General features: G+C 63.5%; 47 protein-coding genes and 3 pseudogenes. 28 read left to right on the forward strand and 22 right to left on the reverse strand.

Annotated features, from left to right (window positions below):
- Positions 1-420: 420 nt before the first annotated feature.
- Positions 421-909 carry a manganese-binding transcriptional regulator MntR gene (gene mntR, locus CQ12_RS10050; protein ID WP_430642197.1) on the forward strand — a complete coding sequence of 163 codons (489 nt, stop codon included), beginning with the start codon at positions 421-423 and terminating at the stop codon, positions 907-909.
- 72 nt (positions 910-981) lie between these two features.
- Here mntR and CQ12_RS10055 read toward each other — a convergent pair whose 3' ends face one another.
- From CQ12_RS10055 to CQ12_RS44965, 4 genes are all read right to left on the reverse strand, one after another.
- Complete coding sequence (locus CQ12_RS10055; protein WP_057835149.1) at positions 982-2,394, reverse strand: hypothetical protein; 1,413 nt, start codon at positions 2,392-2,394, stop codon at positions 982-984.
- Between the two features lie 159 nt (positions 2,395-2,553).
- The gene (locus CQ12_RS10060) at positions 2,554-3,927 is read right to left on the reverse strand and encodes a sensor histidine kinase (protein WP_057835186.1); all 1,374 of its coding nucleotides are present in this window, start codon (positions 3,925-3,927) and stop codon (positions 2,554-2,556) included.
- Between the two features lie 98 nt (positions 3,928-4,025).
- On the reverse strand, positions 4,026-4,697 hold the full coding sequence (locus CQ12_RS10065) for a response regulator transcription factor (protein WP_057835187.1): 672 nt from the start codon (positions 4,695-4,697) through the stop codon (positions 4,026-4,028).
- Between the two features lie 235 nt (positions 4,698-4,932).
- Entirely contained in the window at positions 4,933-5,085 is a 153-nt protein-coding gene (locus CQ12_RS44965; protein WP_198164116.1) for a hypothetical protein, read from the reverse strand.
- Positions 5,086-5,339: 254 nt separating this feature from the next.
- Here CQ12_RS44965 and ku point away from each other — a divergent pair, with 254 nt between their 5' ends.
- Together ku and CQ12_RS10075 are read left to right on the forward strand one after the other, a co-directional pair.
- The gene (gene ku, locus CQ12_RS10070) at positions 5,340-6,311 is read left to right on the forward strand and encodes a non-homologous end joining protein Ku (RefSeq protein ID WP_057835150.1); all 972 of its coding nucleotides are present in this window, start codon (positions 5,340-5,342) and stop codon (positions 6,309-6,311) included.
- 37 nt (positions 6,312-6,348) lie between these two features.
- A complete protein-coding gene (locus tag CQ12_RS10075; RefSeq protein ID WP_057835151.1) occupies positions 6,349-6,585 on the forward strand; it encodes a hypothetical protein in 237 nt (78 codons plus the stop codon).
- A 38-nt stretch (positions 6,586-6,623) separates the two neighbouring features.
- On the opposite strand, the gene CQ12_RS41440 is transcribed toward CQ12_RS10075, so the two are convergent.
- Complete coding sequence (locus CQ12_RS41440) at positions 6,624-6,788, reverse strand: Flp family type IVb pilin (protein WP_063799713.1); 165 nt, start codon at positions 6,786-6,788, stop codon at positions 6,624-6,626.
- A 215-nt stretch (positions 6,789-7,003) separates the two neighbouring features.
- Here CQ12_RS41440 and CQ12_RS43595 point away from each other — a divergent pair, with 215 nt between their 5' ends.
- The gene (locus CQ12_RS43595; RefSeq protein ID WP_157088115.1) at positions 7,004-7,171 is read left to right on the forward strand and encodes a hypothetical protein; all 168 of its coding nucleotides are present in this window, start codon (positions 7,004-7,006) and stop codon (positions 7,169-7,171) included.
- A gap of 66 nt (positions 7,172-7,237) precedes the next feature.
- Here CQ12_RS43595 and CQ12_RS10080 read toward each other — a convergent pair whose 3' ends face one another.
- Positions 7,238-8,833, reverse strand: coding sequence for a porin (locus tag CQ12_RS10080; protein WP_057835152.1), 1,596 nt, complete (start codon positions 8,831-8,833; stop codon positions 7,238-7,240).
- 353 nt (positions 8,834-9,186) lie between these two features.
- Between CQ12_RS10080 and CQ12_RS10085 the strand changes: the two genes are divergently transcribed.
- The 5 genes from CQ12_RS10085 to CQ12_RS10105 all read left to right on the forward strand — a co-directional run bounded on the left by CQ12_RS10085 (position 9,187) and on the right by CQ12_RS10105 (position 18,040).
- Complete coding sequence (locus CQ12_RS10085) at positions 9,187-10,821, forward strand: thiamine pyrophosphate-requiring protein (RefSeq protein WP_057835153.1); 1,635 nt, start codon at positions 9,187-9,189, stop codon at positions 10,819-10,821.
- Between the two features lie 21 nt (positions 10,822-10,842).
- Entirely contained in the window at positions 10,843-11,556 is a 714-nt protein-coding gene (locus CQ12_RS10090; protein ID WP_057835154.1) for a type 1 glutamine amidotransferase, read from the forward strand.
- 138 nt (positions 11,557-11,694) lie between these two features.
- A complete protein-coding gene (locus CQ12_RS10095) occupies positions 11,695-16,404 on the forward strand; it encodes a GAF domain-containing protein (RefSeq protein ID WP_157088116.1) in 4,710 nt (1,569 codons plus the stop codon).
- Between the two features lie 2 nt (positions 16,405-16,406).
- The gene (locus tag CQ12_RS10100) at positions 16,407-16,796 is read left to right on the forward strand and encodes a response regulator (RefSeq protein WP_057835155.1); all 390 of its coding nucleotides are present in this window, start codon (positions 16,407-16,409) and stop codon (positions 16,794-16,796) included.
- A complete protein-coding gene (locus CQ12_RS10105) occupies positions 16,793-18,040 on the forward strand; it encodes an adenylate/guanylate cyclase domain-containing protein (RefSeq protein ID WP_057835156.1) in 1,248 nt (415 codons plus the stop codon). The genes CQ12_RS10100 and CQ12_RS10105 overlap by 4 nt, the downstream gene beginning before the upstream one ends.
- Positions 18,041-18,050: 10 nt before the next feature.
- On the opposite strand, the gene CQ12_RS10110 is transcribed toward CQ12_RS10105, so the two are convergent.
- Together CQ12_RS10110 and CQ12_RS10115 are read right to left on the reverse strand one after the other, a co-directional pair.
- On the reverse strand, positions 18,051-19,625 hold the full coding sequence (locus CQ12_RS10110) for an MDR family MFS transporter (RefSeq protein ID WP_057835189.1): 1,575 nt from the start codon (positions 19,623-19,625) through the stop codon (positions 18,051-18,053).
- Positions 19,626-19,787: 162 nt separating this feature from the next.
- The gene (locus CQ12_RS10115; RefSeq protein ID WP_057835157.1) at positions 19,788-20,303 is read right to left on the reverse strand and encodes a YcgN family cysteine cluster protein; all 516 of its coding nucleotides are present in this window, start codon (positions 20,301-20,303) and stop codon (positions 19,788-19,790) included.
- Positions 20,304-20,598: 295 nt separating this feature from the next.
- Between CQ12_RS10115 and CQ12_RS10120 the strand changes: the two genes are divergently transcribed.
- The 3 genes from CQ12_RS10120 to CQ12_RS10130 all read left to right on the forward strand — a co-directional run bounded on the left by CQ12_RS10120 (position 20,599) and on the right by CQ12_RS10130 (position 24,229).
- A complete protein-coding gene (locus CQ12_RS10120) occupies positions 20,599-22,884 on the forward strand; it encodes a transglycosylase domain-containing protein (protein ID WP_057835158.1) in 2,286 nt (761 codons plus the stop codon).
- A gap of 152 nt (positions 22,885-23,036) precedes the next feature.
- Positions 23,037-23,615 (forward strand): DUF1214 domain-containing protein, encoded by a 579-nt coding sequence (locus CQ12_RS10125; RefSeq protein WP_057835159.1) that lies wholly within the window; start codon positions 23,037-23,039, stop codon positions 23,613-23,615.
- Positions 23,612-24,229 carry a DUF1254 domain-containing protein gene (locus CQ12_RS10130; RefSeq protein WP_057835160.1) on the forward strand — a complete coding sequence of 206 codons (618 nt, stop codon included), beginning with the start codon at positions 23,612-23,614 and terminating at the stop codon, positions 24,227-24,229. The genes CQ12_RS10125 and CQ12_RS10130 overlap by 4 nt, the downstream gene beginning before the upstream one ends.
- A 9-nt stretch (positions 24,230-24,238) precedes the next feature.
- On the opposite strand, the gene thrS is transcribed toward CQ12_RS10130, so the two are convergent.
- Positions 24,239-25,450 (reverse strand): threonine--tRNA ligase, encoded by a 1,212-nt coding sequence (gene thrS / locus CQ12_RS10135; protein WP_057835161.1) that lies wholly within the window; start codon positions 25,448-25,450, stop codon positions 24,239-24,241.
- Positions 25,451-25,713: 263 nt separating this feature from the next.
- Positions 25,714-26,568 carry an MBL fold metallo-hydrolase gene (locus tag CQ12_RS10140; RefSeq protein WP_057835162.1) on the reverse strand — a complete coding sequence of 285 codons (855 nt, stop codon included), beginning with the start codon at positions 26,566-26,568 and terminating at the stop codon, positions 25,714-25,716.
- Positions 26,569-26,660: 92 nt separating this feature from the next.
- On the opposite strand from CQ12_RS10140, the gene CQ12_RS10145 reads away from it, so the two are divergent.
- Together CQ12_RS10145 and CQ12_RS10150 are read left to right on the forward strand one after the other, a co-directional pair.
- Positions 26,661-27,512 carry a LysR family transcriptional regulator gene (locus CQ12_RS10145; protein ID WP_057835163.1) on the forward strand — a complete coding sequence of 284 codons (852 nt, stop codon included), beginning with the start codon at positions 26,661-26,663 and terminating at the stop codon, positions 27,510-27,512.
- Between the two features lie 442 nt (positions 27,513-27,954).
- Positions 27,955-29,337 carry an amidohydrolase family protein gene (locus CQ12_RS10150; RefSeq protein ID WP_245309834.1) on the forward strand — a complete coding sequence of 461 codons (1,383 nt, stop codon included), beginning with the start codon at positions 27,955-27,957 and terminating at the stop codon, positions 29,335-29,337.
- A 44-nt stretch (positions 29,338-29,381) separates the two neighbouring features.
- On the opposite strand, the gene CQ12_RS10155 is transcribed toward CQ12_RS10150, so the two are convergent.
- Both CQ12_RS10155 and CQ12_RS46230 read right to left on the reverse strand, forming a co-directional pair.
- Positions 29,382-30,155, reverse strand: coding sequence for a hypothetical protein (locus tag CQ12_RS10155; RefSeq protein ID WP_057835164.1), 774 nt, complete (start codon positions 30,153-30,155; stop codon positions 29,382-29,384).
- Positions 30,156-30,171: 16 nt separating this feature from the next.
- Positions 30,172-30,372 (reverse strand): hypothetical protein, encoded by a 201-nt coding sequence (locus CQ12_RS46230; protein ID WP_082650253.1) that lies wholly within the window; start codon positions 30,370-30,372, stop codon positions 30,172-30,174.
- Between the two features lie 249 nt (positions 30,373-30,621).
- On the opposite strand from CQ12_RS46230, the gene CQ12_RS10160 reads away from it, so the two are divergent.
- Positions 30,622-31,599, forward strand: coding sequence for a DUF2336 domain-containing protein (locus CQ12_RS10160; RefSeq protein WP_057835165.1), 978 nt, complete (start codon positions 30,622-30,624; stop codon positions 31,597-31,599).
- 65 nt (positions 31,600-31,664) lie between these two features.
- Here the strand turns inward: CQ12_RS10160 and CQ12_RS10165 are convergent, their stop codons facing one another.
- Genes CQ12_RS10165 through CQ12_RS10175 form a run of 3 tightly spaced genes read right to left on the reverse strand, consistent with a single transcriptional unit; the run spans position 31,665 to position 34,596 of the window.
- On the reverse strand, positions 31,665-32,009 hold the full coding sequence (locus tag CQ12_RS10165) for a DUF1491 family protein (RefSeq protein WP_057835166.1): 345 nt from the start codon (positions 32,007-32,009) through the stop codon (positions 31,665-31,667).
- 33 nt (positions 32,010-32,042) lie between these two features.
- A complete protein-coding gene (locus CQ12_RS10170) occupies positions 32,043-32,801 on the reverse strand; it encodes a peptidoglycan-binding domain-containing protein (protein ID WP_245309838.1) in 759 nt (252 codons plus the stop codon).
- Positions 32,794-34,596 (reverse strand): ATP-binding protein, encoded by a 1,803-nt coding sequence (locus tag CQ12_RS10175; RefSeq protein WP_198164117.1) that lies wholly within the window; start codon positions 34,594-34,596, stop codon positions 32,794-32,796. Before CQ12_RS10175 ends, CQ12_RS10170 begins: the two co-directional genes overlap by 8 nt.
- Positions 34,597-35,018: 422 nt before the next feature.
- Between CQ12_RS10175 and CQ12_RS10185 the strand changes: the two genes are divergently transcribed.
- The gene (locus CQ12_RS10185) at positions 35,019-35,462 is read left to right on the forward strand and encodes a DUF5330 domain-containing protein (protein WP_057835170.1); all 444 of its coding nucleotides are present in this window, start codon (positions 35,019-35,021) and stop codon (positions 35,460-35,462) included.
- An 82-nt stretch (positions 35,463-35,544) separates the two neighbouring features.
- Positions 35,545-35,973 (forward strand): SufE family protein, encoded by a 429-nt coding sequence (locus CQ12_RS10190; RefSeq protein WP_057835171.1) that lies wholly within the window; start codon positions 35,545-35,547, stop codon positions 35,971-35,973.
- 49 nt (positions 35,974-36,022) lie between these two features.
- On the opposite strand, the gene CQ12_RS10195 is transcribed toward CQ12_RS10190, so the two are convergent.
- Positions 36,023-36,436: a Ros/MucR family transcriptional regulator gene (locus CQ12_RS10195; protein ID WP_057835172.1), complete on the reverse strand. Its 414-nt coding sequence runs from the start codon at positions 36,434-36,436 to the stop codon at positions 36,023-36,025.
- A gap of 309 nt (positions 36,437-36,745) precedes the next feature.
- On the reverse strand, positions 36,746-37,624 hold the full coding sequence (locus CQ12_RS10200; RefSeq protein ID WP_057835173.1) for a hypothetical protein: 879 nt from the start codon (positions 37,622-37,624) through the stop codon (positions 36,746-36,748).
- Between the two features lie 338 nt (positions 37,625-37,962).
- On the opposite strand from CQ12_RS10200, the gene CQ12_RS10205 reads away from it, so the two are divergent.
- The 3 genes from CQ12_RS10205 (at position 37,963) to CQ12_RS10215 (ending at position 41,576) form a co-directional block, all read left to right on the forward strand.
- The gene (locus CQ12_RS10205; protein WP_057835174.1) at positions 37,963-39,612 is read left to right on the forward strand and encodes an ArnT family glycosyltransferase; all 1,650 of its coding nucleotides are present in this window, start codon (positions 37,963-37,965) and stop codon (positions 39,610-39,612) included.
- Between the two features lie 108 nt (positions 39,613-39,720).
- Complete coding sequence (locus CQ12_RS10210; RefSeq protein ID WP_057835175.1) at positions 39,721-40,500, forward strand: class II aldolase/adducin family protein; 780 nt, start codon at positions 39,721-39,723, stop codon at positions 40,498-40,500.
- 92 nt (positions 40,501-40,592) lie between these two features.
- Positions 40,593-41,576: an NAD-dependent epimerase/dehydratase family protein gene (locus CQ12_RS10215; protein ID WP_057835176.1), complete on the forward strand. Its 984-nt coding sequence runs from the start codon at positions 40,593-40,595 to the stop codon at positions 41,574-41,576.
- Between the two features lie 129 nt (positions 41,577-41,705).
- On the opposite strand, the gene CQ12_RS10220 is transcribed toward CQ12_RS10215, so the two are convergent.
- Positions 41,706-42,911 carry a PAS domain-containing sensor histidine kinase gene (locus CQ12_RS10220; RefSeq protein ID WP_283807361.1) on the reverse strand — a complete coding sequence of 402 codons (1,206 nt, stop codon included), beginning with the start codon at positions 42,909-42,911 and terminating at the stop codon, positions 41,706-41,708.
- Positions 42,891-43,322 (reverse strand): annotated as a pseudogene (locus CQ12_RS46235) (PAS domain-containing protein); the annotation flags it as partial. The pseudogene CQ12_RS46235 and the gene CQ12_RS10220, both read right to left, overlap by 21 nt.
- Before the next feature lie 599 nt (positions 43,323-43,921).
- Between CQ12_RS46235 and CQ12_RS10225 the strand changes: the two are divergent.
- Positions 43,922-47,782 carry a CHAT domain-containing protein gene (locus tag CQ12_RS10225; RefSeq protein ID WP_157088117.1) on the forward strand — a complete coding sequence of 1,287 codons (3,861 nt, stop codon included), beginning with the start codon at positions 43,922-43,924 and terminating at the stop codon, positions 47,780-47,782.
- Between the two features lie 10 nt (positions 47,783-47,792).
- A pseudogene (locus tag CQ12_RS42085) lies at positions 47,793-48,001 on the forward strand (IS5/IS1182 family transposase); the annotation flags it as partial.
- A gap of 58 nt (positions 48,002-48,059) precedes the next feature.
- On the opposite strand, the gene CQ12_RS10230 reads toward CQ12_RS42085, so the two are convergent.
- Genes CQ12_RS10230 through CQ12_RS47205 form a run of 3 tightly spaced genes read right to left on the reverse strand, consistent with a single transcriptional unit; the run spans position 48,060 to position 51,280 of the window.
- Positions 48,060-49,460, reverse strand: a complete 1,401-nt coding sequence (locus CQ12_RS10230; protein ID WP_057835179.1) for a M20/M25/M40 family metallo-hydrolase — start codon at positions 49,458-49,460, stop codon at positions 48,060-48,062.
- Between the two features lie 57 nt (positions 49,461-49,517).
- Complete coding sequence (locus tag CQ12_RS10235) at positions 49,518-51,155, reverse strand: helicase HerA-like domain-containing protein (RefSeq protein ID WP_057835180.1); 1,638 nt, start codon at positions 51,153-51,155, stop codon at positions 49,518-49,520.
- Positions 51,149-51,280, reverse strand: a complete 132-nt coding sequence (locus CQ12_RS47205) for a hypothetical protein (RefSeq protein ID WP_283807359.1) — start codon at positions 51,278-51,280, stop codon at positions 51,149-51,151. Before CQ12_RS47205 ends, CQ12_RS10235 begins: the two co-directional genes overlap by 7 nt.
- Before the next feature lie 203 nt (positions 51,281-51,483).
- On the opposite strand from CQ12_RS47205, the gene CQ12_RS10240 reads away from it, so the two are divergent.
- The 6 genes and pseudogenes from CQ12_RS10240 to CQ12_RS10265 form a co-directional block, all read left to right on the forward strand.
- Entirely contained in the window at positions 51,484-51,849 is a 366-nt protein-coding gene (locus CQ12_RS10240; protein ID WP_057835181.1) for a hypothetical protein, read from the forward strand.
- Positions 51,850-51,903: 54 nt separating this feature from the next.
- A complete protein-coding gene (locus CQ12_RS10245; RefSeq protein WP_057835182.1) occupies positions 51,904-52,311 on the forward strand; it encodes a DUF4332 domain-containing protein in 408 nt (135 codons plus the stop codon).
- Positions 52,312-52,383: 72 nt separating this feature from the next.
- Positions 52,384-53,241, forward strand: coding sequence for a dihydropteroate synthase (gene folP, locus CQ12_RS10250; RefSeq protein WP_057835183.1), 858 nt, complete (start codon positions 52,384-52,386; stop codon positions 53,239-53,241).
- The gene (gene folB, locus CQ12_RS10255; protein ID WP_057835184.1) at positions 53,238-53,609 is read left to right on the forward strand and encodes a dihydroneopterin aldolase; all 372 of its coding nucleotides are present in this window, start codon (positions 53,238-53,240) and stop codon (positions 53,607-53,609) included. Before folP ends, folB begins: the two co-directional genes overlap by 4 nt.
- 1 nt (position 53,610) lies before the next feature.
- On the forward strand, positions 53,611-54,102 hold the full coding sequence (gene folK, locus CQ12_RS10260; RefSeq protein ID WP_057835185.1) for a 2-amino-4-hydroxy-6-hydroxymethyldihydropteridine diphosphokinase: 492 nt from the start codon (positions 53,611-53,613) through the stop codon (positions 54,100-54,102).
- Positions 54,103-54,184: 82 nt separating this feature from the next.
- A pseudogene (locus tag CQ12_RS10265) lies at positions 54,185-54,383 on the forward strand (methylmalonyl-CoA mutase); the annotation flags it as partial.

A 54,383-nucleotide genomic window follows, 5' to 3' on the forward strand; every position in this document is an offset into this window, starting at 1 on the left:
CAGGCGCGGTCTGCGGCGGAGTCGCTGCCGCAGGCGTTTGCCCCGTCGCCGGAGCTGCCGGAGCCGATGGCTCGGCCGCCGGTGCCGCCTGCGGCGCCGCCGGTGCAGGCGTTGCCGCTTGCGAGAATGCCGCAGTCTGGCTCAGGCAAAGCACAGCAAGGGTCGATGTGCCCAAAAGGGCCAGTCTGGTAGCGCGCATAGTCTTCCCCAACCCGATCGCGCTACCGAACCTGCTCGCCCATAGGCCGCGACATCAATTAGTAGGTAAGGCTACATGTTAATGTTGAGCCATCATCTGTCAAGATGCTGCGAATGAGTCGCAAATGCGAGGCGCCGGGCTGTTGCAGATCGGCGACAAGTCGCCAACTTGCAATGTGGTCTGCAGCACGCCATGGTCGCGCCTCGTCTGGATGGATTCGCCTGGAAGGTGCAGTGGTGCGTAAGCCCTCGACAGATCGGGCCAAACCGATGCAGCCACTCCCCACGGAGCAGACGCAGGCGCGCCGCTTTGGCAAGGCGCGGTCGGCGCGGTCGACTGCGGTTCTGGAAGACTATGTCGAGTTGATCTCCGACCTGCTCGGAACGACCGGTGAGGCGCGTCCAACCGACATCGCGCGCAGGCTGGGCGTCTCGCACCCGACGGCGATCGACACCATTGCGAGATTGAAGCGCGAAGACCTGGTGACGGCGCGTCCCTATCGCGGGGTATTCCTGACCGAAAAGGGTGAGGCACTCGCCAAGCGAGTCCGCACGCGTCACCGTCTGGTGGTTGATGTCCTGTTGGCGCTCGGCGTTCCCCAGGAAGCCGCCGAGGGCGACGCCGAGGGCATTGAGCATCATGTTTCCGATGTGACGCTGAAGGCCTTTGCCGAATTTCTTCGCGACGCCAAGGATCGACGCAAGGCGTGAGGCGATAGGGCGCGCGCGATTCTTGACGCGTTTTCTTGACGCGAACCGGTCGCCACTTCGCTTGAAAGCGCTCTATCCGGCCTTGCTCGTCTTGCGCTCGCCGGTCATCGCATTTTCGGCCGCCCGGTTCATCAGCGACGCATAGTCATGGCCGAACAGGATTTCGCAGAAGCGGATCGCCGCCTTGGCCTGCATCAGCCGGTAGGCACGCGCCTTGGTATCGCCGCCGCGCAGCGTCTGCACCAGGCTCTCGGTGGAATGCTCGACGTAATGCTGCAGGTCGGAATAGGTCCGCAACGTGACCTCGTTGATGGCGAGTTCGCTCGCATAGGTGCGGCACACCGCCACGAAGTCGATCAGGGCGGCGATTTCCTCGACCTCCGAGGCATCGATCTTCGGCGCCGAGGCGATATCCTTGTCGGCGCGCTGGCGCAGGATGCGGCGGACCCGGCCGGGGACGCTCTCGATTTCAGACTGCAGGGAATTGGAAATGTCGGCGCGGATCGACGTGAGCTGGCGACCCCACGCGGAATCGTTGCGCAGATCGAGTTCGGTGCGCAACCCGCGCACGCCGTCATGCAGGATTTTCAGTTGCTCGCCGACATTGTCGAATTGGCTGCGCCGGATGTCCGTGCGAAGGCAGGCTGTCAGGAATGAGAGATCGTGCAGCGCGATCGTGACGGCGATGCCGTAGGGCGTGGCAGCCACCCGAATCTCGTCATCGGAGGCCGCCATCTTGATCGCGAGACGGATGATCTGCCATGGCGCCGCCAGCCGCTGCATGATCAGCGACAGCGCGAACGGCAGCAATGACGGAGTCTGCAACGAGGGTACGTTGAGCGCCGCGGTCACCATCTCGAGCTGGGAGGGCGTCAGCGCCCGGATCTGGCCGGGAAGCCGGCTGCCGAGCGTATCGATCGGCTCGCGGGCGCGCAGCACCGCGCCGATCGACAGCAGATCCTCGACGACATTCGGCGGACCGATCCGCGAGAGCGCGCGCTGCCGGTCGTCGCCCTGCACCGGGGTTGCGACCTGGACAATCGCTTCGGCCGCGGCGAGCTGAAACTTGCGGGTGGCGGCTTCCAGACCCGCGGTCGAGCCGCTCTGCCTGATCGCGGCAAGCGTAGCCTCGAAGGCCGATGCCGCCTCGGGCGCGCCGTCGCGGCCGAGCCACTGCCAGACCGGCGTCAGCGAGGTGCGCCTGACCTGCCCGGCCCGCATCGGAAAGTTGCTTTCGATCAGGAACGGCTCGAGCGGACGGAACAACAGCCGTGCGGGGTCGTCGGTCCGCGGCCGCGCCTCGTCGTCATCTTCGTCTTCGGTTCCGCGCACGACCTTGCGCAATTGCTCGAGCACGAAGTTGGCGACGGCGACGTCTTCGCCGCGTTCGATGGCGCGCTCGAACTCGCGCATCAGCAGCGCCTGCGATTGAGGCGGGAGCTGGGCGAGATATTCCCTCAGCCGCTCGGTCGATGTCTGGCTCATGCGCCTGGTGTGAATATGCGTGTGTCATCCGGACGGCAAAACGCGTCCGCCCCGATCTTAGAAGTGCGCGCGTTAAGAAGGTGTTTAGGAATAACGAAATCGCCCCGGAGCGCTGCCGGATACTGCCCTCGACCCAAGGTCATCGCCGGACAGCGGCACTCAAATGCCAGGCAGCACCAGTTCGGCCCGCAGTCCGCCGATCGGGGCGTCGCCCAGAACAAGGCTTCCGCCATAGAGGCCGGCGAGATCGACCACGATCGAAAGTCCGAGCCCGGAACCCGGCTTGGATTCATCCAGCCGCTGGCCACGCCGGGAGACCTGCGCGCGCTCGGCGGCGGACAATCCACGGCCATCATCATCGACGATGATCCGCAGCCGCGGTCCGCTGCCGGCCGAGGTCGGCGGCTCCGCCCGCACCTCGATGAAGACCCGCGAGGCGGCCCATTTGCAGGCATTGTCGACCAGATTGCCGGCCATCTCCTCGAGATCCTGGCGCTCGCCACGGAACTTCGCTTGCGCGTCGGCCCTGACCGTGATGGTGATGCCGCGATCGCGATGAATCTTTTCCATGGTTCGCCGCAGCGCCTCGATGGCGGGTGCGACCTCGGTAACGGTGCCGACGATTGTGACGCGGGCGGCGATGCGGGCGCGCTCGAGGTGATGGGCGACCTGATCCCGCATCACATCGGCCTGCTCCAACACCTTGCTGGCAAAGGGATCTACCGCGTGGGCGGCGGCCTCGTTGACGATGACGGAGAGCGGCGTCTTGATCGCGTGGGCGAGATTGCCGACATGGGTGCGCGCGCGTTCGACGATCTCGCGGTTGGCATCGATCAGCGCGTTGGTCTCGCGCGCCAGCGGCGCGATCTCGACGGGAAATTCGCCTTCCAGCCGCTCGGCGCGGCCGGAGCGGATGTCGGCAATCGATTCCGAAATCCGCTTCAGCGGCGCCAGACCGAAACGGACCTGGAAGATCGTGGTCAGCAGCAGCACGATGCCGAGCGCTGCGAAGGTGCCGCCGAGGTAATAGTCGAAGGCGCGGATTTCGTCGAAAATCTCGGAGGCGTCGCCCGCCACGCTGACCAGAAATTTGCCGTCGGCGCCGAGATCGACCGGCCGCTCGACGACCCGCAGACTCTGGCCCTCGGGCCCGTCGATGTAGCCGAGACGGATGCCGGCGGGGGTCAGATCCGCGCCGATGTCCTCGAGCTTCGGCAACTTCTTGTCCCACAGCGAACGCGACGCTTTCGTCTCCGCCTTCTCGTCGGTACGGACGATCTGCCAGTACCAGCCGGACAGCGGCAGTTCGAACAGCGGCTCGCCGAGCGACTGGAACTGGTGGTCCGGCGGCTCGTCCGGGGTCGCGACTTCGGCGATCAGGGTGCGAAGATAGAGGTTGATGCGGCGGTCGAAGGCGCGCTCGGTCGCGTTGCGATAGACCGACGACAGGATGACGCCGGTTATGACCAGAATCACGACCACCCACGCGGTCGCCGACAGGAACAACCGCGTGGCGAGCGAGCTTCCGCGCATCAGATCAAGATCCCGAAGAGCATATCCCAAGGCTCCGATCCGACGGATCGGGGCCTGCTTTCGGATAAGATCATGCTCGAATAAAAGAGCAAGGCTCATCAGGCGCCGGGTGATGGCGGCGTCAGGAGATAGCCGAGCCCGCGCACGGTCTGGATGATGTCGACATCGAGCTTCTTGCGGATGCGGCCGACGAAGACCTCGATCGTGTTGGAGTCACGGTCGAAGTCCTGGTCGTAGAGATGCTCGACCAGTTCGGTGCGCGACACCACGCGCCCGGTGTGGTGCATCAGGTAGGCCAGCAGCCGGTACTCATGCGAGGTCATCTTGATCGGGTTGCCGGAGACGCTGACGCGGCCGGTGCGCGTATCCAGCGACACCGGACCGCAGGTCAGTTCCGACTGCGCATGACCGGTGGAACGGCGCAGCAGCGCGCGAATGCGTGCCAGGACCTCCTCGAGATGGAACGGCTTTGCGACGTAATCGTCAGCGCCGGCATCGAAGCCCTGCACCTTGTCGCTCCAGCGGTCGCGGGCGGTGAGGATCAGGACCGGCATCCCGCGGCCGTTACGGCGCCACGCCTCCAGCACCGAGATGCCGTCCATCTTGGGCAGCCCGATGTCGAGCACCACGGCGTCGTAGGGCTCGCTGTCGCCGAGATAGTGCCCCTCCTCGCCGTCGAACGCGCGATCGACCACATAACCGGCATCCGTCAAAGCCGTCGTAAGCTGACGGTTGAGATCCGGATCGTCCTCAACAACAAGCAGGCGCAAGCTGGCCTCCAAAAATGAGCCCTAGGAAATCAGATCCCAAGATGAGGCCGACCCGCGTGAACGGGCCATGAACGGGGCACACGGTGCAATGTTACTTTTTCGTTAGACGGACTTCCGCAGCCGGGAGCACGCCCGCAGACAGCAGGCCAAACGCCTAACATACCCAATCGAATGCCCCAAGCACCCGGCCGGCTGCTTGCGCCGACAACCCGCAAAAAAGCGGCTGCTTCAGCCCTCAGGTCTGGAAGAATACGAACCAGACGATGCCCAGGATGAGAATCGCGAGCCCGGTCGAAACCGACAGCAGCGCGAGCACCGACGGTCCGGGTTCGGCCTGGCGCGCCTCAGTCGGGGTTTCGACGATCTGGCCATGTCGTTGCGTTGCCATGGTGACCTCTTCAAGTAAGTGCCTGTAAATGCCAGCGAATGCTTCGACACCGGCCGTTAAAGCAACGCTTCATCGGAGATGATGTTCCGAACCTCGGCGTGCCCGATGGCAGCGTGCAAAAGGTCGCAGGCCGGCGGCAGAAGGGGCGGTCAACGGTTAACGCCGTTCCACGATTCCCCGCTCCGGCATATTTGAGACGAGGTGATCCGATGGTATCCTCGCTGGTTGTCTGTTGCGTTTTTTTGGAGTAGCCCATGGCCCCCCGCGCCAATTGGAAGGGTTTTCTGCGCCTGTCGCTCGTGACCTGTCCGGTCGCCCTTTATCCGGCGACGTCGGATACCGAGAAGGTCTCGTTCAACCAGATCAACCGCAAGACCGGCCACCGCATCAAATACGCCAAGGTCGACGCCGAGACCGGCGAGGAAGTCGCCAACGACGACATCATGAAGGGCTACAAGGTCGACACCGACACCTATATCGAGGTGACGAAGGACGAGCTTGACGACCTCGCGCTGGAATCGACCCGCACCATCGAGATCGACGAGTTCGTGCCGAGGGCCGATATCGACAGCCGTTATGTGATCCGCCCCTATTATCTCGTGCCGGACGGCAAGGTCGGCCACGATGCGTTTGCGGTGATCCGCGAAACCATCCGCAACATGGACAAGGTCGCGATCGGACGCGTGGTGCTGACCAATCGCGAGCACATCATCGCGCTGGAGCCGCTCGACAAGGGCTTGATGGGAACGCTGCTGCGCTACCCCTATGAGGTGCGCGGCGAGACGGAATATTTCGAGGATATCCAGGACGTGAAGATCACCAAGGATATGCTTGATCTGGCGAAGCATATCGTCGAGCAGAAATCCGCTTCATTCGAGCCCGAGCAGTTCGAGGACCGCTACGAGCAGGCGCTGATCGACCTGATCAACCAGAAGCGCAACGGCCTGAGCACCAAGACCAAGGCCGCGCCGAAGACCACCGGCAACGTCATCAACCTGATGGACGCGCTCAAGCGCAGCCTCGCCAGTGAAAAACAGGCCGCCCCTGCCCCCGCCAAGAGCAAGGGCAAGAAGCCGAAGAAGGCCGCTGCCGGCCAGCGCGAGATGCTGTTGCCGATCAGCGGCGGCGGCAAGCGAGCGGCCAAGGAGAAGGAAACGGTAAAGGAAGCGCTGAAGAAGGCGGAGAAGCCGGCACGTACCGCCGCCCGCACCAAGAAGGCCGGATAACCGGGCAAGGAGCGCGATAGCTTCCATCTAGCGCGCGATGCCGTGGTCGACCCCATTCGATAATCCGATACCGCTTCGCAGCGGAGGCAGGCTGGCGACGCTGCAGCAGGCCGCCGACTACGTCATGGCATTGCCGGAAAAAGTGCAGCACGAGGCGCACTGGCAAGTCGCGGTGGAAAACCTGATCAACGCGGCCGAGACCGGCGGCGGCTGGCTGATGTTCGCGCGGATCGCGATGATGCAAGCACTCAATGCGGACGGGAAAGAAGGCTAGCCGCAGGACTCCCTCGCGGCCATCGTGCCCGCCCCGCCCTACTTGATCGAGGTGCCGACGTCGACGAATTTCGAGCTGAGCGCGCTGCCGACGCCGTTGACGGCGGTGACGATCACGATGCTGATGCCGGCCGCAATGAGACAATATTCGATGGCGGTAGCACCGCACTCATCATCGACAAATCGTGCAAGTAATCGACGCATGAAAAACTCCTGTCGACGCTCCCCGGAGGTCCCGCGCCATACTGGTTAAACTCTAGATCGGAACCGTTGAAGAGGCCTTGAGGAACAGCATGAACGATTGATTAAGGCAGACGAGGAAATCCCTGCCCCGGAATCGTACGGTACGGAAAATTTACCATCGATTCTCCGTCACCCGTCCATCGCCGCCCGATCGGCGTCCTGCGGAGTGAGCGCACATGGCGGCGCAGAAGCGCGAAACGGGAAAGAATTACATCGGGCTCCTGCATGAGGAGACCGAGGAGCGGCGCGTCGCCGAACTGTCGCCTGAAGCGACGTACACCGTCCTGGACCAGCTACTCAGCCTGGTGGCTGCAATGTTCAACCGCCGCAGCGAAGCGAGGTAACTAACCCGCCCTGCCGCGGCGCTAAACAAACGGACCGGGCAATGGCCCGGTCCGCAAGGTCGTTCTTTAGAAGTTGCGCTGGGCGCGGAGCTGAAGCAGGACAGTGTCCTGATCCTTGAACTCGTAGAGCGCGTTCGGCTTCGGAGCGGTCGCCGTGAACACCGACGAACCCGACATCTTCTGGTCGAGATGGAACCACTGGACTTCGCCCGAGAACGTCAGGTTCTTGACCGGGGTCCAGCGGGTAACGATGCCGAGCTGCGAAACGTTGAAGTCGGGGTTACAGGTGTAGTTGCCCGCATTGTTTCCGTTCAACGCCTGTCCCGAATGGCTGGCAGCGAAGGCGGCGCAATAAGCACCCTTGGCCGTCGTGGTGCCGGCACCGAGCAGATTGTCGTTGGCGTTGCCGTCGTAGCGGACCGCTGAGTAGCTGCCGAACAGGCTGGTCGACCAGTACGGGCTCCAGTTGTGATTGAACGCGCCGCGGAGGCCCCAGGCCGTCGTCAGGACGATGCCGCCGGTACCGCCTGCGCCCGGCATATAGACGCCATCGGTGGTCGCGCCGAAGCCGACGCTCTGGTAGCCGAAGCCGCTGCTGCCGAACATCGCAAAGTTCGGCGACGTGCCGCTGGTGGCGATCACGTTCTTGGTCGTGCCCTTGGCATAGGAGACGTCGAACTTGATGTCGTCGCCCGCGCCGGTCGGCAGGTTCTTGATCTGCAACGCCGCCATCACCGAGCCGCCCCACTTGCTCTCGGGGTGACCGCTGATCTCGGAAAGGTTGTTCGGGACGCCGCCGGCGGCCAACGTGTTGTAGGACCCGCTAACCTCGTGCGCCGCGGCCGACAACTGGAACAGACCCCAAGCCTGGTCGACCCGGATGTTGCCGACGATGTCGGGCGAATGCATACCGGCATAGACGTTCGAGCCGGTGCCGTTGGCACCGATCGCAGACGGGATGCCGAGGTTGTAGACGGCGGTGCGATTCCACACGGTCGGATCGTCGAGACCGATCGAGGCCGAAACGCCGTTGCCGAACTGTGCGGTGTACTGGATGTTGTTGACGCCGGTGTCGGTGTTGTTGCCGCCCAACAGGCTCGAGTTGATGTTGCCCGGGAAACCATTCCAGGGCGTCGAATAGGCCGACGAGGACTTACCGAAGGTGAAGCCGGCGAACTGGATGAAGAGGTATTCGACCGCCACATAGCCGCCGCCCGCCGTGGACAGCAGAGCACTGTTGAGGGGCGTGCCGGAGTTGAAGGTCGTTCCGGGGTTGGTCGATCCGAAGTTCTGGAACTGGAAGTCACCCTGGCCGAAGGTGCGGACCACGCCGTACTCGGTCGCGGTGCGGGTATCGACGGTCAGCGCCATGCGCGAGCGACCAAGGAAATAGTCGCGATAGCGGTTTTGCTGGCCGAGATCGCCGCTCCAGGCCGGCGCGCCGTGGGCGCCGCCGTTGAACGTGAGATCCGCGCGCAGATAACCGCCGATCTTGATGCAGGTATCGGTGCCCGGGATATAGAAGAAGCCGGCGCCGTAAAGCGAACAGATCCGCACATATTCGACTGCCTTGGCTTTGACCGGAAGGTCGGCCGCCTGTGCGCTGCTCAGAGCGATCAAACCCGCCGCCGAGCTGAGAATGAGTGAACGCGCCGTAATCATTTTAGTCTCCTGTCCTGCGATTCATGCAGTTGCATGCGGGACAGGTAATCCAAAAATCCTTACCGTGAATGACAAGGATGTGATGCGGCCTCAGTTGGATCGCGGTTGTGATGTTTTCGCAACGCGACCGGTCGAGCGACGCGTCAGGCGAAACTTTTCGTTCAGTCAACCCGCGCTCACGGCAATAATATTCTCGCTTTGTGAACGGCCGGTCGTGGCACCAGGTTACAAAACGCATATCAGCACTTCCGCGCACACGCGTCGCCCTTGCTTTACCAAGCCGGAAAATCCTGTTCCTACTATTGCAAAGCGACCGGGCCAAACCGGCCTGCAATCAAGGGGGAGAGACCGTCATGAAGCTCGGCGCCGCCATCGCGGAAATCATGAAGCGGGAGGGAATCGAGATCCTCTGCGGCTATCCGGTCAATCATCTCATTGAATATGCCGCCAATGCCGACATCCGCCCGGTGATGGTGCGCCAGGAGCGCATCGGCGTACACATGGCGGACGCGATCTCGCGCGTCACCTCGGGGCAATCGATCGGCGCGTTCTGCATGCAGCATGGGCCCGGCGCCGAGAACGCGATGGGCGGCGTCGCGCAGTGCTACGGCGAATCCGTCCCCGTGCTGGTGCTCCCGATGGGTTATGCGCGCCGGCTCGCCAATATCGACCCGAATTTCAATTCCAGCCAGGCGATGAAGGCGTTCTCGAAATCGTCCGAGCCGATCAACATCGCGGCGGAAGTCTGCAACATCTTTCGCAGGGCATTCACCAAACTGAAGAACGGCCGCGGCGGGCCGGTGATCGTCGAAATCCCCGCCGACATGTGGAACGAGGAAGTACCGGAACCGCTGAACTACACGCCGGTGCTGCGCACCCGCTACGGCGCCGATCCCGTACATGTGAAGGAGGCGGCGGCCCTGCTTGTCGCGGCAAAACGCCCAGTGATTTATGCCGGCCAGGGCGTGCACTACGCCAAGGCGTGGCCGCAGCTCAAACGGCTGGCCGAGCGCCTCGCCATTCCCGTCACGACCAGCCTTGGCGGCAAGTCGTCATTTCCGGAAACGCATCCGCTGTCGCTGGGATCAGGTGGCCTCGCCGTGCCGCGCGCAGTGCCGAAATTCCTGGGGGATGCCGACGTGATCTTCGGCATCGGCTGCTCGTTCACCGAGACGTCGTTCGGCATCGCCATGCCGAAGGGCAAGACCATCATCCATTCCACGCTCGATCCCAACCACCTCAACAAGGATGTCGAGGCCAGGATCGGGCTGGTCGGCGACGCCGGCCTGGTGCTCGACGCGCTATTGGAAGAAATCGGCAAAACCGTAAAGTCGGATCGTGATGCGACGGCGGTGGCCGCCGAAATCGCCGCCTCCCACAGGGAATGGCTGGCGAAATGGATGCCGAAGCTGACCCATAACGACACGCCGCTGAATCCCTACCGCGTGCTGTGGGACCTGCAGCACACCGTCGATATCAACAACACCATCATCACCCACGATGCCGGCAGCCCGCGCGACCAGTTGTCCCCGTTCTGGAAATCGGTCGAGCCGCTGTCCTATATCGGCTGGGGCAAGACCACGCAGCTCGGCTACGGCCTTGGCCTCGCAATGGGCGCCAAGCTGGCGAAACCCGACAAGCTCTGCATCAACGTCTGGGGCGATGCCGCGATCGGCTTCACCGGCATGGATTTCGAGACCGCGGTGCGCGAGCGCATCCCGATCATGTCGATCCTGCTGAACAATTTCTCGATGGCAATCGAATTGAAGGTGATGCCGATCTCGACCGAGAAATACCGCTCCACCGACATTTCCGGCGACTACGCCGCGATGGCCCGCGCCTTCGGCGGCTATGGCGAGCGGGTGTTGAGGCCGGAAGACATCATTCCTGCGATCAAGCGCGGCATTGCAAAGACGCGGGAAGGCGTCCCGGTGCTCTTGGAATTCATCACCAGCAAGGAGACCGAGGTGTCGAGGCCCGGGACCTGAGCAGCAGGCGAACAGTCACCGATGCCGCGCGTCACCCTCATCGAAACCGGGCTCGTCAGCCCAACAAATCGCGAACTCCACGGATCGTATCCGCAGATGTTCGAGCAGATGATCGGCGCCGCCGACGCCACCGTCATGCTCGATACCGTCGGCATTGCTGCCGGCGAGCCGTTGCCGGATGTCAAAGGGCTGGAGGCGATCCTCATCACCGGCTCCCCGGCGGGAGTCTACGATCCCCTGGACTGGATCGCGCCGCTCGAGGATTTCGTGCGCACCGCCCACGACAGGCAGGTGCCGATGGTCGGGGTCTGCTTCGGCCATCAATTGATCGCGCAGGCGCTGGGCGGGACGGTGCGCAAATCGGAGAAAGGCTGGGGCCTCGGGCGGCATGTCTACGACGTCACGCCTGATAATGGCCTGATCGACGGCACGCGCATCGCGCTCGCCGCCTCGCACCAGGATCAGGTCATCACGCCGCCGGTCGGCGCCAACACCATCCTGTCCTCGGATTTCACGCCGCATGCAGGCCTGCTCTACGCCGGCGGTACCACGCTCTCGGTACAGCCACACCCGGAATTCTCCATCGGCTATGCGCTGGCCTGCTGCGAGATGGCGCATGCCAGAGGTCATGCACCTGACAACCTCGTCGCGGCCGCAAAGGCCTCGCTCGCCGAGCCCCTGGAAAGCGCCAGGCTCGGAGGCGCGATCACGCGCTTCCTGACGCGATCAGGGTGACGTGCGCGCGACAAAAGGCTTGCCTCAAGACCTCCATGACGCTGGCTCTCACGCTTCCGGGATGAAATAATCCGACTGGAACCGCGGCGAGACGGCCCAATCGGCCCTGCCCGCGCCTGAACGCAATGGATCGTTGGAATGGCGACGCTTCCCGAGGACATTTCGGTCGCGATCGATGAGCTGGGATCAGCCATCACCGAGATGGAGTCGCACCTCGAATCCGCTCGCGCCGAGCGCGACGAGGCGAAGGCGCTCCAGACCGAGCTCGAAATCGAGAATGCGAATCTGCGCCGGGAACTGAACCTCGCGCGCGAGCAGCAGAAGGCTTCCGCGGGTATCCTCAGCGTCATCAGCAATTCGATGGCCGATACCAAACCGGTATTCGAACGCATCCTCTCCGGCATCAAGCATCTTTTTGACGGCGAGGAGAGCCTGATCTTTCTCACCGGCGAAGAAGGCCTGTTGCAAATTGCGGCCGCGCGTGGCGCAAACGCCGAGGCCGCGCGCGAGCGGTTTCCGATTCCGATTGAAGGAACGGCAAGCGAGCTTGCGATTCGCGAGCGGCGGCTGGTGCGTTCTGCCGACGTCCAGAACGATCCGGACGTGCCGATCGACCTGCGCGAGACCGCTCGCAGGATCGGGCAAAACTATTCGATGGCCATTGCGCCCATGCTCTGGGAAGACAAGGCAATCGGCACGATTTTCGTGGGCCGCACCTCGATGGTGCCGTTTACGGACAGGGAGTGCGAACTGCTCAACGTTTTCGCCGATCAGGCGGTCATTGCAATCCAGAACGCGCGGCTGGTCAACGACACCCGCGAGGCGCTGGAGCGGCAGACGGCCACCGCCGACATCCTCAAGGTGATTGCCTCCTCGCCCTCGGATGTGCAGCCGGTGTTCGAAGCCATCGCAGAAAGCGCCAAGCGCTTGCTGGGCGGATTCTCGACCACGGTACTGCATTTCATCGGCGAAGAGCTTCATCTGGTTGCCTACACACCGACCAGTCCCGAGGCCGATGAAGCGCTGAAGGCCTCCTTCCCGCGCAAGCTCGCGGAATTCCCGGTCTTTGCGCTGGTCCGTAACGGCGAGACTATCCAGTTCGCCGACACCGAAGCCGAAGGGGTGCCGGAAGCGAACCGGGAATTGGCCCGGCTGCGCGGCTTCCGCAGCGTGCTGTTCACACCCCTGATGAACCGCGGGACGCCGGTCGGCATGATCAGCGTCACGCGAGCGGAGCCCGGCGCCTTCGCGCGTCACCACGTTCAACTGCTCAAGACCTTCGCCGACCAGGCGGTGATCGCCATCGAAAATACACGTCTCTTCAACGAAACGCAGGAGGCGCTGGAGCGGCAGACGGCAACGGCGGATATCCTGAAGGTCATCGCGAGTTCGCCGTCGGACACAACCCCGGTGTTCGATACCATCGCCGACAGCGCCAACCGCCTGATCGGCGGCTTTTCGGCCGCCGTGTTCCGCTACATCGACGACAAGATTCATCTGGCTGCCTTCACGCCGACCGACGCGGAAGGCGACGCCTTCCTGCGGTCCTCATTCCCGATCCCGCTGGACAAGTTTCCGCCCTACCAGCTGACGCGCCAGGGGGCACCGGCTGAATTGCCCGATACCGATCTCGAGCCGGCGGCGCGCAACATTGCGCGGGCCCGCGGCTATCGCAGCATGCTGTTCGCGCCGCTGATGAATGACGGTGAGGCCGTCGGCATCATCACCGTCACCCGCGTCGCGCCCGGCCCATTCGGCGAACAGCACACCCGCTTGCTGCAGATGTTCGCCGACCAGGCCGTGATCGCGATCAAGAATGTCGGACTGTTCAACGAGGTGAAGGCGCGGACCGATGACCTCAGCGAATCCCTGCGACAGCAAACCGCCGTCGGCGACGTGCTCAAGACTATCAGCCGTTCGACTTTCGAATTGCAGCCGGTACTCGACACGCTGGTGCAGTCGGCGGCGCATCTTTGTGACGCCGACATGGCCTTCATCATGCGCCGCGTGGACGACGAATACCGCGCAGGCGCCGCCGTCGGCTACACCGAGGCCTATATCGACTTCCTTACCAACCACCCGCTGGTTGTCGATCGCGGCACGGTGACTGGCCGCTCCGTGCTCGAGCGGCGCCCGGTCCAGATTCTGGACGTGAAGGCTGATCCCGAATACACGCTTCAAGAGACTTACACTCTCGCCGGCCAGCGCACCACGGTCGGCGTGCCGTTGTTGCGCGAGAACGAACCAATCGGCGTGATCGTGCTGGCACGCCGGCGCGTCGAACCGTTCACGCAGAAGCAGATCGACCTTGTCGCCACCTTTGCCGACCAGGCAGTGATCGCGATCGAGAATGTCCGCTTGTTCAACGAAGTTCACCAGCGCACCGAGGACCTGAGCGAAGCCCTTCAGCAGCAGACCGCCACCGGCGAGGTGCTGAAGGTGATCGCCTCCTCGCCGACCGACGTAAACCCCGCCCTCCAGGCCATTGTCGAAAGCGCCTGCACCTTCTGCAATGCCTATGATGCCGGCGTGCTGCTGAAGATTGGCGACAATTTGCATTTCAGCGCCCATCACGGACCCATTCGGACAGGTCAAGAGCCGCGTCCAATCAACAGAGACTGGGTCGTAGGTCGCTCGGTCGTCGACAAGACACCGGTGCAGGTGTCCGATTTTCAGGCTCCCGAGGCCGCCGAGTTTCCGGAGGGACAGCGGCAGTCGCGCGAACAGGGGCACCGCTGCACGCTCAGCGTACCGCTCTTGCGGGAGGGAGAGGCTATCGGCGCAATCGCATTGCGTCGCCTGGAACCGGCAGCCTTCAGCGACAAGCAGATCGCGCTGCTGCAGACCTTTGCCGACCAGGCCGTGATCGCCATCGGCAATGTGCGGCTGTTCGAAGAGGTGCAGGCCAAGACGCGCGACCTGTCGGAAGCCCTCACCTATCAGACCGGAAGCGCCAATATTCTCCGCGTCATCGCCGCGTCGCCAACTGACATCAATCCTGTCCTTAATGCCATCGCCGAAAGCGCCTGCGAGCTCTTGAACGCTTATGATGCGGTATTGCGCCTGAAGAAGGACGACAATCTCTGCTTCAGCGCCCACCATGGCCCGATATCGACGTTCAGGAATGAACGGCCCATCAACAGGGACTGGACGGCAGGCCGCGCGGTCGTCGATCGGCGGCCGATACAAATCAACGACCTGCTTGCTCCGGAGGGAGATGAATTTCCCGAAGCGCGGGAATTGGCTCTGCAGCAGGGCCACCGCACCATCATGAGCGTGCCCCTGCTGCGCGAGGGCGAGAGCCTGGGCGCGATTACGCTTCGTCGCCTGGAGGTGAATCCATTCAGCGACAAGCAAATCGCGCTGCTGCAGACCTTCGCCGACCAGGCCGTGATTGCCATCGGCAATGTGCGCTTGTTCGAGGAGGTACAGGCCAAGACGCGCGATCTGGAGGAATCGCTGCAGCAGCAGACCGCGACCGCGGACGTACTCAGGGTGATCAGCGCCTCGCCCGGAGAACTAGAGCCGGTGTTCCAGGCCATGCTGGAAAACGCCGGGCGACTCTGCGAGGCGAAATTTGCGATGCTGCGCCTGTTGAAAGGCGACCAATTTCACGGCGTCGCCGCGTGGAATTTGCCTCCCGCCTTCGGCGAATTTCTTGCGCAGACTCCGATCCGCGTCGACCCCAAGCTTCCGCTGGGCAGCGTCGTCACTACAAGGCAGCCGGTTCACGTCCATGATGTTTTGCAGCATGAGGCCTATCTTGAGCGCTATCCGGGCATGATCGCACTCGCGGAAATCGGCGGCGGCCGCACGCTGCTGCAGGTGCCCATGCTCAAGGAGAATCAACTCGTCGGAACGATCGGCCTCTACCGTCAGGAGGTCCGGCCGTTCACCGAGAAGCAGATCGCTTTGGTGCAGAACTTTGCTGCCCAAGCCGTGATCGCTATCGAAAATGCTCGCTTGCTTAACGAACTCCGCCAACGCACCAGCGACCTGTCCCAATCGCTGGACGACCTCCGCACCGCGCAGGACCGACTGGTGCAGACCGAAAAGCTCGCCTCGCTTGGCCAGCTCACCGCGGGCATCGCGCACGAGATCAAGAATCCGCTCAACTTCGTCAACAATTTCGCTGCCCTTTCAGCCGAATTGACCGAGGAACTGAACGACGTCCTCAAGCCCACCGAACTCGCCGACAAGATCCGCGCAGAAGTCGACGAGCTGACAGGGCTCTTGAGGGGCAACCTTGAGAAAGTCGTGCAGCACGGCAAGCGCGCTGATTCCATCGTCAAGAACATGCTTCTGCATTCGCGCGAGGGTGGCGGCGAGCACCGGCTGTCCGACATCAACGCACTGGTGGATGAGAGCCTCAACCTTGCCTATCACGGCGCCCGCGCCGAGAAGCCGGGCTTCAACGTCACACTGGAGCGCGATTTCGATCCGGCCGCAGGCGAGCTCGACCTGTTCCCGCAGGAGATTACCCGCGTGATCCTTAATCTGGTCTCGAATGGCTTTTACGCGGTGACCAGGCGCAACAAGGAAGGCAGCGAAGCCGGCTTCGAGCCGACGCTGCGGGCCAGCACGAAAAACCTCGGCGAAAGCGTCGAAATCCGCATCCGCGACAACGGCACCGGCATTCCGCCCGAGGTAAAGGAAAAGATGTTCAACCCCTTCTTCACCAGCAAGCCGGCCGGCGAAGGGACCGGCCTGGGCCTGTCGATGAGCCATGACATCGTCGTGAAACAGCACGGCGGGACAATTGACGTGGAGACCCAGCCGGGCCATTTCACCGAATTCCGCATCGTGTTGCCGCGAGCAAGCAATTTTGCAGAAAAGTCCAGAGGGTAGCCGTGAGTGTTCTGGTCCTGGTTGTCGATGACGAACCCGATGTGGAAGCGTTGTTCCGCCAGCAATTTCGCCGCGACCTGCGCGCGCAGCGATTCGTCATGGACTTCGCCAGTTCCGCGTCGGACGCGCTGGCGCGCGTCGGCTCGCCCACCGAGCATTCGCTGATCCTGATCCTGTCCGACATCAACATGCCCGGCATGACAGGGCTGGAAATGCTGCCGAAGGTCAAGGAAATGCGGCCCGAGGTGCCGGTCATCATGATCACGGCCTATGGCGATGCCGACACCAAGCGCAAGGCGCTCGAGAACGGCGCAACCGACCTTCTGACCAAACCGATCGACTTCGCGACGCTGCGTCAGGAGATCGATGCCAGGCTCGAGCAAGCCGCATGACCGCAACCATCCTTGTGGTCGATGATGAGCCGGATCTGGAAGCGCTGATCCTTCAGAAATTCCGGCGGCAGCTTCGCGAGGGGTTGGTCAGCTTCATGTTTGCGCGCGACGGGCTCGAGGCGTTGCAGTCGCTCGAAGCGCATCCGCACGTCGACCTGGTGGTTTCCGACATCAACATGCCGCGAATGGACGGCTTGACGCTGCTCGCCAGGCTGCAAGAGTCCGAGGAAAAGAAATCGACCATTATCGTGTCGGCCTACGGCGACATGAGCAACATCCGCACTGCGATGAATCGCGGCGCATTCGACTTCGTGACCAAGCCGATCGATTTCGTCGATCTCGAAGCGACGATCGACAAGACCCTGCGGCACATCGAAATGCTGCGCGAGGCACGTCGCCGTCAGGCGGAAGCCGAGCGCGCCCATGCCTCGCTCTCCCGCTATTTCTCGCCCGAGCTCGCCAAGCGGCTTGCGTCCGGCGTCGGCGACAGCACGGAGGTGACCTGGCGCGAGGTTGCAGTCATCTTCACCGACATAACCGGCTTCACCTCGCTCGTGGAGACTGCCGCGCCCGAACTCCTTGGGGAACTGCTCAACGAATACGTGGCCGGAATGACCGACGTCGTCTTCGCGCATGAGGGGACCGTGGCAAAGGTGATCGGCGATGCGATCGAGGTACTGTTCAATGCGCCCAGCGACCAGCCCGACTATGCGACGCGCGCAGTCGCCTGCGCAGGGGAGCTCGACGCATGGGCGGAGGCATTTCGCGAACGGTGGAAGGCGAGAGGCGTGAATTTCGGCGCCACCCGCATCGGCGCTCACGCCGGTCCTGCGCTGGTCGGCAATTTCGGTGGCGGCCGCTTCTTTGACTACACTGCTTATGGCGACGCCATCAACACGGCGGCGAGGCTTGAAGCGGCGAACAAGGTGCTCGGCACCCGGATCTGCGTCAGCGCGACGATTGCAAACGCGGCGGAGAATTTCGCGGGACGACCGGTCGGCGATCTCGTGCTGCGTGGGCGCAGCGAACCATTGCGCGCCTACGAGCCGTTATCGGCCGCGAGTTTTGGTGCGCCGGCGACATCGCAATATGGCGAAGCTTTCGCCAAGCTTGAGGCCGGCGATGGCAGTGCAATGCCGGCCTTTGCCGCACTTGTCGGCGCGCACGCCGAGGATCCTCTGGCCAACTTTCACCTGAAGCGGCTGCTCAACGGCGCGAAGGGTGTCCGTATGCAGCTTGAATAGCTGGACGACCCTACTCCGCCATCTCCGCCGGCGTCGAGGGGCCGGCCAGCGGACGCTCCTCCATCGCAAGGATGCAAACCGCAGCACAGGCGAGCAGCGCTGTGGCGGCGCCGAAGACATAGCGGAACGCGGTGATCATGTCGGCGACAGGAATGGCATTCGCCGGTCCGCGATGCTCGCCGATCGAGATGCCTGCGCCCAGCGACATCAGCAGGATCGCGCTGAAGGCAGCGACCGCGAACGACGACATCAGGGCGCGGAAGAAATTCATCGCACCCGTCACGGTGCCGATCTGCGGACGCGCCACCGAGTTCTGCAGCGAGACCACGCTGACCGGGAAAGTCGTGCCGAGCCCGAGCGCAAACAGCGACAGGACGATCAGCAAGCCCCACAGCGGCAGCGTCGTCACGGTCAGCACCATGCCGAAGGTGGTCGACACCAACGTTCCGGCGATCGCAACGCGCTTGTAGTGCCTGGCGCGCGCCATGGTCCGCCCGGCGATCGCCGCGCCACAGGTGGAGATCGCAGCGAGCGGGATCAGTGCCAGTCCCGCCTCGCTGGCCGTGAGATGGTAGACGACCTCGTAATAGAGCGGCAGATGTACGGTCAGCCCGGTGATGGCGCCCAGCGCACAGGCGCCGGCCACGATGGCATAAGGCACCACCGACCCACCGAGCAGCGACAGCGGCAGGAACGGCTCCTCGGCGTTGCGCGCGTGCCAGACAAAGGCGAACGCCAGCGCGACCGACGCGCCGATCATCGCCATGATCGCAGGCGACAGCCAGGCGTAGCGGTTGCCGCCCCAGGTCAGCACCAGCATGACCACGACGGCGGCGGCCATCAGCAGCAGTCCGCCGAGCCAGTCGACCTTGCGGCGGCGGTGGAACACCGGGATCTTGCCCATCTTGGGCAACAGCAGGAACAGCGCACCGACGGCGAGCGGCACGTTGATCCAGAAGATCATCGACCAGTGAAGATGCTCGGCGAACACGCCGCCGAGCACAGGGCCCAACAGGCCCGCCGTCATCCAGACGCCGCTGAAATAGGCCTGGTATTTGCCGCGCTCGCGCGGTGAGACCACGTCGGAAATCACGGTCTGCACCACCGGCATGATGCCGCCGCCGCCGAGCCCCTGCAGGCCGCGCGCGAGAATGAGCACCGTCATGTTCGGTGCCACCGCGCACAGGATCGAGCCGGCGGTGAACAAGACAAGCGAAACCGTGATCATGACGCGGCGGCCGTAGATGTCGCTCAGCGTGCCGAACACGGGGGCTACCGCGGTGGAGGCCAAAAGATAGGCCGTGATCACCCAGGACAGGCTGCTGACGTCATTGAACTGGCGGCCGATGGTCGGCAGCGCCGTCGCCACGATGGTCTGGTCGAGGGCGGCCAGGAACATCGTCAGCAACAGGCTCATCAGGATGGTGCGGACCTCGTCCTGGCTCAGCGGCGCAGGCGGCGCGAGCGGCGGCGCATCGCTGACATCCATGACCTCGGTCGTGATGTGCGAAAGCTCTTGGCCAATATCCTCAGGCAATGTCGTCGGGTCGGCGGGCTCGCGGCCCAGCCGCTGGTGCTGGTTCATGTCGGACGTAATATTCTTCTGCGCGGCCAAACCCGCCGAGATGGAATCGCCATATGCGAGGCACTCTAGAGGGCAAACTTCTCTCGCGGCAGACATGTGCGCGCATGGGAGCATCCCGCGCAGGGACCATCGCGTTTCCGTGAAGGGTTCAGGGATTTACGCTCAGGCTTTCGGCCGCTTCTTCAGCCGCGCCCGCTTCGGCAACAGCGCCGGCCATTGCACGATGTGATCTTCCAGATCTTCATCGGGGATCTCGTCCTCGGTGCCCTGCACCCTCCCGCGCACAGAAACGCCGGCTTCGTGCACGGTATTGGGATCGCCGGAAATCAGCGGGTGCCACCAGTAGAGATCGCGCCCCTCGGCGACCAGCTTGTAACCGCAGCTCGGCGGCAGCCAGTTCAGGGTGCGGACGTTCTCGGGCGTCAGGCGGACGCAATCGGGAACCTTGTCGGAACGGTTCGGGTAGTCCTTGCAGGCGCATAGCCCGGAATCGAGCAATTTGCAGGAAACGTGGGTGAAATAGATCTTCCCGGTGTCCTCGTCCTCGAGCTTCTCCAGGCAGCAGCGCGCGCAGCCGTCGCACAGGCTTTCCCATTCGGCGTTGGACATCTCCTCCAACGTCTTGGTTTTCCAGAAGAATCCCTCTTGGGTCGAGGGTCGCTTGGGCGGCGCGGTCATGAAGTCGGTTGGTTTCCGGGTCGGGTTCGGCTGTGGCACATCTAGTGGGTCCGGAGACCAGCGCGCAAGCCGGCCGGCAACAGGGGCAAAAAAGCTGGGACGGCGTTAGGGCTGACCACCAAAATGGTGAGCGGGAGCATTGGTTTATGGTCCCCGCTCGGATAGAACAAATGTGAGTCCCCAAGGCGCGAGAGCGAGCCGTAAAAGCGCCTTGGGTTTGCCGCAACATGAAAGCAAGACGTCTCGACAGCGCCCGGACCGGGTGCGTGAGCGTTTCGAACGACCAAGGGTCCCGGTGCGCCAGATCGTACCTCCGCATGTGAAGCAGAAGATCCGGAACTTCTTTCTGGATCTGGACGCGCGTATCGACTCGACGCTGTTCTCGTCGGGCAAGGGCCTGCGCGAGCTGTACGAGCGTTACTCCACCTTCATGGACCGCTTCTATGTCGGCCGCTGGAAGCGCTGGGTCTTCATCGAGCCGTTTTCGGAAGCGGCCACCCTGGGCCTCGCCGGCCTAATCGTGATGCTGGCGCTGGCGATCCCGGCGTTTCGCGAAACCTCCGACGACGACTGGCTGAAGAAATCCGATCTGGCGGTGTCGTTTCTCGACCGTTACGGCAATCCGATCGGCAGCCGCGGCATCAAGCACAACGATTCGATCCCGCTGGAAGATTTTCCGGACAACCTGATCAAGGCGACGCTCGCCACCGAGGACCGCCGCTTCTACGACCATTTCGGCATCGACATCCCCGGCACCGCGCGCGCGCTCGTCACCAACGCGCAGGCCGGCGGCGTGCGCCAGGGCGGTTCGTCGATCACGCAGCAATTGGCGAAGAACCTGTTCCTCAGCAACGAGCGCACCATCGAGCGCAAGGTGAAGGAAGCATTCCTGGCGATCTGGCTCGAGACGCGCCTGACCAAGAATGAAATCCTGAAACTCTATCTCGACCGCGCCTATATGGGCGGCGGCACCTTCGGCGTCGACGGCGCGGCGCATTTCTACTTCAACAAGTCGGCGCGCGACGTCAATCTCGCGGAGTCGGCCATGCTGGCCGGCCTGTTCAAGGCGCCGACCAAATACGCCCCGCACATCAACCTGCCCGCCGCCCGCGCCCGCGCCAACATCGTGCTCGACAACCTCGTCGATGCCGGCTTCATGACCGAGGGACAGGTGTTCGGTGCCCGGCGCAATCCGGCGATGGCCGTCGACCGGCGCGACGAAAACTCACCGAACTATTACCTCGACTACGCCTTCGAAGAGATGCGCAAGCTGGTCGACACCTTCCCGAAATCCTATACCGAGCGCGTCTTCGTGGTCCGCGCCGCGATCGACATGACCGTGCAACGCGCCGCCGAGGAAACGGTCGAAAACCAGCTCCGCCAGTTCGGCCGCGACTACCACGCGACCCAGGCTTCCGTCGTGGTCGCCGATCTCGACGGCGGCGTCCGTGCCATGGTTGGCGGCCGCGACTACGGCGCAAGCCAGTTCAACCGCGCGACCGACGCCTACCGGCAGCCCGGTTCGTCGTTCAAGCCCTATGTCTATGCCACGGCTCTGATGAACGGCTACAGTCCGACCTCGAAAGTGGTCGACGGGCCGGTCTGCATCGGCAACTGGTGCCCTCAGAATTATGGCCACAACTATTCCGGCTCGGTGACGCTGACGCAGGCGATCACCCGCTCGATCAACGTCGTGCCGGTCAAGCTCTCGATTGCGCTCGGCGGCAAGACGCCCAATCCGGCCAAGGCCGGCCGTGCCAAGATCACCGAAGTGGCGAGAAAGTTTGGCCTCACCGCGCCGCTGCCGGATACGCCGTCGATGCCGATCGGCTCGGACGAAGTCACCGTGCTCGAACACGCGGTCGCCTATGCGACCTTCCCGAACAGGGGCAAGTCGGCGAAACCTCACGCGGTGCTGGAAGTGCGCACCGGCGCCGGCGACCTGGTCTGGCGCTTCGACCGCGACGGCAAAAAGCCGGTGCAGGCCATCCCCGCCTCCGTCGCCGCCGACATGTCGGAAATGATGAGCCATGTCGTCAGCGAAGGCACCGCCCGCCGCGCCGCGATCGATGGCATCCCGACCGCGGGCAAGACCGGCACCACCAACGCCTACCGCGACGCCTGGTTCGTCGGTTTCACCGGCAACTTCACCTGCGCGGTCTGGTACGGCAACGACGACTATTCGCCGACCAACCGCATGACCGGTGGTTCGCTGCCGGCGCAAACCTGGCACGACATCATGGTCGTTGCGCATCAGGGCGTCGAGGTGAAGGAAATCCCCGGCTTCGGCATGGGCACGAAGCTGCCGCAGCCCGCCCAGTCCGCCAGCGCCGCGGCCAGCGGCGCGGCACGGGTGCTGGATACCAAGCCGGGGCCGCCGCCGGTATTGACCAGGCGCGGCGCGGATATTCTGGTACGCGTCGAAAAGCTGCTCGACGAGGCCGGCAAAGTCGCAGGCAAGACTTCGTCCAACGACCAGAAGCAGCCGGCGAAGCCGGTCAACTCCGGCGCGCTGGCGTTTCCGGAGAATTATATCGCAGCCGCCGGCGACCAGCCTGCACCGGCGCAGCGGAAGAATTAATAGGCATGATGCGGCAGAACCTTAACCGGCTTTCCTCGGAACAGATGCGAAGCGCCTGTGCCGACATGCTCAAGCAGAAAGATGCGCTTCGCCTTTCGGATGAAGCCGGTTCAAGCGGAATCTGATGCCGTGAGATTTCGGAGCACTGGCCCGTGCGGCTGATCTTCATCACCTTGCTGGCGTTGGCGCTTGCCACGGCGGTCGGCCTCGGCTCGACCTACATGACGGCGACGCGCGGCACCGATCTCGGCACGCTCACGATCGGCGCCTGGACGGCGCGGCCGAAGAGCGGCACTTCCGAGGTCGATCCCTATTCGCGCGCCTCGATTGCCCGCAGCGGCGAACTGCCTGTAGGCACCGGCGACGGCATCGCCTTTACGGCCACCACCGACGACAAGAAGAAGCCGCTCGACGGACGCTGCGATGTCGTCGTCAGCGGGGTGACGCCGGCGGCCCGGTTCTGGACGCTGACGCTGTTCGATCGCAAGGGACATCTGGTCGCCAACTCGCTGCAGCGCTACGGCTTCACCAGCCAGGAAATCGTCCGCGGCTCCGACGGCGGGTTCGAGATCCGCGTCGCCGCGCGCTCACGCGCCGGAAACTGGCTGCCGACCGGCGGCATCGAACGCTACGCGCTGATGCTGCGGCTGTACGATACACCGGTGGGCGTTGCGACGCGGACGCAACGGGACGCGCCGATGCCTGCGATCTCCACGGTGAACTGCCCATGATCCGGCTGATGTTCACCATCATTGCGGGCGTGCTGCTGGGCGGCGTGGTGCATCTCGTCAGCGTGCTGGCGCTGCCGCGGATTGCCACCCAGGACGCCTATTCGCGGCTGACGCCGATGACCAAGGAAAACGCCGTCACGGCGCTGCCGCTGGCCGAGCCCAACAACGCGCCGATGCCGTTCATGGACCCGGCCTTTGCGGTCGCGATCTGCCGCTACGACCTCAAGGATGGCCCGCTGAAACTCACCGTACCGGTCAGCCAGGCCTATACCTCGGTGTCGTTCTACACGCGCAACGAGGTCGCCTACTACGCCATCAACGACCGCTCGGCCGGCCGCAAGGTGATCGAACTCGACTTGATGACGGAAGCGCAGCATTCCGAACTGCCGGAGGATGAGGAAGTCACCGCCGCCGACCGGCTGATCATCGATTCCCCGACCGTCACCGGCCTGATCGTGCTGAAGGCGCTGGCGCCGGAGCCCGGCCTGATGCCGCAGGCACAGGCCTCGCTCGCGGCATCGCGTTGCACGATCGAGACCGAGCCGCCGGCCAAGCAACCCGAGCCGGCGCCGCCCGCTCCGGCCCCTGCGCCAGCGCCGAAGGGCAAGCGCTGATCCAGGATTTTACAGGGCTTCAGCCACGACGGCGTCCGGCCGCGCTCTCGCCTGCAGGCGGGACACCGCCTCGGCCAGCGGAACGTCGGCCTGTGAGCCGTCGCGCTCGCGCAAGGTCACCCGGCCTTCCCTCATCTCGCGCCCGCCGACGATAGCCATCACCGGCACCGCCATTTCATGTGCCGCCACGATGCGCCGCGAAAGGGTATCGGCGCCGTCATAGGCGGCGGCCCTGATCCCGGCATTCTCGAACGCTGCCAGCACGTCCGCGCCGTATCCGGCCTGGTCTTTCGAGATCGGCGCAACCGCGACCTGGTCCGGCGACAGCCAGAACGGAAGCACGCCGCCATGGTGCTCGAGCAGGATCGCCAGCATGCGGCCGAGCGATCCGAAGATGGCGTGGTGGATCATCAGGGGCCTGGCGCGGCTGCCGTCGGGGGCGATGTAGGACGCCTCGAGCCGCTGCGGCAGCACGCCGTCGAGTTGCACCGTGCCGCACTGCCAGGATCGTCCCAGCCGATCGCGCAGCGCGAATTCCAGCTTCGGTCCGTAGAACGCGCCTTCGCCGGGATTGATGTGAGGCACGAGGCCGCATTGCCGCGCGGCATCGCCGAGCTTCGCCTCCGACCAGTCCCACGTCGCGTCGTCGCCGGCGCGCACCGCCGGCCGCGTCGCCAGCGCCACCTCGTAGTCGGGAAAACCGAGCTCGCGATAGACCTCGCCCAGCAGGGCGATGAAGCACGCGACTTCGCCCTCCACGTCCTGCTCGCGGCAGAACACATGCGCGTCGTCCTGCTCGAAGGCGCGCGTCCGCATGATGCCGTGGAGCGAACCGGAAGGCTCATTGCGGTGACAGGAGCCGAACTCGGCATAGCGGATCGGAAGCTCCCGCCACGAGCGCAGCCCCTTGTTGAAGATCTGCACGTGGCACGGGCACGACATCGGTTTCAGCGCCATCGCCAGTTCGCCGTCGTCGACCCGGAACATATGCTCGCTGAACTTGTCCCAGTGGCCGCTGCGGCCCCAGAACTCCTTTGGCAGCAGCTGTGGCGTCCGGACCTCGGCATAGCCGGCTCGGCGCATCTTGCTACGGAGATAGTCCTCCAGCACCCGGTAGAGCGCGTAGCCGCGCGGATGCCAGAACACCATGCCCGGCGCATCTTCCTGAAGGTGCCAGAGTTTGAGCTGTACACCGAGATTTCTGTGGTCGAGATCGTCCATGGCTTAAGTTCCTTTGCTGGGAAAAAGCGCGGACGGGACCATCAAAAACCGGAAAAGGCCCCGTCCGTCGCCGGCGGGGCCTTTTCTGGGTGAAGTACGCTTCTCTCTAGCGCGCGCAACCAGCAGGCGATCCGCCGTAAGCGGTCGTGGTGGTGGTCAATGCGGCTGCGCGAAGCATATTCATGCGCCGTATATGGCGGCAAAACGCTCAGGCGTCAACGCCGGCCGCCTGGCGTCGCGGAATATGGATGATGCGCAAGAGCTCAACATTCTGTAGCGGACGGCCCGGCCTGGTGTTGACCGCAACGGCAGTTGTCGTAGTCCACGGGATCATGGCTGTTGAAGATCGTCACGACGTCGCCGTGATTGGCCTTGAGCGCCCGCAAGCGTTCCTGATTTTCGATGCGCATGGCGCGGTCCATGTCGGCGCGGCGCTGAAACATGCCGAGCACCAGCGGCACCCGCGGCGAAGCCTGTATCTGACCATGGAAGAAATAGGCGTCGCCGGCGTGCAGCAGCCATTTGTCGCCGCTCCGCACGGCGATGCCGCAATGACCGAACGTGTGCCCGTGTAGCGGGATCATCAGAATATCGGGCTCACGGTCGCCAAGCGCGCGCACGCCCTTGAAGCCGAACCAGTCCTCGCCGCCCTCGCCGTAGAACGCCCATTGCGGACCATGCTTCCACTGGTCGGTGACGTAGCGGCCCTTCGGCGCAGGCACCGAGCGCGCCACCGCCATGTCGTGCTCGCGGCGATGGACGTGGACCCTGGCGTTCGGGAAATCCGGAATGCCGCCGGCATGATCGCGATCGAGATGCGTCAGCAACAGGTGCCGCACATCGGCGCGCGAATAGCCGAGCGCCTCCACTTGCCGGACCGCGGTCTCGGCCGGGTCGAGCCGCGGCGTCGTCTGCCGCACCCACTTGGGACCTAGCCGCGGCGGGTTGGCGATATCGTCGAGACCGATACCGGTATCGACCAGCGCCAGTCCGTCATTGGTCTCGATCAGCAGGCAATGACAGACCATGCGGGCGCGCTGAAAAATGCTGCCGGTGCCGTTCACCAGACGCCGGCCGATCGGGCACATGGTGCCGGTGTTGAGATGATGGACGCGCATGACGATGTCTCCTCCAGATCAGGCGCCTTGCTTGCCATGTGCCGCATCATAGGTAAAATATCGATATTCGATAGCATCAATAGGAATGACCTATGGATATCCGCGAACTCCGCTATTTCGCCGCCGTATTCAGGGAGCGCAACCTCACAGCGGCGGCCAAGCGCTGCTTCATCTCGCAGCCCTCGATCTCGGCGGCGATCACCAATCTGGAGGCCGAACTCGGCACCGCGCTGTTCATCCGGCACAAGAAGGGCGTGGCGCCGACGGAAGCGGCCGAACGATTCCACACGGTGGCCCGCCGCATCATCGACGAAGCGGACGCCGCGAAAAACCTGTTCCGAAAATCGTCAAAGCGGAATTCACTGACGCTCGGCCTGATGCGCACGCTGGACCGTCCCCGAACCATCGCGCTGCTGAAGCCGCTGACCGGAACGTCCGACATCACGCTCCGCCTCGTCGGCGTCGACGATACCGCGGACGCGCGGATCGTTTCCAAAAATCTGTTGCGCAAAGACGAGCATTTCGTTCCGCTCTGGGTCGAGCGCTACGTTGCGGCGCTGCCGCCATCGCATCCGCTGACGCTGAAGGAACGGCTCCGCACGACGGACCTGGCCGGCGTCTCCATGGTCGATCGCTGTCATTGCGAACAGAGCGAATTCTTCGGCCGTGCCGCATCGGCGTCACGCCAGCCGGCGGCAATAGCCGAGTCGGAAGACTGGGCGATGGCGCTGGTCGCCGCCGGTGTCGGGATTGCCATCGTTCCCGAGGGCGTGGCGCGGGCCAATTCCGATGTCGCCGTGCGCGAGATCGATGTCGACGTGAAGCGCGAAGTCGGCCTCGCCTACAGCGCGGCGCGGCCGCCGTCGGAAGTGCTGCAGAATTTCATCGCGAAGCTGCAGGGCCAGCGTCGCAAAACCGGCCGCGCCAAATCGAAGGCTAGGTAAACCCGGCCAATCGCAACGGCGCTTTGGGACAGTGTGGCTGCCGGATAACCTGCTTGCGCCGATGGAAGTTTGAGCATTGAATTCGCCTTCGATGCCGCCACTACCGCAAGTAGCTTTGCAAGTGCGTCCGTACTGTCGCAGCACGAAATGATGAAGAGACTCGCCCGGGCATGAGGCGCGTGTGATGGCCTCATGCGCAGCCGAACCGGAGGGTACGGCTATTTCGTCCATCTAAATGATCGGCAGTGGCCAAAGCGCGGGCCTCATGCGCCCACCGACCAGCATCGTCGATGGCGCCCAAGGATGGAGAGGAACAATGAGCAGCTGGCTTAGTGAGCGAGAGCAACGTCTTGTCGCAGGCGCGGAGGCGGCATCGGCGCCAACGCCTATTCCCACTCAGATTGTTTCCAACGGCGAGTATCTGCCCCCTCCGCAGAGCGCTGTGCAAAAGAAGGTCGAGGCACGGATCAACGAACTTGCCGACGTGAACGGCAAGCACCTCGGCCTGAGCCGCAGGCAATTCCTGCACACGAGCTGCGGCATGGCGGCGGCATTCCTCGCCATGAACGACGTCTACGGCAATGTTTTCCAGGTTGCGCCAGCGGAGGCGCGAGAGCCTGAAATGATGCTGGCGCGCGCGCAAGGCCTCTCCAGCCAGTTCATCTTCGATGTTCAGACCCATTTCGTGCGCGACGACTTCGATCACAAGGAGCTTTTGGGGCTGGCCGACTTTGCAAGCCAGCACTGGAATCCGAAGATGAAGGAAGAAGGCGTCTCCTCGCTCCACCGCTACAAGTTCCAGAATTATGTAAAAGAGATCTACTACGACAGCGACACCAACGTGGCGCTCCTGAGCGGAGCGCCGTTCGACGATCCGAGCTGGTGGCTTCTTTCCAACGAGCAGATCGTCAAGGCACGCGAACTCATCAACGACTTCGCCGGTTCGCGCCGCCTGCTGGCGCACAGCGTCATCACCCCAAAGCAGCCGGGCTGGATGGAGGAGGTCGACAAGGCGATCGAGGTCTACAAGCCGGATTCCTGGAAGTCCTACACGATCGGCGATCCGCTGGCGCCCTCCAAATTCCCCTGGCGGCTCGACGACGAGCAGGTGATGTATCCGTTCTACGAAAAAGCCGTGAAGGCCGGCATCAACACGCTGTGCATCCACAAGGGGCTGCTGCCGCCCGATTACGAGAAATCGTTCGCCGGCGTGTGGGAATACGCAACCGCGTGGGACATCGGAAAGGCGGCGAAGGACTGGCCGCAGATGAACTTCGTGATCTATCACTCGGCGCTGCGCGCGTTCCTCGAGCTACCGGACAAGGCATGGGCGGAGTTCGAGCAGACCGGCCGCATCCAGTGGGCCACGGATCTCGCGGAAATCCCGCAGAAGTTCGGCGTCACCAATGTCTATGCGGAACTCGGCACGTCGTTTGCCAACTCGGCGGTGGCCCATCCCAAGTTCTGCGCCGCACTGGTCGGCACGTTGATCAAGGGCATGGGGGTTGACCACGTCATGTGGGGTACCGACTCGGTCTGGTACGGCTCACCGCAATGGCAGATCGAGGCGCTGCGCCGCCTCGAAATCCCCGAGGACATGCAGAAGAAATACGGGTTTGCGCCGCTCGGCGACGCCAACAGCGCCACCAAGCAGCAGATCTTCTCGGGCAACGCGCTCAGGTTTTACAAGATCAAGCTCAAGGCGGCCGAAAACACGAGGATGCCAACCTTCTCCGAGGACCGCCTTGCAGCGCTCAAGAACGAGTACGCTCAAGCTGCGAAAGAGCCTTCGAACCTTCGCTACGGCTACGTTCGCGCCGCCTGAGAGCCAGCAGCTGTGACGGCGCAGGTTCGCTAATGAACCGCGCCCTAGCCTTTCACGGTCACGGCCCGCCCGATCACGGGCTGGGCCGCGACCGGCGGATTGGCGGTCTGCGCCGCGAGTTCGCCGATCAGGCGGTCAGCGTCGGCCGCGATGCCGTCGGGCGCGTGGATCACCAGCCGCTCCAGCGCCCAGCGGTATGACGCGATGCGTCGCTCCAGGCATTGCTGCACCCATTGCACGATCAGCGTGTTCTCTTCCATGCGGGCGATCGCATCGGCCTGCTCGGCCGGCGACAGTTCCGATACCATCCTCAGGCTGGCGCTGCGCTTGCGGTCGAGTTCGATGACACGCAAGGCGGAGGCAAAGAACGGCTCGAAGCGCGTGATGTCGTTGCGGACGTCCTCGATGATCTGCTGATAGCGCGAGGTATGCGAACGGTGCGGCTCGTCGATCAGAGCGCGGCCGTAGGTGGTGCGGTCGAACACGACCTTCTGCCGCCATGGCGAGGGCAGCGGCTGGTAGTCACCGAACACGCTCTTCCATGCCGGCCGCGAATGCGGCGGCTCGATCAGGGGATAGGCGAGATCGCGAAGCTGGCGCTCGTTTTCGGTGAGCTGGAAGTGCGAAGGCCTGAGGCCGACGCTTGCAGTGGCCTCGGCGCCGATCCAGCGGTGCATGTCGTCGTTGCGCATGTCGGCTCGGGTGCGGCCGAAATCGCCGCCGCTGCAGCCGCCGAGAACAGCACCTGCGACAAGCAACATGAGGGCCGGGAGTGACCGAAGCCCGGCGGTCCGGATCGGGAGGCACTTCTCCGGCATTGCAAAATTCCGTCGTTCAGGGGCGCCGACGGCGACGGCGACCGGGCGCAGTGCCCTCTTCCGGTCCGCGCCCATCGCCGGTCTCGCCGGCTTTACGCTCGATACGGACAACAGGAAGAATCAGCACGGTTCCTAGGCCATCGCGTGGAGCGCCATCCATAGTTGAGCCCGGCCGTCGCGAAGCCGCATCCGCCGGAAATTCAATGATGGTGCCCATGTTCCGTTCTCTCTGGTTGCCGCGCGAACACGATTTGACCGGCGACATGCCATTATTCAGAACAGAACGTGGTTAACGGCATCTTAATTTGTGCAGACGGTACAGTTACGGGCTCCGGCGCTCCCATCAGCGCACCGAAAAGCTCAAATTTTACGGGATTTTTTCAGGGGCTGTTTTCCTTAACCAACTCTTAAAGCGCCCTGCGTAGGCTGCCGCGAAGGGAATTACCGAAGTCGCGTACAACCTCACATGACCGCAGCTCCATTGTTTCCGGGATTCGACGGGCTGATGACGCTCTCGCGCCGCGAGGGCGTCGACATCCGCCCGACCTTGCTGCGCGTGCTGACCGACCTCTATGTCCAGGCCAGCGCCCACTCCGCCGACGAGGAACGGCAGTTCGTCGAACTGACGTCCCGCCTGATCGACCAGGTCGACGACGCCACCCGCGCCGCGGTGCGGGCAAGGCTTGCGATCTATCCGGCGACACCGGCCGAGGTCATGGAAAAGCTCGGCCTGCGGCGTTCGAAGTCCGGCGAGGCCCTGCCGGTCGCGGCTGCGATTGCCGCGGCCCCTGCCGATGCGCCAACGGTGAAACCACTGAGCGAAGCGCAGTTGCGAATGGCATCCAATCTTGCAATGCGGCCCAATGATGCCGCCGAAATCACCGACATGTTCTTCACGGCCGGTCCGAGCGAGCGCGCGCAGATCCTGCACAATCTCTACGACACGCCGCTGAAGGCCGCGCCGCGAATTTCCGCCGCGCGCGCCGCCCGCGCGCTCCATATCCTAGAAATGGCCGCCTTCGCCGAGGACATCGAAAACTTCACACTCGAACTCGGTGACGCCCTGATCCTGCCATCGCGGATTGCGGCGCAGGTCGTCGGCGACCCCGGCGGCGAGCCATTGGCCTGTGCGGCGCGCGCGCTTGACATGCCGAGCGCGGCCTTCCAGCGCGTGCTGATGTTCCTCAATCCCGAGTTCGGCTCGTCCGTGCAAAACGTCTATCGCTTGTCACGGCTTTACGACCGATTGAGCGAACGATCCGCGCTGGTCATGCTGGCCGCGTGGCGCGGCTCGACCATGGCAGTCAGCCGCGCCAAATATCGCGCCGCTCTGTACGATGACGAGCGCCATCGCGCCCGTGCGGCGAATTCGCAAACGCGCCCCGCGGTGCAGCCCGGAACTGCGCCGGCCGTTCGCACCGGCACCGACGGTTCGAAACGCTAGCGCGACTCTTGTCTGACGCGTTTTCTTCACGCGAACCGGTAGCCACTTCGCTCGAAAACGCTCTGTTAGGCTTTCGCCAGATCCAGAAAATGCCGCCCTGCCCGGTCCTCGGTCTCGACGATCCAGGCGTCGGGATCGAAGCGGAGCTCCTTGGCGAGGCGTTCTTCCACCGATTGCTCTGGCACCGGCTGCGGCGAAGCCGGCGCGAACAGCCGCTCGGCCGGCCGGCTCTCGTCATAAACGGTCTGCGGCGCGGGCGCATACAGCATGGCGTTGCCGTCAAGCAACGCCACCTTGATAAACACCGCCCCCGCCTCCTCCGCGCCGCGCTTGCGCACGGCGCCAAAGATTCCCTCATTCTGGCAGCGGCGCAGGTAAGCGGCCACCCAGATGCTTGATTTCAATCGCATGAGAAAGACGATAGGCCAGCGACCGGGCGGACGCTAGTCGATCGGGTGCCCGATCATCGCCGTGAGCTCCTTCACCAGCCGATCGGACATCTGACCGGTCACCGGGAGCTTGCGGTCACGCTCGAATTTCGCAATCGCGGTCTGCGTGTCCGAACCGACCGCACCGGTCGGCTTCAATTGGCCATAGCCATATTGGGTGAGCGCGCGCTGCACCGCCGCCACACGGCGCGCGCCGGCGCTCTGCGTAGTCGCCGGAATCGGCGCAGGTGGACGCGCGACATTCGAAGGCGTCGCGGCGGGCGTGCCGGTCGACTTGACCACCAGATTGGCCATGGGGTCGGCATTCCTGGGGTCGGCGGTTCTGGAATCGGAACTCCTGGAGTCAGAGGTCTTGGGATCAGAGTTCTTGGGATCAGAGGTCTTGGGCTCGGCGCTCCTCACCTCGACCGGCCGGATTTCCGGCGGATCTGAATCGCCTGCCCTTGCGGTCAGTTCGACCGGGCGCGGACGCGGCAACGGGTTCGACACCGCAGCCTGCGGCGCCGGCAGCGTCACGACCGAGCCGAACATCGGCGAGGGATGGCGGCCGGCCTGCAGGAACAATGCATTGGCGACGATGGCGCAGATCGCGGCAGCCGCAAGCAGGCCCGCGATCACGTCCTTCGGACTGTGCAGGAAGATTCGCGTCAGGAGACCGCGACGCTCCTCCTCGGCTTCGATCGCAACCGCTTTCGCGCCACGGCGGCGGCGGCGCGGCATCTCGTCTTCGTCGTCGTCAATACGCCTAGGCACGCTTCTTCACCTGATGGGCTTCGTCCTGAGATTCGGGTCGCTGCGCCGGTTTCAGCGTCGCGATGTTGCTTGAAGGCGCCAGCGACGGCGCAAAGTCAAGCGGCAAGGTAACGGTCACCGTGGTGCCCTCGCCGACGCTGCTTTGCACGTTCATCTCGCCATCATGCAATGCGACCAGCCCCTTCACGATCGACAGGCCGAGGCCCGTGCCTTCGTGCTTGCGCTGATAGGTCTTGCCGGCCTGGAAGAACGGATCGCCGATCCGCGCGAGGTCCTCGGCGGCGATACCGACCCCGGTATCGGTTACGCTGAGCATCAGCCGCGATCCCTCGACGGCGGCGGAAACCGTCACGCTGCCGCCGCGCTCGGTGAACTTGATGGCATTGGTGATGAGGTTCAGCGCAATCTGCTTGAACGCACGGGGATCGCCGTTCATGACAGGCAGATCTTCCGCCGCGCGGGTGATCAGGTCGACGCCGTTGTCGCGCGCCTTCAGCGCCAGCAGATTGCAGCAATGCAGCAGCGCGGCGCGCGGCGCGAACGGCTCCGGCGAAATTTCGAAATTGCCGGTTTCCATCTTCGACATGTCGAGGATGCCGTTGACGACCGACAACAGATGCTGACCCGAATCGTTGATCAACTGCGCATATTCCCTGCGGCGCGCGGTATCCAGCATCATCGCCTCTTCATGCACGATCATCTCGGAGAAACCGATGATGGCGTTCAGCGGCGTGCGGAGTTCGTGGCTCATGGTGGCGAGGAAGCGCGTCTTGGAGGCATCGGCTTGCTCGGCGGCGGCGCGCGCCGTTTCGAGGGCCTGCTCCTGGAGCTTGCGGTCGGTGATGTCGCGCATCACGGCGACGACCTCGGCCTCGGGCGACGCCTGCTCGAGCAGCCGGCACCGCATCTCGATCCAGATGAAATCGGCGGACGTATTCTGCCCGCGCACCGCATCGCGGCGCAGGCGGAATTCGACGCTGCGCTGCTCGCTGCCGCCCGCGGCATCCGACAGCGCCGTGAGGTAGGCCGGCCGATCGGCGACATGGACGCGGTCGAACAGGCCATGGCCGGTGAGCCGGGCGCCGGGCGCGCCGAGCATGGCTTCCGCCGCCGGCGAAATGAACCCCACGGCGCCATTGCGGCTGTGACGCGAAATCACGTCGCTCATGTTGCGCGCCAGCAGGCGGTAACGATCCTCTTCGAGATAGAGCAGCGATACGGACGTGCGCGCCAGCGATTCGGCGCTGACAGCCAGTCCCGCCGCGTAGAGCGTCGCCGAAGCAAGGCCCGCCCCCATCAGGACGGCGTGCAGTGCCGCGTTCGGCTCCGCCACCGGCAAGAGATGAAAATGTCCGAGTGCGATCAGCAAGGCGACGCATGACAGCGCCAGCGCGGACGCGAACGCGACGACGCGGCGCGAGGCCGATAGCGCAGCTTCCAGCGGAACGACGATGAGCCAGACCGCGGCGAAGGATTCGATGCCGCCGGTGGTCACGGCGACCATCATGACGAGGCCGGCCAACGCCAGCGCGGAAAGGATATGCGCGCCTTCGTAGCGGCCGGTGCGCGACAGGAACCAGGACAACAGAATGGGAGCGATCAGCCAGGCGAAGGCCGCCACCTCGAGCGCCGTGGGCGCCCCGCGCATCGCCAGATAGATCGGAAAAGCTGCAAGCGCCACCAGGCTGCCCAGCAGCCGCGGCGCCATGAACGCGCGATGACGCGCACGCGTCAGCGCATCATATCGTGCCGAGGGATGCAGCAACGCATCGAGACAATCGCGGATGATACTCAAAACAATCACGGCTCTCGCGCTTCGGCTTGTTCGTCCAGACAGACGCGCCGGAACGCCCCCATTATCCTTAGACGCACCGTGTCAGAGCGAGCTTAAGCGAACGCTAAGGCGATGCGGAATGGCGCCGGGCACCGCGTCTTCGCAGGGATTTCGCGCCTCGCGCGAGCTCCATTCGACGCGGATGGTGAACGATAGGTTTCCAGCACCGAGGTTCTATGGTTTCGAAATGGTGGACGCGCTGCTCGTCCACATATTCATCGCCATCAATCGAAAATTTACGCCGAATCGCATCTTTCAAATTTTCTGCGAGTTTTCGCCGAATTTACTTCAATGCAAACACTTAGGATTTATCCACGACTGCTAGTCAGAAACGAAGCTGCGGGTTAACCGCAGCACAACCAAAAGACGACCGGGATCGCGAGATGTTTTTTATGCTTCGCATGGCGTTCTGGCTCGGGCTCGTGCTCGTGCTGCTGCCTAGGGAAAAGACGCCTGAATCGGACAAGACGCCGCAGATCAGCGCGTCCGAGGCCGTATCGGCTGCGACCGCAGCCGCGTCCGACATGGGCCAGTTCTGCAAGCGCCAGCCGGCGGCTTGCGAGGTCGGCGGCCAGGCCGCGACGGCGATCGGCCAGCGCGCCCAGGATGGCGCCCGCCAATTGTACAAGATCATCACCGACGACAAGAAGTCCGAGCAACCCAGAGCTCCCGACAACAGGGCTCCCGACAAGAAGCCCGACCATACCAGTTCGATCGACACCGACGCCGCGGCCGTCGCCGCGAACACGTCGCCCGCCGATGCGCTGACGGACGACGACATGGCGATCGAATGGCGGATGCCGCGGACGCCGCTGGCCGCAAAATAGGCGGCGGAACCGGTTCCATTTCCGTCGCTTTCGTCCGATCCGCGTCCTATATAAGGCTTCAAGGAAACGGACGCGGGCCAAGATGACGATCGACGAAATCAGGGACAATTTCGAACTGCTGGACGAGTGGGACGACCGCTACCGGTACGTCATCGAGCTCGGCCGCACGCTCGATCCGATGCCGGAGGCCGAGCATTCTGCCGAGAACAAGGTCAATGGCTGCGTCAGCCAGGTCTGGCTTTCCAGGCAGATCGACCGTGGCGGCAATGGCGAACCGCGGCTGAAATATCTGGGTGACAGCGACGCCCACATCGTGCGCGGCCTGATCGCAATCCTGCTCACGCTGTATTCCGGCCGCACGCCACAGCAGATTCTTTCGACCGATGCGCTCGCCGTGTTCGATGAGTTTGGATTCCGCGAGCACCTGACACCGCAGCGTTCCAACGGCCTGCGCTCCATGGTCGAGCGCATCCGCTCCGACGCGCGCGAGTCGCTGGCCGCAGCCTCGTAGACACTCCCTTGCGCAAACGCTTTGCGTTTGTCGCAGGCAATCACGAAAACTACTTCCGTTTCCGCGCCTGCTGACCGAGGCCCATCTTCTTGGCAAGCTGCGAACGCGCCACCGCGTAGTTTGGCGCCACCATCGGGTAATCCGGCGGCAGGCCCCATTTGTCGCGGTACTGCTCGGGCGTCATGTTGTACTGCGTGCGCAGATGGCGCTTGAGCGACTTGAAGCGCTTGCCGTCCTCCAGACACACCAGATATTCCGGGGTTATCGACTTCTTCATCGACACTGCCGGCTTGGCCGGCTCAAGCGGTGTCTCGGGCCGGCCGCTCGACACCCGCATCAGTGCGGCGTGGACCTGGCTGATCAGGTTCGGGATTTCAGAGGCTTGGGTCGGATTGTTGCTGAGATAGGCCGAAACGATATTGGCGGTCAGTTCGACGGGCGTTTTGCCGGTGGAATCAGTCATGGCTCAACCTTCTGGGTCACGAACGCATCTGTCGGCCACACGATCAGACAGTATCCGACCGCGCCTATACATCAGCGAAAGCTCGTACAACTTGGCGTATATGACCGAAATGCCCAGAAACTGACAAGAACGGCGGCGCTTTATTTTCGACAGCCTGCTTCGCAGCAAGTATTGGCCGGCACTAAAGCGTTTTCCCGCGAAGCATGCCCTCGGACTTGATCCGTGGGTGGGCCCCGGTTCGCGGTAAGAAAACGCGTCAAATCAAAAATCTGGAGCCCCGTTCCGATTCCATCGGAACGGAAAAAGACTCTAGAGCCGCTGATCGAGATGCGCGCGCAGTTCGTCGATCGAGGCGAAGCGCATCATTCCCTCCGGCATCTGGGCCTCGATCGAACCATCGGAATAGAGCGAATAGGCCATGCCATCGACAATGCCGGACTTCAGCACCGTCACCGCCGGCTGATCCTCCGTGCGCCCCGGTCCAGCATTGGCTTCCGCGAGCGTTGGAGGCATGCGGCCACCGCGCCGCGGCGGCAGCGGCGGTAACGGGGCTTCAGCAGTCTTGCCGCGGTCCGCTCTCGGCCAGGCGTCATCGAACACCCCGCGTGGCGGTTCGGCCGGTTCCACCGGCGGCACGGCGGGCGGATTGGAACGAAAATCCGATGACAGCAGATCCGGCGGCAGCGGCTCGCTGCCCCGCGATTGCGCGCGCTCGCGCTCCTTTCGCGATGTCGAGGAAAACAGCAAGTTGCGCTTCGGCTTTGGAACCGATGGCGGCGGTTCGGGGTGGGTCGGTTCCGGGATCGGGTGATCACGCAAGACAGTCTCGTTCTGCCACGGCGGCGGTGCCGCTGGCGAGAATGGTCCGACACCGCCCGCCTGTTCCGCAGCCGGGAAACTGGGGACGACCGGAGCGGTATCCCGCGCCGCGACGCCAGGAAGCGGCGGCCGCGCTGCGGCCTCATCGCGTGCTTCGGGGAAACCGGCGCCGAGCCGACGCGCGATGTTCTTCAACTCCCGGACCGCCACCCACAATGCAAACATGACCGCGCCGGTGCAAACGCCGATTACGCCGGCGATGATCAGCGTGTTGCCGGTGCTGAACTCCTTGATCGGTATCCCGAAGCCGATCGCCAACAGGCCTGCCAAAGCGAGGCCGATCGCGGCGACCAACACCACAAACATCATTGAACTAACCCCTCAGCCGCGCCCTTAACGCTCGCCAGCCGCCCCACGCCACGATACCGTCATCTTGTGCGCACCGCCAACCGCCAATTGCATCCCCGGTTCCATAATGGCGCCGGTCCGTTTGCCGGATTCCGATTCGGCTGCCATTCAGGTACCGTTCAGCCCGCCGGCCGTAGTTATACCGTCTACCAATTACTGCCCTTTTGTTGCATTGCATCAGGGCTTTAGGCCACAATTCCCAATTACTTGGAAATGGAACTAGGCTATATGGGTACCCGGGGAATGAGGCTCAACAATATCCTTCGTGGGCCATAGGGGACGCTGGGTTACCAATCGCCATGTCATCCATCACGACTTCTGCCCTCGATACGCCCGCGCGGCGCTCGTTGGAGCGGACCTGTGACGACCTTGCCATCTTCGTGCTGGCCGTGGTCGCCCTGGTCGCGGGCCTGACTTTCCGCGACTACGGGCTGGGCTGGGACGACTACACGCACGCCGAATATGCCGACCTGCTGTTGCGGATGTATGGTTCCGGCTTCAAGGACACCGGGGCGCTGTCGTTCGCCAATCTCTACATGTATGGCGGCGGCTTCGATATGGCGGCGGCGCTGCTGCACAAGATCATCCCGCTCGAACTGTTTGAAACGCGGCGCCTGCTCGGCGCCGTCGTCGGCCTGATCGGCCTTGGCGTGACCTGGCGGCTGGCGCGCCGCGTCGGCGGTCCGCTTGCGGGGTTCGCGACGCTGCTGCTGCTGGCGCTGTGCCCGACCTTCTACGGGCACATGTTCATGAACCCGAAGGACGCGCCGTTTGCCGTCTCGATGGTGATCCTGCTGCTGGGCCTGGTGCGCCTCGCTGAGGAATATCCCTCACCCTCGCCGCGCACCATCCTGATCGTCGGCCTTGGCGCCGGTCTCTCCATCGGCTGCCGGATTCTCGGCGGGATGGCGCTGGTCTATGCCATGGTGGGCTTCGTCCCGCTGCTGATCGAGGAAGTTCGCAAGCAAGGCTCGCGCGAAGCCATTCGCCGCTTCGTCCATGTCGTGTATGTGCTGCTGCCCGGCCTTGTGCTCGGATACCTGATCATGGGCCTTGTGTGGCCGTGGTCGATCATGGAGGCGGACCATCCCTTCAAGGCGCTGACCTATTTCTCGCACTTCTTCGAGAAGCCCTGGAAGGAAATGTTCGACGGCGCGCTGGTGTCGGTGCCTGATATGCCGTGGTCCTACCTGCCGACGCTGTTCGCGCTGCAGCTTCCCGAGGTCATGCTTGCGCTTCTGGTCGCCGGCATCGTCGGAACCTTCATGTCGCTGTCGCGCCTGGACGTGACGGCGCGCCGCAAGACCATCTTCCTGATGCTGACGCTGGCGGCGACCTTGCCGCTGGTGATCGCGATGGTGAAGCGGCCGGCGCTCTATAACGGCATCCGGCATTTCGTTTTCGTCATCCCGCCGATGGCGGTGCTCGCCGGCGTGTCGTTCGCCTGGGGCATGAACTGGCTGAAGGACAATCACCGCCGCTGGCAACCCGCCGCGCTGGCGGTGTTCACGTTCGGCCTTCTGTTGCCGCTCAGCGAAATGATCCGCCTGCATCCCTACGAATACACCCACTTCAATCACATCGCCGGCACGGTTCGGACCGCCGACAATTACTTCATGCTGGACTATTGGGGTCTGGCGCTGAAGCAGGCTTCCGACGGTCTGCGCGAAGAGCTGGTAGAGCGCCAGGAAGTGGTTCCGGCGGGGCGCAAGTGGAAGGTCGCGGTGTGCGGTCCGCAGCGGCCGGCGCAGGTCGCGCTCGGCCCCGACTTCACGATCGGCTGGGACAGCCAGTCCGCCGACTTCGCGATGACGCTGGGCGAATTCTACTGCAAGGGCCTTACCGCGCCGGTCATGGTGGAAATCAAGCGTGATGACGTCGTGTTCGCCCGCGTCTACGATATCCGCGGCCGTCCCATACCGACGCTGCTGGCAATTCCGGCGCCGTAACGGTGTGCCTGCGATGGCATGACTGCCACGCAGGACGCCTGTCTTGCTGGCCGTCCGGCGCAGGACTAGGCTCGCTCTCGACATCGATCATTTTCGGGAGATCGCGCTATGTCGCCAGCCGAAGCTCGCCTGAAGCAAGTTCCATCCGGTATGACGGACGCTGAGTGGAACCAGCGGATCAACCTCGCCGCCTGCTATCGCCTAGTCGCGCTCTATGGCTGGGACGATCTGGTCGACACCCACATCTCGGCCCGCGTGCCCGGCCCCGACCATCATTTTCTGATCAACCCTTACGGGCTGATGTTCGAGGAGATCACGGCGTCAAGCCTGGTGAAGGTCGATCTCCACGGCAACCAGCTCAGCGAAAGCGAATACAGCATCAATCCGGCGGGCTTCACCATCCATTCGGCGATCCACGAGGTGCGCGAGGATGCCGGCTGCGTGCTCCATCTGCACACGCCCGACGGAACGGCGGTGGCGAGCTGCATGGAAGGCCTGCTGCCGATGAACCAGACCGCGCAATTCGTTACCCACGACCTCGCCTATCACGACTATGAAGGCGTGGCGCTGGACCATGACGAGCGCCCGCGGCTGCAGAAGGATCTCGGCAACAAGAACCACATGCTGCTGCGCAATCACGGCACGCTCACCGTCGGCCGTTCGGTCGCCTCCGCCTTCGAGCGCATGTACCATCTGGAAAGGGCCTGCACGATGCAGGTGCGCACCCGCATGCTGGGTCCGACCGCCTACCCGATCGAACAGGCCGTGGTCGACAAGAACGAACAATTGTTCAGCAATGCCGATTTCGCCGAGCGGCGCTCGACCCAATTGGTGTGGCCGCCGCTGTTGCGCAAGCTCGATCGGATCGATCCGAGCTACAAGACCTGAGGCTCTAGATTCTTCCTTTGACGCGTTTTCTTGACGCGAACCGGCGTCCACTTCGCTCGAAAACGCTATAGCGCGCGAGAGGTTCTAACGGCGTGACGGTACTGGTGACCGGCAGTTCCGGCCATTTGGGCGAGGCGCTGATGCGTACGCTGCAGACGCAGCGGCGCGAGGCCATTGGCATCGACATTCTGCCCGGCGCGTTCACGCATCACGCAGGCTCGATTGCTGACCGGGCGTTCGTGCGCCGTTGCATGAGGGGCGTCACGACGGTGCTGCACGCCGCGACGTTGCACAAGCCGCACGTGGCGACCCACAGCCGCCAGGACTTCGTCGACGTCAACATCACGGGCACGCTCAACCTGCTCGAAGAGGCCGCGGCAGCCGGCGTCTCGGCGTTCGTCTACACCAGCACCACCAGCGTCTTCGGCGATGCGCTGGTACCGCCACCGGGCGAGCCGGCGGCCTGGATCACCGAAGACGTCACGGCGGTACCGAAGAATATCTATGGCGTCACCAAGGCCGCCGCGGAGGATCTGTGCCAGCTATTTGCGCGCAATCATTCGCTTCGCGCCGTCGTGCTGCGCACCTCGCGTTTCTTTCCCGAGGAGGACGACAATCGCGCGGCACGCGAGGCTTTTGTCGACGCCAACGCCAAGACCAACGAGTTCCTCTATCGCCGCGTCGATATCGAAGACGTCGTCAGTGCGCATCTCCTGGCGGCACAGCACGCGCCATCGGCCGGTTTCGCGAAATACATCATCAGCGCCACCACGCCGTTCGCGCGCCACGACGCGGCGGAATTGCGCACCAACGCGCCGGCCGTGGTCCGCCGCTACGTGCCGGACCATGAGGCCGAGTATGCACGGCGCGGCTGGACGATGATCCCAGGCATCGATCGCGTCTATGTCAACGACCGCGCACGCGCCGAACTCGGCTGGCAGCCGCGCCATGATTTCCGCACGCTGATGGCGCGGCCGCGGACCGACGATGACATTCGCAGCCCGCTGGCACGAGAGATAGGCAGCAAGGGTTATCACGATCGCGTTTTTCGCGAGGGTCCCTACCCGGTGGAGTGAGCGCAGAAGATTATCGATTGGACTAGTCGCGCAGATGAGCTAAACTGCCGGCCACACACCCTCTACGCGTTTGGAATCAAAACGCCGCCCAATCCCGGGCGGCGTTTTTATTTGCGGATGGCGTAACGCTCACGTCCCGTTCGGCATCTGTCTTGGGAGTATGATCCTTACATCGGTCCCCTTGCCGGGTTCGCTGCTCAAGCGAAGCTGGCCGCCCAGGCGATCCGTCACCACGCTGTAGACGATATGCAGGCCGAGGCCAGTGCCGCCCTGGTGGCGGCGGGTAGAAAAGAACGGATCGAACGCCTGCCGCCTGACGTCCGGGCTCATGCCGCAGCCGTCGTCGCTAAAGATGATCTCGACATCATCGGCGCCGCACGCGCTCACCTTGATGGCAATAATTCCCTGCCGGCCGTCCGGAAACGCATGCGCGATCGCGTTGAGGAAAAGATTGGTCAACACCTGCCCGTAGGAGCCGGGATAGCTGCTGATCGAAAGGCCCTGCTCGCACTCGACGTTCAGCGTCACGCCGTGCTTTGGCAGAGCCGGCCGTAAGCCCGTGGCGACCTGCTCAGTGAGATCGCCGAGGTCGAACGACCGAAGATCCGAAGTGTTGCGGTCGGACGCCACCTGCTTGAACGACTGGATCAATTCGGCTGCACGGTGCAGGCTCTCCTGAAGCTGCGCAGAGCCGTCGCGCACGGCGCTCACAAACTCGTTAAGGCTCGACCGCTTGAGCGTTCCCTGCGCCGTTTCCGCGGCAAACTGTCGGCTTTTGCGCTCCAGCGATGACGCGACCGTCAGACTGGTGCCGAGCGGATTGTTGATTTCGTGCGCGACACCAGCGACCAGCCGACCAAGCGCTGCAAGCTTTTCCGCCTCGATCAACGAGTTCTGGGTCTCGCGTAGATTTTGCAACGCGGCTTCGGCCGCATCCCTTGCCCTGCGCACTTCCCGCTCGCTGCGCTTGCGTTCGCTGATGTCGATATGGGTGCCGATCCAGCCATACACCAAGCCCTGGGGATCGCGCAGCGGAACGACGCGCGTCAGGAACGGGCGATACTCGCCATCCTTGCCGAGCAGCGACAGTTCCGCCTCCATGGCGGTGCCGGTTGCCAATGCCTCGATCCAGCGATTGCCAAGCACCGTATGCCAGGCATGCGGATCGATCTCGCCGGCAGGCCTGCCCGTGTATTCGTACCAGTGACTATTGAGCCAGTAGATCGCGCCATCGGCGTGCGTCATCCACACCAGTTGCGGAATCGAATCCGCCAGCGTGTGGAACTGGCGTTCGCTCGCCCTCAGTGCGGCCTCGGCGCGCTTGCGCTCGGTAATCTCCTCGGCGGCGACATTGACGCCAACGATCTCACCGTCGGCGTTGCGATGCGGGTGCCAGTAGGTGACCCAGAAGCGCTCATCGGTCTGGTCGGCGCGCTGGCCGGCCACCTCGATGCCGGTGACGGGATCACCGGTGCGCATGATTGACTGCACGATGCCTTCGACGGCGTCCGCCAGTGCCGGTACGCAATCCCCTACATAGCGGCCAAGATGGTCCTCTACGGAAATGCCGCAGATATCGGTCAGGCGCTGGTTGATCTGGAGGTAGCGGCAGTCAGGCGACAGGAACGCAAGGCCGACCGGCGCGGTGTCGTAGATCAGTTGCAGCGTCGGCTGCCGCGGATCGAACACCTCTTCTGAAAATCGCGGCGGTACGCCGGTCGCAATCGACTGCTGATATGGTGTCATCGGCTGCTATTGGCTTTTGTCGCCAATCCTCCCGCGCACGACGCAACTAGGCCCGATAAGATTGTAGAGACAGTGATTGCTTCGGCATGCGTGCCGCCAGGGATCCGGATCATGTCGCCGACCGTCTCGTCTGCCGGCGGCAGATCGAACCGGTCCGTCCCGGGCGACGAGACGGTCATCCGCGGGATTGAACGCCTCAATAGGCTGGCGTGCAATAGTCCCAGTGGCCCTGGACCTGCCCCAGAAACACCACATTCTGCGCTGGCGGGGCCGGTGCGGTGCCCACCGCGGTCGCCGCAATAACGGTGCCAAGCGCGGCAGAGTGGACCAAAGCCAACCCGTCACGCGAACGCCGATGACAGGCTCCGCACGCCCACCATTCAAGGCCAATCAGGCCGTGAACTAATAATCAGCTGGGCGGACGACTTGCCAGAGTCCGCTATGTCCCGATAGCGACCAAATTGCACAGCGCAGCGAAATGACGCGAACGGCCACAAGCGGGCTGGCAAGTCAGCTACCTCCATAGGAGTAGGCGACAGACACACACTGTCGTGGCATTTTGGCCACGTAGGCGAGCTGTCTAGGGCAGGACGGTGGGCATGCAGGTCGCTTCTTACCTTGTCCCCTCTTTGACGATCCTCTGGGGCGTTCTCGCGCCATTGACGGCAGCAGCGCAGAACGCCGGATCAGATACTCCGAAAAATCCCGCCGATTTCCGAGAGCTGGTACTTGCCCGTGCAAACCCGGACAGTCTTGCCACGGACTACGGCGGCGCCTGGAGTAACATCTATCAATACCTCATTCCCGCCCGCTTCATCGACCGTCACCTCTACGAAGAGGCTCTGCTGAAACTGGCTTCAACTGATGGCCATGGTTGCGAAGCAGCCAAGGAACGGCAGGCAATTCTTGCGTGCGAAGCCAATATCGCAGCGGATGTCGCGTTATCGCTGACCGCCTTCGCAGAAAACGTCCTGTTTCGCAGAGACGCTGTGGCCTTCGCGGAGAGCATCACCGCCACCGATCCGGGCCGCTTGATCGATACGTTGCTCAACCTCGCGCATGACGAATGGACGCATGGTTTGATAACCGAAGCGGAGGCCGCCGTGCATCGCGCAGCGGCAATCATCGTCGACCGACCGGAATCTGCCAACCATGAGCGGCGCATGCGGCTGGCGGTGCTGAAGGCCCTGCTGGCGGATGCACATCTCGACGATGGCTCGGCCCTGGCGGCTTTGTCCGAGGCGATCAACGCCGCGCTGTCGAAGGGGACCCGATCAGCCGAAGCCGACCCAAGAGGTCATCTGTCCGACCTGGTGACCCTGCACCTGCGGGGGCGGTTCTGCCCGAATTGCGGTCGCCCTGTCGCCGAACCGGTGAAGCGCTGGTTGACTGCAGCGTGCCAGAATCCAGGCCCGGTTGAGATGCTCCAGATCTTGGCGGCCTCGCGCGGCACGTTCTCGGCGGCGGAGATGCAGGCTTGCGCGCGGCGCTACATCCAGAACGCGGCGAAGGAAATCGCAGCCATGGGCGGCCAAATACCAGCGCGCGCAGACGATGTCGGGAAGGCGCGCTTGTGGGCGTTGTCCCGGGCGATCGACAGCTTGTTTGAGCAGCCAAAGATCCTGAAATTCTTGCGTGAAGCCGATCCGCGCCGGCAGGCGGCGATGCCGATGAAGGAAGTTTTCGACGCCGTCGTCAACGACGATTACGGGCAGCACGGTGAAGAGCTTGCTATCGCCCGGGTTTTCGAACAGGGCTCCTGGCACTACGAGAACGGCGGGCTTCACAACGCCGCACGCATAACATTGGAGTACCTCGTCCAGTATCAGAAGCGGATCACCGAGCAACAGCAGATCGTCAACCCCCGCACGATCCGGCAGGCGCGGGTGATCGTCTCGGCATTAGCGCGTTTAGCCGCGCTTCAACTGGCTGCCGGCGACCGCGCCGCGGCAGCCAGGAGCCTCGACGATGCCAGCGCCATAGCGCAGGCGAAACTGCGTGAAGAATGGGACGGCGGCGGCGAGCGGGCAATCCTGGCAATGCGCGACCTCTCGGACGCGCTGCGGCTCATCGCGCAGACGCGCCATGAGCTGATCGCTCCAGCCCGCTTCGCCGAGAATGCCGCCGGAGGTGATGCGTTGTTCCGGGCAATGCAGGCCGCCATCACCGGCGAGACCGCGCTCACGCTGGAAATCGCACAGCAGCGGCGCGTTCTGAGCACGCCGCGCCTCGCCGGGCTCAAGCGTGAACACAAGCGCGCGGCGTCGGAGGCCTCGCGCATGGCCGAGTTCGAGAAGGCATATGCGGCGTTCAACTACGACCAGACGCTCACGCGCGTGCGCCGCGAGGCCGAGGCTCGCCGCGACCAGGTCGCAGCCGAACTCGGCGAACTTCCGGGGCCGCCGGCGCAGACTGCCGCCGAGATCGAACCGGTGGCGCTCGCGGATGCTCGGTCACACCTCGCCAAGAACGAAGCGCTGGTACTGCTGCGCGTGGGCAACCACAGCCTCGACGGCTTTCTCCTCGATCGCGACGGCAGGACTTTGGTCTGGCGCTCGCCTGTTCGACAGGATGAACTCGAGGCCCTGGTCAGGTCGCTGCGGACCGGCGCCGACATGGTGGACGGCAAGGCGCCGAAATTCCCGGTCGCCGACGCGGCCCGGCTGCACGAGATCATCTTCGGGCCGATCAAGGCGCGCCTGGGCGCCTATCGCAAGCTCATTATGCTCGGCGATGGCCCGCTGCAATCGTTGCCCTACGGCATCCTGCTTACCGGCGCGCCAGCGAACCCGCCAAATTCGGCGCAGGAATTTCGCGCCGCCGCGCTGCCGTGGCTCGTGCGGACACACGCCATCGCGCTGGTGCCGTCGGTGCGCAACCTCGTCGCGCAGCGTTCCGGGGCGGACGCGAGCCGCGCGTCGCGGCCATTCCTCGGTGTCGGAAACCCGCAACTCGCGTCAATGGGCGCTGACCAGCGCAACATCGACATGAAGTCGGTGTTCGGCGGATCGAAAGGCGGGCTCGCCGACGTCGCCGTGTTGCGCAACCTGGCAAGCCTGCCGGAAACCGAGGACGAACTGCGGTACATCGCCAAGGTCCTGAATGCCGATCCGGAAGACATCATCGTCGGACCAGCGGCGAACGAAACTGCGCTGAAGGCGCTGCCGCTGACCAACTACCGCATCATAACCTTCGCCACGCATGGTGCTCTCGCCGGAGAGGTGGCGGGGACCAGCGAGCCGGGGCTCGTGCTCACGCCGCCGCCCTTGGCGACAGCCGAGGATGACGGCTTCCTCGGTCTGTCCGAGATTGCGAGCCTCAAGCTCGACGCCGATCTGATTATCCTGTCGGCCTGCAACACCGGGACATCGGACGGGCGGCCAAGGGCGGAAAGTCTCTCGGGACTCGCCCGCGGGTTTTTCAACGCAGGTGCGCGAGGCCTGCTGGTGACCCACTGGACGATTCCTTCCGAATCCGCGGTAAAGACCACGACCGGCCTCGTGGCGGCCCGCGCCCGCGATCCTGGCATGGACTGGGCAGACGCGTTGCGCGAGGCGACACTCGCCATCATTGACCGCGAAGGACCGCCCGACTGGGCGCATCCCAGTTACTGGGGCGCCTACGTCGCAGTCGGCGTTCGGCCCGCTGCAAGCGCTGATGCGCAGCAAACGAATGAGCGCAGCCAAACAACCGAACCCCGCGCAGCCCCAACCTCCGAACGCTCCAAGGCCGCGACTGCCGCACAGGACTTTCCCGATGCCGTCCTGGCTGCGGCCCAGAGTCTTACTGCCGACTGCCGCGCGATAGACCAGCCCGCCAACTCCCCCGCGCAATTCGTACGCAGCGTCCGCTTCGCTGGCGGGACCGCCTACGTTATCGACACTCAGCACCTCGGCTGCATGGCCTACTGCGGCACTGCAGGCTGTGTGATCGAGATATGGGCGCACATTGACGGCGCGTGGAAGAACACCTTCTCTGAAAATGTACGGTCGTGGCGACTGACCGAGCACGCAGATCAGCCCGCCCTCCATCTCGCCCTGCATGGTAGCGCCTGCGGCAGGATCGGCGCGGAAACGTGCCGCAAGACTCTGACCTATCGTGACGGCGGCTGGCGGCAAGCACGATCGGAAGCGATGAAACAAGCTACCATCGGAGAAACATCCCCAACGCTTCCGCCAACTGATGCAGGAGAATATCCGTGCTCGGCAGAGCCCGCACTAAAATCAGTTAGAGCTGATACGAGCGTAAATATTACTTTCCAGAACCGGTCAAAGGGCCCTATCAGCACCTACTGGCTTGATTATTCCGGAAGACGAATCTTGTATCAGCGTCTTGCCGGCGGCGCTTCGTATACCCAACAGACGTTTGTTACTCATCCATGGGTTCTGGTGGATGACAGAGGTCGGTGTAGAAAGATCATCATGCCGGGCGCGGCATTGAGGATTGTAACCAACCCATAGTCGATGATTGAACATTCCGCCGAAACGCAATCGCAAAGACCCGATCTGCTTCAGCCCGCATCTGTATCACGCACGCAACCTGATCGAACGGTTCTTCAATAAGATCGAACAATGTCGGCGTGTAGTGACACGATACGACAGATCGCGGCCGACTACCCGGCCTTCGTCAAGCTCGCATCAATCCGCATCTGGTTGCGAGCTAAAGAGACCGCGTCCTAATCGGATGGCTGATGGGCACGGCGCGAGAGCGCCTTTGCCCACCCCTGCCGCTTCCGCCTTACTTCGCCTCCGCGAGCGCTCCCAAAATCCGCGCCCAGGAGCGGATGCCCTTGTGGTAGCTCTTGAGGTCATACTTCTCGTTCGGCGAATGGATGTTGTCGTCGTCGAGACCAAAGCCGATCAGCAGGCTGTCGAGGCCGAGCGTGCGCTTGAAATCCGCGACGATCGGGATCGAGGCGCCGGAGCCGACCAAGAGCGCCTCCTGGCCCCATTCCTCAGTCAACGCGCGCTTGGCAGCCGCCAGCGGCTTCATGTTCCAGTCGAGCGCGATGGCCGCGCCGCTGGAGTGCTCGGTGAAGACCGCCTTGCAGTCGCCCGGAAGCCGCGCGGTGACATAATCGCGGAATGCCTTCTTGATCTTCTGCGGGTCCTGGCCTTCGACCAGACGGAAGGAGATCTTTGCGGAAGCTTCCGCCGGGATCACGGTCTTGGAGCCCTCGCCGGTATAGCCGCCGAAAATGCCGTTGATGTCGCAGGTCGGACGCGAGGACACCTGCTCGATCAGCAGGCGATCCTTTTCGCCGGCGGGGATCGAGAGGCCGATCGGCTTCAGGAACGACTCCGGCGTGAGGTTGAGGTTCTTCCACTGCGCCAGGATATCCGGCGGCAGATCCTTCACGCCGTCGTAGAAGCCGGGAATGGTGATGCGGCCGTTGTCGTCAAACAGGCCGCCGAGGATGTTGGTCAGCACGCGGATCGGGTTGCGCGCGCCGCCGCCGAACACACCGGAATGCAGGTCGCGGTTGGCAGCCTTGATGGTGACCTCGTCATACATCAAGCCGCGCAGCGAGGTCGTGATGGCGGGCGTGTTCGGGTCCCACATGCTGGTGTCGCAGACCAGCGCGAAGTCGGCCTTCAACTCATCCTTGATCGCTTCCATGAACGGCACGAAATTCTTCGAACCGACTTCTTCTTCGCCTTCGATCAGGATCGTGACGTCGACCGGCAATGATCCCGTGACCTTCTTCCAGGCCCGGCAGGCTTCGATGAAGGTCATCAACTGGCCCTTGTCGTCCTCCGCGCCGCGCGCCACGATGATTTTTCTACCGTCGGCATGGTCGGTGACGACAGGCTCGAACGGCGGACGGTGCCACAGATTGAGCGGATCGACCGGCTGCACATCATAGTGCCCATAGAACAGCACGTGCGGACGGCTTCCCCCGCCGCCATTGGCTTTCGCGACGATCGCGGGATGCCCCGCCGTCGGCCTCACCTCCGCCTTGAAGCCGAGCGTCGCAATATCCTTCGCCAGATGATCGGCGGCCGCCTTGCAATCGCCGGCGAAGGCCGGATCGGCCGAGATCGACTTGATCCGCAACAGCGCAAACAGCCGCTCGAGGCTGTTGTCGAAATCGGCGTCGATATGATCGAGGACCGGCTGAATCTTGACATTGGACATGGCTGATTATCCCTGGCTGTGAGCCTTGTTATTGACGTCGGGTAGCTTGCCGTGGCCTTACCGACGCAGCAATCCGCCGAGCGCACCGCGCACCAGCGCGCGTCCGACCGAACTGCCGAGCGATCCGCCGACCGATTTGCCGAGATCGGCGACGACGCCGCCGATCACCTTGTTGGTGACAGAGCGCGTGACGTCGCGCGCAATCACCTGGCCGGTCGAGAGCCGGCCGCGCTTGACGTTGGTGCCGAAGATCGTGCCGACGATCGAACCGATCTGGCCGAGAACGCCGCCGCCGCTACCGTCGCCCTGGCCATCCGCAGGCGCCGCCGTGTCGGCCACGCGCTTCTGCAGCATCTCATAGGCGGATTCGGCGTCGATCGCGGTGTCGTATTTGCCCTTGAACGGGCTCTTGCTCATGATCGCCTTGCGCTCTTCCGGTGTTATCGGCCCGATCCGTGCGGTCGGCGGCCGGATCATCACGCGCTCGACCATGGTCGGCGTGCCGCCGCCTTCGAGGAACGACAGCAGCGCTTCGCCCTTGCCGAGTTCCATGATGACGCGGGCGGTATCGAGCTTCGGATTCGGCCGAAAGGTCTGCGCCGCCGCTTTCACCGCTTTCTGATCACGCGGCGTAAAGGCGCGCAACGCGTGCTGCACGCGGCCGCCCAGCTGGGCCAGCACCTTGTCCGGCACGTCGATCGGATTCTGCGTGACGAAGTAGACGCCGACGCCCTTGGAACGGATCAGGCGCACCACCTGCTCGATCTTGTCCATCAGCGCATCCGGCGCATCGTCGAACAACAGATGCGCCTCGTCGAAGAAGAACACCAGTTTCGGCTTCGCCAGGTCACCGGCTTCCGGCAGTTCCTCGAACAGCTCCGACAGCATCCACAGCAGGAAGGTGGCGTATAGCCTGGGGCTCTGCATCAATTTGTCGGCGACCAGGATGTTGACCACGCCGCGGCCGTCGCTGTCGGTCTTCATGAAGTCCTTCAGCGTCAGCGCCGGCTCGCCAAAGAATTTCGCTGCCCCCTGGTTTTCCAGCACCAGGAGTTGACGCTGAATGGTTCCGACCGTTGCCTTGCTGACATTGCCGTAGCTCTGCGCGGCCTTTCGAAGCGCGGCCTTGAGTTCCTCGTTGTCGTCAGGATCATCGTCCGCAGCGGCTGCCTTCTTGGCGACCGGCGCGATCGCATCCAGCAGCGCGCGCAGATCCTTCATGTCGATCAGCGTCAGCCCGTTTTCATCCGCCACACGGAATGCGACGTTGAGAACGCCTTCCTGCACGTCGTTCAAATCGAGCATCCGCGACAGCAACAGCGGCCCCATTTCCGTGACCGTGGCGCGAACCGGATGTCCCTGCTCGCCGAACACGTCCCAGAACACGGTCGAGAACTGGTCAGGCTGGAAATCGAGGCCCATCTCTCCGGCGCGCTTGAGGATGAAGTCCTTGGCTTCACCGACCTCGGAAATTCCCGACAGGTCACCCTTGATATCGGCCGCGAACACGGGAACGCCGGCACGGGCAAAGCCCTCCGCCATTATCTGGAGCGACACGGTCTTGCCGGTACCGGTCGCGCCGGTGACAAGGCCGTGCCGGTTGGCGAGCGCGAGCGTCAGCCAGGCCGTCTGTTCACCCTTTCCGATAAAGATTTTCTCATCGGTATCGGCGGTCTTGTTGTCGGAGGTCACCATCGCATCGCCTCTTCGCGCATCGGGAAGGTTTGGTTGGCAATCATATCGCATCCTGCCCGCCGATTGAAACCGTCGGGCGCCGCATACGTCGCGCGTTCGCCCGCCTCATCGCTGGCGTCTCTCATACTTTTTCCTGTCTTCGGCGGAGAAAACGAGAACGCAGCGCAACAAGTCCGCGTGAATCCGGCCTTTACTCTTGCATTGCTGCAACACTCGGCGAATCAAAATCATCTCGATGGGCGCGGTTGCTTGTATTTCAGATCGCGGGCGCTCAAGATCAAAATGGAAGTAGGCGACCCGGTAAAACCGGTCGGGGACGGGGCAAATTATGGACGAACTGATTGGGCGGCTGGCCTCAAAGGCCGGCATCGATAGTGCTGTCGCTGAAAAAACCATCGGCATCGTTCTGGGTTTTCTTCGCAACGAAGGGCCCTCCGACAAGGTTCAGGCTCTGATCGACCAAATTCCGGGTGCCGAAGCGGCAATTGCCGCTTCCAGCGGCAATGGCGGGTTCGCAAGGTTCATGGGCGGAGGCTTGATGGCGGTTGGCACCAGGCTGATGGCGCTGGGCCTGGGCATGAACGAGATTCAAAGCGTGGCGCGTGAACTTTTCAGGTTCGGCCGGGACAAAATCGGAGCGGATCAAATGAGCGAAATTATTTCAGGGACGCCGGGCCTCAGCCAGTTCGCATAGTCAGCAGCGGTTAAGCATATTCAGCCCGGACACTGTCTTTTTTCATCTGGTATCATGACTTACTCCCTTTCCAAGATCGACGGCCTGACCGCCTACTCTGCCTCGAAACTGAAATCGTTGGGCATTCGCACCACCGACGCACTGCTGGAAGCCGCCCGTACGGTGAAAGGGCGCAAGGCGCTTGCGGCGAAGACCGGCATCAGCGAACAGCAACTGCTCGAATGGGCCAATTTTTCCGACTACATGCGCATTCCCGGAATGGGCAAGGCCAAGGTGGGTCTGGTCCGCGCCGCCGGCGTCACCACCGTGCGTGAACTCGCCCACCGCAATCCGGCACGTCTGGCCCAGAACATGAAAGACGTGAACACAAAGCGTAAACTCGTCCGGGTTCTGCCTTCCGAACGATCGGTCGAGCAACTGATCGAGCAGGCGCGCAAGCTCCAGCCCAAGATCAGCTACTGAGCCCGGCCAGGCCGGCCCGCGGGCACGCTCTCACACCTTGACTCCCCGACGCGGACCGCGCAAAGCGACCGCATGATCGCAGCCAAGTCCAGACCAACCGCCGCAACCGGTCCGGCCGGTCATCCGGTGTTGCCTGCGCTGCTGTCCAGGCCCTATCCGGCGGTGATGGGCGTACTCAACGTAACGCCGGATTCATTCTCGGACGGCGGGCAATTCGCGGCCCCCGAGCAGGCATTGGCCCAGGCCCGGCGGATGATCGCCGAAGGCGCCGACATCATCGACATCGGCGCGGAATCCACCCGCCCCTACGGGTCGGAACCGATCCCGGCGGAAGAAGAATTGAAGCGCCTGCGGCCGGTGCTGTCAGACGTCGTGGCACTCGGCATTCCCGTGTCGATCGACAGCATGAAATCGGCCGTCGTCGCCTGGGCGCTGGATCAGGGTGCTGCCATTGCCAACGATGTCTGGGGCCTGCAGCGCGATTCCGGCATGGCAGGCCTTGTCGCCGAGCGCGGCGTGCCTGTCATCATCATGCACAACCGCGACAGCGCCGATCCCGCCATCGACATCATGCAGGACATCGCTGATTTCTTCACGCGTTCGCTCGACATCGCCACCAAACGCGGCATTTCGCCGGACCGAATCGTGCTCGATCCCGGCATCGGTTTCGGCAAGACGCCCGAACAGAGCATGACTGCGCTGGCGCGGCTCGGCGAGTTGCAGTCGTTCGGATTGCCGCTTTTGGTCGGCGCATCGCGCAAGCGTTTCATCAGCATGGTGACGCCGTCGGAGCCGCATCAGCGCCTCGGCGGCTCGATTGCCGCGCATCTCTTGGCGACGCAGAATGGGGCGCGGATCATCCGGGCGCATGACGTCGCCGAAACCGTACAGGCTTTGCGTGTGACCGCGGCAATCAGGGAACGGGAATGAGCGATACGATCTTCATCACCGGCCTCGTTACCCATGCCCGCCATGGCGTGATGGAACACGAGACCAAAGTCGGGCAGCGGTTCGTGATCGATCTCGAACTCTCCATCGACCTGTCGGAATCCTCGCACACTGATCGGCTGTCCGACACCGTGTCCTATGCCAGCGTGGTCGAGACCGCGACTGCCGCATTCACGAACACCCATTACAAGCTTTTGGAGCGTGCGGCCGGCGCCGTTTCGGACGCGATCTTCGCGGCGTTCCCACGCGTCCATGCGGTCAAGGTCACGGTCCACAAGCCGCATGCGCCGATTGCCGAGATCTTCGAGGATGTCGGCGTGGTGCTGATCCGCAAACGGCCAGCGCCCTGACATGGCGGACGTGCTGATCGCGCTCGGCGGCAATGTCGGTGACGTCCGCACGACATTCCGGAAAGCCATCGCCAACATCTGCGGCATGACGCAGGCCGCCCTGCTCGCGCGCTCCTCCGACTACACCACCCCGCCCTGGGGCGACGAAGACCAGGCCCCCTTCACCAACGCCGTCATCGAGATCGAGACCAGTCTCGATCCGCATGCGCTGCTGTTCACGCTGCACAAGATCGAGAAGAAGTTCGGCCGCGACCGCGCACAGGAGACGCGCTGGGGTCCGCGCACCCTCGACCTCGATTTGATCGCCTATGACGATGTCAGGCTCGACAAGCCGGAACTGACGCTGCCGCATCCGCGGGCGTTGGAGCGCGCCTTCGTGCTGGTGCCGCTGGCCGAAATCGCGCCCGACCGTGTCATCGCGGGACGCCGCGTCGCTGACGTGCTGGCGCAGCTTTCAACCGAGGGTATCCGGCGGCTGCCCGACCTCGATTGACCCAAAACATCGTTTGGCTTGGCCGCCGCCCCGTGGCAATTTCCGGCCAAACAGAAGAGACGACCGAGGAACAATAGTCCGGATGACCACCAAAACTGACGAACTGACCCTTGCCGCGGAATTTGTCCCGGCGACCTATGAGGACTGGCGCAAGCTGGTGGACGGGGTGCTGAAAGGCGCGCCGTTCGAAAAACTGGTCAGCAAGACGTCCGACGGGTTGAAGATCGATCCGATCTACCGCCGCGCGCAGGGCGCCGCGCCGGTCGCCGGCCGCGCCGCCG

Origin of the sequence: Bradyrhizobium jicamae, assembly GCF_001440395.1 — a bacterium.
GTDB lineage: Bacteria > Pseudomonadota > Alphaproteobacteria > Rhizobiales > Xanthobacteraceae > Bradyrhizobium > Bradyrhizobium jicamae.

Coding starts and splice junctions, on each gene's coding strand:
- CQ12_RS10055 (WP_057835149.1), bottom strand. CDS start 2,394: ATGAGCCAGACATCGACCGAGCGGCTGAGGGAATATCTCGCCCAGCTC.
- CQ12_RS10060 (WP_057835186.1), bottom strand. CDS start 3,927: ATGCGCGGAAGCTCGCTCGCCACGCGGTTGTTCCTGTCGGCGACCGCG.
- CQ12_RS44965 (WP_198164116.1), bottom strand. CDS start 5,085: ATGGCAACGCAACGACATGGCCAGATCGTCGAAACCCCGACTGAGGCG.
- ku (WP_057835150.1), top strand. CDS start 5,340: ATGGCCCCCCGCGCCAATTGGAAGGGTTTTCTGCGCCTGTCGCTCGTG.
- CQ12_RS10075 (WP_057835151.1), top strand. CDS start 6,349: ATGCCGTGGTCGACCCCATTCGATAATCCGATACCGCTTCGCAGCGGA.
- CQ12_RS41440 (WP_063799713.1), bottom strand. CDS start 6,788: ATGCGTCGATTACTTGCACGATTTGTCGATGATGAGTGCGGTGCTACC.
- CQ12_RS43595 (WP_157088115.1), top strand. CDS start 7,004: ATGGCGGCGCAGAAGCGCGAAACGGGAAAGAATTACATCGGGCTCCTG.
- CQ12_RS10080 (WP_057835152.1), bottom strand. CDS start 8,833: ATGATTACGGCGCGTTCACTCATTCTCAGCTCGGCGGCGGGTTTGATC.
- CQ12_RS10085 (WP_057835153.1), top strand. CDS start 9,187: ATGAAGCTCGGCGCCGCCATCGCGGAAATCATGAAGCGGGAGGGAATC.
- CQ12_RS10090 (WP_057835154.1), top strand. CDS start 10,843: ATGCCGCGCGTCACCCTCATCGAAACCGGGCTCGTCAGCCCAACAAAT.
- CQ12_RS10095 (WP_157088116.1), top strand. CDS start 11,695: ATGGCGACGCTTCCCGAGGACATTTCGGTCGCGATCGATGAGCTGGGA.
- CQ12_RS10105 (WP_057835156.1), top strand. CDS start 16,793: ATGACCGCAACCATCCTTGTGGTCGATGATGAGCCGGATCTGGAAGCG.
- CQ12_RS10110 (WP_057835189.1), bottom strand. CDS start 19,625: ATGAACCAGCACCAGCGGCTGGGCCGCGAGCCCGCCGACCCGACGACA.
- CQ12_RS10115 (WP_057835157.1), bottom strand. CDS start 20,303: ATGACCGCGCCGCCCAAGCGACCCTCGACCCAAGAGGGATTCTTCTGG.
- CQ12_RS10130 (WP_057835160.1), top strand. CDS start 23,612: ATGATCCGGCTGATGTTCACCATCATTGCGGGCGTGCTGCTGGGCGGC.
- thrS (WP_057835161.1), bottom strand. CDS start 25,450: ATGGACGATCTCGACCACAGAAATCTCGGTGTACAGCTCAAACTCTGG.
- CQ12_RS10140 (WP_057835162.1), bottom strand. CDS start 26,568: ATGCGCGTCCATCATCTCAACACCGGCACCATGTGCCCGATCGGCCGG.
- CQ12_RS10145 (WP_057835163.1), top strand. CDS start 26,661: ATGGATATCCGCGAACTCCGCTATTTCGCCGCCGTATTCAGGGAGCGC.
- CQ12_RS10155 (WP_057835164.1), bottom strand. CDS start 30,155: ATGCCGGAGAAGTGCCTCCCGATCCGGACCGCCGGGCTTCGGTCACTC.
- CQ12_RS46230 (WP_082650253.1), bottom strand. CDS start 30,372: ATGGGCACCATCATTGAATTTCCGGCGGATGCGGCTTCGCGACGGCCG.
- CQ12_RS10160 (WP_057835165.1), top strand. CDS start 30,622: ATGACCGCAGCTCCATTGTTTCCGGGATTCGACGGGCTGATGACGCTC.
- CQ12_RS10165 (WP_057835166.1), bottom strand. CDS start 32,009: ATGCGATTGAAATCAAGCATCTGGGTGGCCGCTTACCTGCGCCGCTGC.
- CQ12_RS10185 (WP_057835170.1), top strand. CDS start 35,019: ATGTTTTTTATGCTTCGCATGGCGTTCTGGCTCGGGCTCGTGCTCGTG.
- CQ12_RS10190 (WP_057835171.1), top strand. CDS start 35,545: ATGACGATCGACGAAATCAGGGACAATTTCGAACTGCTGGACGAGTGG.
- CQ12_RS10195 (WP_057835172.1), bottom strand. CDS start 36,436: ATGACTGATTCCACCGGCAAAACGCCCGTCGAACTGACCGCCAATATC.
- CQ12_RS10200 (WP_057835173.1), bottom strand. CDS start 37,624: ATGATGTTTGTGGTGTTGGTCGCCGCGATCGGCCTCGCTTTGGCAGGC.
- CQ12_RS10205 (WP_057835174.1), top strand. CDS start 37,963: ATGTCATCCATCACGACTTCTGCCCTCGATACGCCCGCGCGGCGCTCG.
- CQ12_RS10210 (WP_057835175.1), top strand. CDS start 39,721: ATGTCGCCAGCCGAAGCTCGCCTGAAGCAAGTTCCATCCGGTATGACG.
- CQ12_RS10225 (WP_157088117.1), top strand. CDS start 43,922: ATGCAGGTCGCTTCTTACCTTGTCCCCTCTTTGACGATCCTCTGGGGC.
- CQ12_RS10230 (WP_057835179.1), bottom strand. CDS start 49,460: ATGTCCAATGTCAAGATTCAGCCGGTCCTCGATCATATCGACGCCGAT.
- CQ12_RS10235 (WP_057835180.1), bottom strand. CDS start 51,155: ATGGTGACCTCCGACAACAAGACCGCCGATACCGATGAGAAAATCTTT.
- CQ12_RS47205 (WP_283807359.1), bottom strand. CDS start 51,280: ATGAGAGACGCCAGCGATGAGGCGGGCGAACGCGCGACGTATGCGGCG.
- CQ12_RS10240 (WP_057835181.1), top strand. CDS start 51,484: ATGGACGAACTGATTGGGCGGCTGGCCTCAAAGGCCGGCATCGATAGT.
- CQ12_RS10245 (WP_057835182.1), top strand. CDS start 51,904: ATGACTTACTCCCTTTCCAAGATCGACGGCCTGACCGCCTACTCTGCC.
- folP (WP_057835183.1), top strand. CDS start 52,384: ATGATCGCAGCCAAGTCCAGACCAACCGCCGCAACCGGTCCGGCCGGT.
- folB (WP_057835184.1), top strand. CDS start 53,238: ATGAGCGATACGATCTTCATCACCGGCCTCGTTACCCATGCCCGCCAT.
- folK (WP_057835185.1), top strand. CDS start 53,611: ATGGCGGACGTGCTGATCGCGCTCGGCGGCAATGTCGGTGACGTCCGC.